Annotated in this window: 43 protein-coding genes and 1 pseudogene; 23 read left to right on the forward strand and 21 right to left on the reverse strand. The window is 71.4% G+C overall.

The annotated features are described in order from the left end of the window. Positions 1 to 260, forward strand: a pseudogene (locus DQW85_RS03595) (DNA polymerase III subunit gamma and tau); the annotation flags it as partial. Positions 261 to 529: 269 nt separating this feature from the next. On the opposite strand, the gene DQW85_RS03600 reads toward DQW85_RS03595, so the two are convergent. Then, positions 530 to 1,963 carry a helix-turn-helix domain-containing protein gene (locus tag DQW85_RS03600; RefSeq protein ID WP_113698992.1) on the reverse strand — a complete coding sequence of 478 codons (1,434 nt, stop codon included), beginning with the start codon at positions 1,961 to 1,963 and terminating at the stop codon, positions 530 to 532. Positions 1,964 to 2,322: 359 nt separating this feature from the next. Between DQW85_RS03600 and DQW85_RS03605 the strand changes: the two genes are divergently transcribed. The 5 genes from DQW85_RS03605 to DQW85_RS03625 all read left to right on the forward strand — a co-directional run bounded on the left by DQW85_RS03605 (position 2,323) and on the right by DQW85_RS03625 (position 6,226). Further along, on the forward strand, positions 2,323 to 2,673 hold the full coding sequence (locus DQW85_RS03605) for a YbaB/EbfC family nucleoid-associated protein (protein ID WP_198654660.1): 351 nt from the start codon (positions 2,323 to 2,325) through the stop codon (positions 2,671 to 2,673). A 3-nt stretch (positions 2,674 to 2,676) separates the two neighbouring features. After that, positions 2,677 to 3,276: a recombination mediator RecR gene (gene recR, locus DQW85_RS03610; protein ID WP_113698993.1), complete on the forward strand. Its 600-nt coding sequence runs from the start codon at positions 2,677 to 2,679 to the stop codon at positions 3,274 to 3,276. Beyond that, complete coding sequence (locus tag DQW85_RS03615) at positions 3,269 to 3,799, forward strand: DUF5063 domain-containing protein (RefSeq protein WP_113698994.1); 531 nt, start codon at positions 3,269 to 3,271, stop codon at positions 3,797 to 3,799. The genes recR and DQW85_RS03615 overlap by 8 nt, the downstream gene beginning before the upstream one ends. An 88-nt stretch (positions 3,800 to 3,887) precedes the next feature. Further along, entirely contained in the window at positions 3,888 to 5,162 is a 1,275-nt protein-coding gene (locus DQW85_RS03620) for an aspartate kinase (RefSeq protein ID WP_113698995.1), read from the forward strand. Then, positions 5,159 to 6,226 carry an aspartate-semialdehyde dehydrogenase gene (locus DQW85_RS03625; protein ID WP_113698996.1) on the forward strand — a complete coding sequence of 356 codons (1,068 nt, stop codon included), beginning with the start codon at positions 5,159 to 5,161 and terminating at the stop codon, positions 6,224 to 6,226. The genes DQW85_RS03620 and DQW85_RS03625 overlap by 4 nt, the downstream gene beginning before the upstream one ends. A 334-nt stretch (positions 6,227 to 6,560) precedes the next feature. On the opposite strand, the gene DQW85_RS45620 is transcribed toward DQW85_RS03625, so the two are convergent. Beyond that, positions 6,561 to 7,283 (reverse strand): hypothetical protein, encoded by a 723-nt coding sequence (locus tag DQW85_RS45620; RefSeq protein ID WP_205314857.1) that lies wholly within the window; start codon positions 7,281 to 7,283, stop codon positions 6,561 to 6,563. A gap of 157 nt (positions 7,284 to 7,440) precedes the next feature. On the opposite strand from DQW85_RS45620, the gene DQW85_RS03635 reads away from it, so the two are divergent. The 4 genes from DQW85_RS03635 (at position 7,441) to DQW85_RS03650 (ending at position 11,162) form a co-directional block, all read left to right on the forward strand. After that, positions 7,441 to 8,109 carry a TetR/AcrR family transcriptional regulator gene (locus DQW85_RS03635; protein ID WP_162794697.1) on the forward strand — a complete coding sequence of 223 codons (669 nt, stop codon included), beginning with the start codon at positions 7,441 to 7,443 and terminating at the stop codon, positions 8,107 to 8,109. Positions 8,110 to 8,194: 85 nt separating this feature from the next. After that, positions 8,195 to 9,154, forward strand: a complete 960-nt coding sequence (locus DQW85_RS03640; RefSeq protein ID WP_113698997.1) for an LLM class F420-dependent oxidoreductase — start codon at positions 8,195 to 8,197, stop codon at positions 9,152 to 9,154. 141 nt (positions 9,155 to 9,295) lie between these two features. After that, a complete protein-coding gene (locus DQW85_RS03645) occupies positions 9,296 to 10,714 on the forward strand; it encodes an amidase (protein WP_205314858.1) in 1,419 nt (472 codons plus the stop codon). Positions 10,715 to 10,778: 64 nt separating this feature from the next. After that, positions 10,779 to 11,162 carry a YkvA family protein gene (locus tag DQW85_RS03650; RefSeq protein WP_240196898.1) on the forward strand — a complete coding sequence of 128 codons (384 nt, stop codon included), beginning with the start codon at positions 10,779 to 10,781 and terminating at the stop codon, positions 11,160 to 11,162. Here DQW85_RS03650 and DQW85_RS03655 read toward each other — a convergent pair. Further along, entirely contained in the window at positions 11,159 to 12,355 is a 1,197-nt protein-coding gene (locus tag DQW85_RS03655) for an amidohydrolase family protein (RefSeq protein ID WP_113698998.1), read from the reverse strand. The genes DQW85_RS03650 and DQW85_RS03655 overlap by 4 nt on opposite strands. A 205-nt stretch (positions 12,356 to 12,560) precedes the next feature. Continuing rightward, the gene (locus DQW85_RS03660) at positions 12,561 to 13,349 is read right to left on the reverse strand and encodes an SURF1 family cytochrome oxidase biogenesis protein (protein WP_113698999.1); all 789 of its coding nucleotides are present in this window, start codon (positions 13,347 to 13,349) and stop codon (positions 12,561 to 12,563) included. 216 nt (positions 13,350 to 13,565) lie between these two features. Here DQW85_RS03660 and DQW85_RS03665 point away from each other — a divergent pair, with 216 nt between their 5' ends. Beyond that, positions 13,566 to 14,213, forward strand: a complete 648-nt coding sequence (locus tag DQW85_RS03665; protein ID WP_113699000.1) for a VC0807 family protein — start codon at positions 13,566 to 13,568, stop codon at positions 14,211 to 14,213. On the opposite strand, the gene DQW85_RS03670 is transcribed toward DQW85_RS03665, so the two are convergent. Then, positions 14,187 to 14,654, reverse strand: a complete 468-nt coding sequence (locus DQW85_RS03670; protein ID WP_113699001.1) for a winged helix-turn-helix transcriptional regulator — start codon at positions 14,652 to 14,654, stop codon at positions 14,187 to 14,189. The two genes, DQW85_RS03665 and DQW85_RS03670, sit on opposite strands and share 27 nt — an antisense overlap. Positions 14,655 to 14,714: 60 nt before the next feature. On the opposite strand from DQW85_RS03670, the gene DQW85_RS03675 reads away from it, so the two are divergent. Both DQW85_RS03675 and DQW85_RS03680 read left to right on the forward strand, forming a co-directional pair. Continuing rightward, complete coding sequence (locus DQW85_RS03675) at positions 14,715 to 15,227, forward strand: GNAT family N-acetyltransferase (protein WP_113699029.1); 513 nt, start codon at positions 14,715 to 14,717, stop codon at positions 15,225 to 15,227. Next, positions 15,224 to 15,820, forward strand: a complete 597-nt coding sequence (locus DQW85_RS03680) for a TetR/AcrR family transcriptional regulator (RefSeq protein WP_113699002.1) — start codon at positions 15,224 to 15,226, stop codon at positions 15,818 to 15,820. The genes DQW85_RS03675 and DQW85_RS03680 overlap by 4 nt, the downstream gene beginning before the upstream one ends. 51 nt (positions 15,821 to 15,871) lie before the next feature. Here DQW85_RS03680 and DQW85_RS03685 read toward each other — a convergent pair whose 3' ends face one another. Further along, entirely contained in the window at positions 15,872 to 16,174 is a 303-nt protein-coding gene (locus tag DQW85_RS03685) for a hypothetical protein (RefSeq protein WP_113699003.1), read from the reverse strand. A 145-nt stretch (positions 16,175 to 16,319) separates the two neighbouring features. Between DQW85_RS03685 and DQW85_RS03690 the strand changes: the two genes are divergently transcribed. Then, complete coding sequence (locus DQW85_RS03690) at positions 16,320 to 17,732, forward strand: DUF7059 domain-containing protein (RefSeq protein ID WP_113699004.1); 1,413 nt, start codon at positions 16,320 to 16,322, stop codon at positions 17,730 to 17,732. Between the two features lie 364 nt (positions 17,733 to 18,096). Here the strand turns inward: DQW85_RS03690 and DQW85_RS03695 are convergent, their stop codons facing one another. The 3 genes from DQW85_RS03695 to DQW85_RS03705 all read right to left on the reverse strand — a co-directional run bounded on the left by DQW85_RS03695 (position 18,097) and on the right by DQW85_RS03705 (position 23,407). Continuing rightward, entirely contained in the window at positions 18,097 to 21,063 is a 2,967-nt protein-coding gene (locus tag DQW85_RS03695; RefSeq protein WP_113699005.1) for an AfsR/SARP family transcriptional regulator, read from the reverse strand. Positions 21,064 to 21,322: 259 nt separating this feature from the next. Then, positions 21,323 to 21,979, reverse strand: a complete 657-nt coding sequence (locus tag DQW85_RS03700) for a GNAT family N-acetyltransferase (protein ID WP_113699006.1) — start codon at positions 21,977 to 21,979, stop codon at positions 21,323 to 21,325. Between the two features lie 141 nt (positions 21,980 to 22,120). Further along, complete coding sequence (locus DQW85_RS03705) at positions 22,121 to 23,407, reverse strand: pyridoxal phosphate-dependent aminotransferase (RefSeq protein WP_113699007.1); 1,287 nt, start codon at positions 23,405 to 23,407, stop codon at positions 22,121 to 22,123. Positions 23,408 to 23,486: 79 nt separating this feature from the next. On the opposite strand from DQW85_RS03705, the gene DQW85_RS03710 reads away from it, so the two are divergent. From DQW85_RS03710 to DQW85_RS03720, 3 genes are all read left to right on the forward strand, one after another. Further along, positions 23,487 to 24,422, forward strand: a complete 936-nt coding sequence (locus tag DQW85_RS03710; RefSeq protein ID WP_113699008.1) for a LysR family transcriptional regulator — start codon at positions 23,487 to 23,489, stop codon at positions 24,420 to 24,422. A 133-nt stretch (positions 24,423 to 24,555) separates the two neighbouring features. Further along, a complete protein-coding gene (locus DQW85_RS03715; RefSeq protein WP_113699009.1) occupies positions 24,556 to 25,299 on the forward strand; it encodes a ribonuclease HII in 744 nt (247 codons plus the stop codon). Positions 25,300 to 25,305: 6 nt separating this feature from the next. Next, entirely contained in the window at positions 25,306 to 26,328 is a 1,023-nt protein-coding gene (locus tag DQW85_RS03720; RefSeq protein ID WP_113699010.1) for an LLM class flavin-dependent oxidoreductase, read from the forward strand. Positions 26,329 to 26,367: 39 nt separating this feature from the next. Here DQW85_RS03720 and DQW85_RS03725 read toward each other — a convergent pair whose 3' ends face one another. The 3 genes from DQW85_RS03725 to DQW85_RS03735 form a co-directional block, all read right to left on the reverse strand. Continuing rightward, positions 26,368 to 26,754 carry an SCO5389 family protein gene (locus DQW85_RS03725; protein ID WP_113699011.1) on the reverse strand — a complete coding sequence of 129 codons (387 nt, stop codon included), beginning with the start codon at positions 26,752 to 26,754 and terminating at the stop codon, positions 26,368 to 26,370. Between the two features lie 85 nt (positions 26,755 to 26,839). Beyond that, a complete protein-coding gene (locus DQW85_RS03730; RefSeq protein WP_113699012.1) occupies positions 26,840 to 27,790 on the reverse strand; it encodes an ATP-binding protein in 951 nt (316 codons plus the stop codon). 99 nt (positions 27,791 to 27,889) lie between these two features. After that, positions 27,890 to 29,272 (reverse strand): LCP family glycopolymer transferase, encoded by a 1,383-nt coding sequence (locus DQW85_RS03735; protein WP_240196899.1) that lies wholly within the window; start codon positions 29,270 to 29,272, stop codon positions 27,890 to 27,892. 112 nt (positions 29,273 to 29,384) lie between these two features. Here DQW85_RS03735 and DQW85_RS03740 point away from each other — a divergent pair, with 112 nt between their 5' ends. After that, a complete protein-coding gene (locus tag DQW85_RS03740) occupies positions 29,385 to 30,110 on the forward strand; it encodes a class I SAM-dependent methyltransferase (protein ID WP_113699031.1) in 726 nt (241 codons plus the stop codon). 6 nt (positions 30,111 to 30,116) lie between these two features. On the opposite strand, the gene DQW85_RS03745 is transcribed toward DQW85_RS03740, so the two are convergent. The 3 genes from DQW85_RS03745 to DQW85_RS03755 form a co-directional block, all read right to left on the reverse strand. Further along, positions 30,117 to 30,734 (reverse strand): thymidylate synthase family protein, encoded by a 618-nt coding sequence (locus tag DQW85_RS03745; RefSeq protein ID WP_113699013.1) that lies wholly within the window; start codon positions 30,732 to 30,734, stop codon positions 30,117 to 30,119. Further along, on the reverse strand, positions 30,735 to 31,406 hold the full coding sequence (locus DQW85_RS03750; protein ID WP_162794698.1) for a hypothetical protein: 672 nt from the start codon (positions 31,404 to 31,406) through the stop codon (positions 30,735 to 30,737). Positions 31,407 to 31,478: 72 nt separating this feature from the next. Further along, positions 31,479 to 32,390: a LysR family transcriptional regulator gene (locus tag DQW85_RS03755; RefSeq protein WP_113699015.1), complete on the reverse strand. Its 912-nt coding sequence runs from the start codon at positions 32,388 to 32,390 to the stop codon at positions 31,479 to 31,481. Between the two features lie 71 nt (positions 32,391 to 32,461). Between DQW85_RS03755 and DQW85_RS03760 the strand changes: the two genes are divergently transcribed. Beyond that, positions 32,462 to 33,340 carry a 4-hydroxy-tetrahydrodipicolinate synthase family protein gene (locus DQW85_RS03760; protein WP_113699016.1) on the forward strand — a complete coding sequence of 293 codons (879 nt, stop codon included), beginning with the start codon at positions 32,462 to 32,464 and terminating at the stop codon, positions 33,338 to 33,340. 30 nt (positions 33,341 to 33,370) lie between these two features. Here DQW85_RS03760 and DQW85_RS03765 read toward each other — a convergent pair whose 3' ends face one another. Beyond that, positions 33,371 to 34,516: an FAD-dependent monooxygenase gene (locus DQW85_RS03765; protein ID WP_113699017.1), complete on the reverse strand. Its 1,146-nt coding sequence runs from the start codon at positions 34,514 to 34,516 to the stop codon at positions 33,371 to 33,373. Positions 34,517 to 34,565: 49 nt separating this feature from the next. Between DQW85_RS03765 and DQW85_RS03770 the strand changes: the two genes are divergently transcribed. After that, entirely contained in the window at positions 34,566 to 35,054 is a 489-nt protein-coding gene (locus DQW85_RS03770) for a MarR family winged helix-turn-helix transcriptional regulator (protein ID WP_240196900.1), read from the forward strand. Positions 35,055 to 35,136: 82 nt separating this feature from the next. On the opposite strand, the gene DQW85_RS03775 is transcribed toward DQW85_RS03770, so the two are convergent. Continuing rightward, positions 35,137 to 35,628, reverse strand: coding sequence for a CGNR zinc finger domain-containing protein (locus DQW85_RS03775; protein ID WP_205314860.1), 492 nt, complete (start codon positions 35,626 to 35,628; stop codon positions 35,137 to 35,139). Positions 35,629 to 35,742: 114 nt separating this feature from the next. On the opposite strand from DQW85_RS03775, the gene DQW85_RS03780 reads away from it, so the two are divergent. Beyond that, positions 35,743 to 36,603, forward strand: a complete 861-nt coding sequence (locus DQW85_RS03780) for an alpha/beta fold hydrolase (protein WP_113699020.1) — start codon at positions 35,743 to 35,745, stop codon at positions 36,601 to 36,603. A gap of 25 nt (positions 36,604 to 36,628) precedes the next feature. On the opposite strand, the gene DQW85_RS03785 is transcribed toward DQW85_RS03780, so the two are convergent. Continuing rightward, a complete protein-coding gene (locus DQW85_RS03785; protein WP_113699021.1) occupies positions 36,629 to 37,507 on the reverse strand; it encodes a 1,4-dihydroxy-2-naphthoyl-CoA synthase in 879 nt (292 codons plus the stop codon). Positions 37,508 to 37,542: 35 nt separating this feature from the next. Continuing rightward, a complete protein-coding gene (locus DQW85_RS03790) occupies positions 37,543 to 37,875 on the reverse strand; it encodes an ArsR/SmtB family transcription factor (RefSeq protein ID WP_109530861.1) in 333 nt (110 codons plus the stop codon). Between the two features lie 87 nt (positions 37,876 to 37,962). Between DQW85_RS03790 and DQW85_RS03795 the strand changes: the two genes are divergently transcribed. Beyond that, positions 37,963 to 38,133 carry a DUF3073 family protein gene (locus tag DQW85_RS03795; protein WP_113699022.1) on the forward strand — a complete coding sequence of 57 codons (171 nt, stop codon included), beginning with the start codon at positions 37,963 to 37,965 and terminating at the stop codon, positions 38,131 to 38,133. On the opposite strand, the gene DQW85_RS03800 is transcribed toward DQW85_RS03795, so the two are convergent. Continuing rightward, on the reverse strand, positions 38,096 to 39,343 hold the full coding sequence (locus DQW85_RS03800) for a cytochrome P450 (RefSeq protein WP_162794699.1): 1,248 nt from the start codon (positions 39,341 to 39,343) through the stop codon (positions 38,096 to 38,098). The two genes, DQW85_RS03795 and DQW85_RS03800, sit on opposite strands and share 38 nt — an antisense overlap. A gap of 98 nt (positions 39,344 to 39,441) precedes the next feature. Between DQW85_RS03800 and DQW85_RS03805 the strand changes: the two genes are divergently transcribed. Continuing rightward, positions 39,442 to 40,044 carry a TetR/AcrR family transcriptional regulator gene (locus DQW85_RS03805; protein ID WP_113699024.1) on the forward strand — a complete coding sequence of 201 codons (603 nt, stop codon included), beginning with the start codon at positions 39,442 to 39,444 and terminating at the stop codon, positions 40,042 to 40,044. Positions 40,045 to 40,072: 28 nt separating this feature from the next. Here DQW85_RS03805 and DQW85_RS03810 read toward each other — a convergent pair. Next, positions 40,073 to 41,485 (reverse strand): LCP family protein (locus tag DQW85_RS03810; RefSeq protein WP_162794700.1); only part of this gene is annotated, 1,413 nt, incomplete at its 5' end.

The following is a 41,485-nucleotide window of genomic DNA, read 5'->3' on the forward strand; positions in this document are numbered from 1 at the left end:
GTTCGGGGGCCGGGGTCGCCGCCGCGCGTTCGGCGGCGAAGGCGGCGGCCCAGGCGGGGCCCCGCGCTCCCGCGCCTCGCCAGGGCGGATCTTCCGCCTGGCCTGATGCCGTGCCCAGCCGCGGCAAGGTCAAGGTCGTGGAGTCCGAGGACGTCGACCCGCTGAACGACGCCGACGCCGACGTGGACGAGCTCTCCGGCATGGCGCTGCTGCAACGGGAGCTGGGTGCTCAGGTGATCGGGGAGATCGACCACACCTGACCACGGGCTGAGCATGGGGAGAGTGCGGCCGGGGAGCGGCGGAGCGGGGTTCTGTGAGGGGAGCCCGCTGAAGAGGCGAGGCCGATTTCCGGGTGGGAGCCCGCGACTTTCCGCAAGAGTGTGAGCTCGCGACGTGGGCGAGGTCGGCCGGCGTCCGGGCAGGGCTGCCTGTCAGGAAGGGAGACCGGGATCAGGCGGCGGCCGTCGAGAGGGCGAGGCCGGCGTTCGGGAGGGGGCCCGTCGAAGGTGGCCGGGGGGATCGGACGGGGTCAGCCGGCGAAGAGGCGGGCTTGGGCGGCGGCGGCGCGATGGTCCGTGGAGGGCAGCGAGGCCGCGATGCGTTCCAGGATCTGGAAGTCGCCGCGCCCGTTGGAGGTCTGGGCGTAGGCCCACAGGTCGTCCGGTGAGCCGCGCAGCAGGAGGCAGGCGCGCACCTGGACCTCCAGCTCGTCGCGTTCGCGGCGGATCTCCGGTGACTCGGAGCGGGGTAGCAGCGGGCCGGTGTAGATGCGGGCCAGCAGAGCCGGGTCGTTGACCGTGAGTAAGTGCCTGACCTGCAGGAAGTCGGACTCGACGGGTGACGTGAGCCGGTAGGGCTTGGCGCCGATGGTGCCGCGGAGCTGGGTGCGGAGCCGGTGGATCTCGGCCCTGATGGTGACCGGGTTGCCGTCGTCGCCGTACAGGTGGAAGGAGAGCTGCTCGGCGCTGAGGCCGCGCGGGTGGAGTGCCAGGAGGGCGAGGATCTCGGCGTGCCGGAGGGAAAGGGGCAGGCGGCGCTCCCCGACGGCGGCCGTCGGCGGGCCGTCGCCAAGGAGAGTGAGCCTGAGTATGGGCGGCGCCGCCGCCGAGGGCGTGGAGCGCAGCAGATAGCCCTCGGCGAACGGCTCCGCCACCGCCACCCGGCCGTCCCGCAGGAGCATGCGCTCGCCGGAGACCGGCAGGTGGACGCGCTCGCCCAGCAGGCCGCCCGGGTCGCCGGCGATGACGCGGCCGGTGGAGGAGAGCAGGATGCCCGGGCGCGAGCGCAGCGCCTCGTAGCGGCGGCGCAGGCGCTCGTCGTGTTCGTGCATGCGCAGGGCCAGATGCGCCTCGGCGAGCCGGGCCGTCGCGCTGACCACGGCGACGGTGGCGGGGTGCAGGCTGGGCGCGGTGCCGCTGATGTCGAGGCAGCCGAGGACGTCGCCGGAGTCGGGATCGACGATGGGCGCGGAACTGCACGACCAGACGTGCAGGCGGCGTACGAGGTGTTCCTCGGAGTAGACGTGCACGGGCCGGCGCGTCGCCAGGGCGGTGCCGATGCCGTTGGTCCCGATGCGGTCCTCGGTCCACGCGTGGCCGTCGGTGAGCCCGACCTGGTCGGCGCGGCGCATGACGCCGTGGTGGCCCTCGCGCCACAGGACGCGCCCTTCGCCGTCGGTCACCACCACGATGTGCGCCGACTCGTCGGCCATCCGCCCGAGCGCCTCGGTGAGCAGCGGGAGCAGGGGCCGCAGCGGGTGGCAGTCGCGCGCGTCGTTCAGGCGCGCGAGGTCTAACGCCAGTGGCGCCGCAACGGCTTCGGGGTCGATGCCCGCGTCCATGGAACGCCGCCACGAGGCGGCGATCAGCTGTCGCGGCCCCTCGGGCCACACCCCGTCTGCCATCACCGTCTCGTGGGCGCCGCGAAGGAGTCGGGAGTACGCGGGAAGATGGGCGTAACTCATCGGCCACTCCAAGTAGTCGAACCCGTATGGCGAGCATCCGCGTTGGAGAGGGTCAGCGCAAGCCGTTCCGGCGGTCGCGAAACGTGATTGAACGATAGCAACCTGTGTGCAACGTGGGCGTGATTATGGTTCCATCCAAGCGTCGGCATGGTGCGGCCGCTCCGGTCGGCGTGGTGGCCGGGTCTCGGACACTGGAGGGGGGCCGGGATCCGGCCAGACAATCTGGCCGGCCAGTCACCGGCGATCCGTCGCGACGACCCCCGAGGGCGAAACACCTGCATGCTGCCAGTACATGACGAGGCCCAAACGCCGTAGGCTCGTGGAAGTCAAGAACGCGGAGCCACGAGGAGCGCACGACGGTGAACCCAGGGGATGTCAACCTGCAGCAGCTGCTGGAGCAGGCCCAGCTCATGCAGCAGCAGCTTGTGAGCGCCCAGCAGGAGCTCAACGACGCGCAGATCGAGGGCTCGGCCGGCGGCGGCCTGGTCACGGCCGTCGTCAACGGCTCGGGCGAGCTGCTCGAGCTCAAGATCGATCCGAGCGTGGTCGACGCCGGCGATCCGCAGGACACGGCAGACACGATCGCCGACCTGGTGATCGCGGCCGTACGTGACGCCGTGCGGGCGGCGGCCGACCTGCAGCAGGAGAAGCTCGGCCCGCTGGCACAGGGGCTGGGTGGCGGCGGTCTCGGCCAGCTGCCAGGGTTCTAGGCCATGTACGAAGGGGTCGTCCAGAACCTGATCGACGAGCTGGGCCTGCTGCCCGGCGTCGGTCCCAAGAGCGCTCAGCGGATCGCGTTCCACCTGCTGGCGGCCGACCCGGCCGACGTCAAACGGCTGGCGCACGCGCTGCTCGAGGTCAAGGAGAAGGTGCGGTTCTGCCGGGTCTGCGGCAACGTGGCCTCCGAGGAGGAGTGCCGCATCTGCCGCGACGCGCGCCGCGACACCCACGTGATCTGCGTGGTGGAGGAGCCCAAGGACGTGGTCGCGATCGAGAAGACGCGCGAGTTCCGGGGCACCTACCACGTGCTCGGGGGCGCGATCAGCCCGATCGACGGCATCGGGCCCGACGACCTGCGCATCCGGGAGCTCATGACGCGACTGGCCGACGGCCGCGTCACCGAGCTCATCCTCGCCACCGACCCCAACCTCGAGGGCGAGGCGACGGCGACCTACCTCGCCCGTCTGGTCAAGCCGATGGGCGTGAAAGTGACACGATTGGCCAGCGGTCTGCCTGTGGGCGGTGACCTCGAATACGCCGACGAGGTGACCTTGGGCCGCGCGTTCGAAGGACGGAGGCTGCTGGATGTCTGACCAGTGGACCGCGCTGGCAGAAGAGATCGCCGGACACGCGCAGAACTATGTAGACGGTCTGACCAGGGTGGCGGGCGGCGAGGGCGGCGATGCCATCTGGTCGCTGCTGCTGGTCGAGGTCGCCCAGGTGAGTCTCGCGGGCGCCAAGCTGGGCGCCAACGAGGACGTGATCCTCTCGGGCAACTACGAGCCTCCGCTGAGCGAGGACCCCGACATCGACGGCGTGCGCACCGCGCTGGCCGAGCGGCTGGAGGCGGTCGACGACTACGCCGAGGTGTTCGACCCGTACAAGGACACGGGCGTCACGCCCTACCGGCTGTCCGATGACCTGACCGCGGTGGCCGCCGACCTCATCCACGGGCTGCGCCACTTCCAGGCGGGCCGGCCGCACGAGGCGCTGTGGTGGTGGCAATACTCCTACTTCAACACCTGGGGCAACCACGCGGGCGCCGCGATGCGCGCGCTGCAGGCCCTGGTCGCGCACTCGCGCCTCGACGTCGCGGAGGAGACCACCACGGTGTGATCGCGTCCATATAGTGGTATGAGCCAGCGGTGGCATGAGAGACCCCAAGTAGACTGAGGCAGCTCACAGTCCTAACCGGGAGACTCTCGTGGCGCTCGTTGTGCAAAAGTACGGTGGTTCGTCCGTCGCCGACGCGTCCTGCATCAAGCGGGTCGCGCAGCGCATCGTCACGACGAAAAAAGCCGGCAACGACGTCGTCGTGATCGTCTCCGCGATGGGCGACACGACGGACGAGCTGCTCGATCTGGCGGAGCAGGTCTCGCCGCTGCCCCCCGGCCGTGAGCTCGACATGCTGCTGACCTCCGGCGAGCGCATCTCGATGGCCCTGCTGGCGATGGCGATCGCCAACCTGGGGCACGAGGCGCGCTCCTTCACCGGGTCGCAGGCAGGTGTGATCACCGATTCCACGCACGGCAAGGCGCGCATCATCGACGTGACGCCGAGCCGCATCCGCGAGGCGCTCGACCTCGGGCACATCGCGATCGTGGCCGGGTTCCAGGGCGTCTCGCAGGACACCAAGGACATCACCACCCTGGGCCGGGGCGGCTCCGACACGACGGCCGTGGCCCTCGCGGCGGCTCTGCGGGCCGACGTCTGCGAGATCTACACCGACGTCGACGGTGTCTTCACCGCCGACCCGCGCATCGTGCCCACGGCCCGCAAGATCCCCAGGATCTCGTACGACGAGATGATGGAGATGGCGGCCTGCGGCGCGAAGATCCTCCACCTGCGTTGTGTCGAGTACGCTCGCCGCTTCGACCTGCCGATTCACGTACGCAGCTCGTTCAGCACCAAGGAAGGCACCTGGGTCGTCTCCGACCCTTACACCGAAGGAACCGAGATGGAGCAGCCCATCATCTCCGGCGTGGCGCACGACCGGAGCGAGGCCAAGATCACCGTTGTCGGGGTGCCCGACAAGGTCGGAGAGGCTGCCGCCATCTTCAAAACCCTGGCCGACGCTGAGATCAACATCGACATGATCGTGCAGAACGTCTCGGCCGCGGCCACCGGCCGCACCGACATCTCCTTCACGCTGCCCACGGCCGACAGCTCGACCGCGCTGGCCGCGTTGAAGAAGGTCCAGGGTGCGATCGGCTACGAGTCGCTGCTCTTCGACGACCAGATCGGCAAGGTGTCGCTGGTCGGCGCGGGCATGCGCTCGCACCCGGGCGTCACCGCGACGTTCTTCGCCGCCCTCGCCGACGCGGGGGTCAACATCGAGATGATCTCCACTTCGGAGATCCGCATCTCTGTGATCGTCGAGCAGGACGAGGTCGACGCGGCCGTGGCGGCCGCCCACCGGGCCTTCGACCTCGACGCCGACCAGGTCGAAGCCGTGGTGTACGGAGGTTCAGGAAGATGAGCAGGCCCAACCTTGCCCTGATCGGCGCCACCGGCGCGGTGGGCACCGTCATGCGCGACATCGTGTCCAGCCGTGACGACATCTGGGGCGAGATCCGCCTCGTCGCCTCCCCGCGCTCCGCGGGCAAGGTGCTGAAGGTGCGCGGCGCGGACGTCGTCGTCCAGGCCCTGGCTCCCGAGGTGTTCGACGGCATCGACATCGCCATCTTCGACGTGCCCGACGAGGTGTCGGCCGTCTGGGTGCCCATCGCGGCCGAGCGCGGCGCCGTGGCGATCGACAAGTCCGGCACGTTCCGCATGGAGCCCGACGTGCCGCTGGTCGTGCCGGAGGTCAACCCGCTCGACGCGCGGCGCCGCCCGCGCGGCATCGTATCCACCCCCAACTGCACCACGCTGTCGATGATGGCGGCCATGGGCGCGCTGCACGCCGAATACGTGCTCAAGGAGCTCGTCGTCGCCTCCTACCAGGCGGTGTCGGGCGCCGGAGTGGCGGGTTCGGCCCGGCTCTACGACGAGGTCGAGGCGCTCGCCGGTGACCGCTCGATCGGCCAGGTGGCCGGCGACGTGCGCAAGGCGCTGGCCAACAAGCTGCCCGACGACTCGCCGTTCCCGGCGCCGATCGCGTTCAACGTGGTGCCGTGGGCGGGCTCCTACAAGGAGGGCGGCTGGGCCTCCGAGGAGCTGAAGCTCCGCAACGAGTCGCGCAAGATCCTCGGCATCCCCGACCTCAAGGTCTCCGCGACCTGCGTACGCGTGCCGGTGGTCACCACCCACTCGCTGGCCGTCCACGCCCGCTTCGAGCGGGAGATCACGGTCGCCGACGCGCACCGCGTGCTCCAGGCGGCGCCGACGGTGGTGCTCATGGACGACCCCGCCAACGGTGTCTTCCCGACGCCGTCCGACGTGGTGGGCACCGATCCGACCTACGTGGGCAGGGTCCGGCAGGCGGTCGACTTCCCCAACACGCTCGACCTCTTCGTGTGCGGCGACAACCTGCGCAAGGGCGCGGCGCTCAACGCGGCGGAGATCGCCGAGCTGGTCGCAGCCGAGCTGTCCGAGCGCTGATGAGCGCTGAGCGCTGAGAGTGGCGCCAGGCGGTAACCGGCGGTATGGGCCCGCGTGCGCCCTGTGGGCTCACGTGCGCTCGTCGGCTCACGTGCGCCGGTGCGCCGCCCCTGGTGTGCCTCCAGGCTCCCTCGCGCACCGGCAGGCAGCGCGGCAGCCTCGCGGCAGCCACGCAGGCCCCCGCGTGGCTCCGCCCAGGAGCGGCCGTACAGGGGCGTGCCTGTACGGCGCCGCGAGCCGTGAGGCCGGTGGCCCGGCGGCGGTGGCTTGGCGTGGTGCGGCCGTGTGGCTTGGCCGTGTCCCGGGTTCTGGGCGGCCGTTACCAGCTGGGCCATTACTTGAAAAGGATGTCCCAGTGGTCCGACTCGTCGGCGAAGAGCGTGCCGGAGGGCGAGCGGTAGAGTGCGGCGCCGTCCCCGCGGACGCCGGTCCGCTCGCTGTTGTGGTGGATGTAGCGGTCGATGCAGGCGTTGTGCGAGATGTCGAGCTTGTAGCCCTTGCCGTGGCTGAAGCGGCCTGGAGAGTGGCCGACCTCGGTGCCGCCCGTGACCATGATCGGGCAGGTGCTCGCCTGCTTGAGCGCGATGATCCGGGCGATGGTGCCCGTTCTGACCAGGTCCAGTGAGGTGCACGTGTGGACGTGCCTGTTGGTGCAGTGGCCTGTCGACTTGTAGCGCAGGCCCGCTCCCAGGAGGTAGCCCGCGGCTGCGTCGTGTGACATGCGCACCATCGCGTGCCTGGGCTTCACGCGCCCCAGGTCGAGGTTCAGGAGCGGCTTGGCGGCGGCTGATGTCTCGGCGCGGGCCCGCTTGGCGTCCCGGCCGTGCCTGCCGGCGGCCTCCCGGTTCTTCCAGGTGGTGGTCTCGCGGTCCTTCCCCGTGGCGGCGCGGTGCTCGCCTGAGTTGTCGTGGCGGATGTGTGGCGTCAGCCGGAGCTCCCCGTCGGGTGTCATGGGAGCGGCCGAGGCGGCCGAGGCGGCCGACGCCAGCGCGATTATGGAGATCTCAATGCCGAGGAGCGCGGCCACGAGGGGCCGAGCGGTTCCACGTATCCACATGTCGATGCCTTTTCGCGGAAATTAGCCCTTCCGCCTGAAACATCAATCCCATGCTTCACACCCGTTGATCCGCGTCGCAGGAGCATTTTTGCCTTGTGGCGGCGATCACCGTGCGGCTCCATGACCTAACGAGGCTCGAAGCCGTAAAGTGACGAGCGTGTCCGAAGCCCGAAACCGAGGATCGGAGAGCACCAGAGAGGTCATCGTCGAGACGGCGTTGCGACTGTTCCGGGAGCGTGGCTTCGATGCGACGACCATGCGGGCCATCGCCGCCGAGGCCGGGGTGTCGGTGGGTAACGCCTACTACTACTTCGACGGCAAGGAGGCGTTGATCCAGGCGTACTACGATCGTGCCCAGGCCGAGCACGAGGCCGCCTGCCGCGAGCTGCTGGCCCAGGAGACGTCGTTCGCCGCCAGGTTGACCGGCGTGCTGCGCGAGTGGGTGCGTGTCTCCGAGCCGTACCACGAGTTCGCGGTGAAGTTCTTCAAGCACGCGGCCGAGCCGACGAACCCGCTGAGCCCGTTCAGCGCGCAGAGCTCGCCGGCGCGCGAGGCGTCGATCGCGATCTACCGGCAGGTGGTGGAGGGGTCGCGCGACCGGATGAACGCCGAGCTGCGCGAGGAGCTGCCCGAGCTGCTCTGGCTGCTCTCGATGGGGATCGTGCTGTTCTGGGTGCATGACACCTCGCCCGGGTGCGAGCGCACCCACCGGCTGATCGACGTGACGGTGCCGCTCGTGGACAGGCTGGTGGGGCTGTCGCATCTGCCGGGGCTGCGGGGGATCACCAAGGACTTCATCGCGGCGGTGCACGAGTTGCGCGCATAAGTGCCCTCAGAGTCGCGGTGCGGTTCGAGACTGCATACCGCCCGGTTGGTATGGTCGCCGTACCGACGCCGACCCGGAGGCCGCGATGACTCAGAACTGGGGCATGACGATCCCCTTCCAGGACCGCTCGCTCGCGGACTCGCGCGAGCTGATCGAGGAGCTGCCCGCACTCGGATACACCGATGCGTGGTCGGCCGAGGTCAGCGGGGTCGACGGGTTCGTGCCGCTGGCGCTGGCCGCGCAGTGGGCGCCGGGCGTCAGGCTGGGCAGCGCGATCGTGCCGGTCTCCACGCGCGGGCCGGGATTGCTGGCCATGTCGGCCGCGACGGTGGCCGACCTGGCGCCGGGGCGGTTCGTGCTGGGGATCGGCTCGTCGTCTCCGGCGATCGTCGAGCGGTGGAACGCGGGCACGTTCGCCAAACCGTACGCGCGGACGCGTGACACCCTGCGCTTCCTCAGGAAGGCGCTGGCGGGGGAGAAGGTGTCGGAGAGGTACGAGACGTTCGAGATCAGCGGGTTCAGGCTGGAGCGGCCGCCTCAGGTGGCGCCCAAGATCGTGCTCGCGGCGCTGCGCCCGCGCATGCTGCGCCTGGCGGCGGAGGAGGCCGACGGCGCGATCACGAACTGGCTCTCCCCGGACGACGTCCGCCAGGTGCGGGCCGAGGTGGGGGAGGGTACCGAGCTGATCGCCCGGCTGTTCGTGTGCGTGAGCGAGGACGCCGACCGGGTGCGGGCGCTGGCGCGCCGGATGCTGGCGACGTACCTGACGGTGCCGGTCTATGCCGCCTTCCACGAGTGGCTGGGACGGGGCGAGGTGCTGCGTCCGATGCACGAGGCGTGGGCGGCCGGTGATCGGCAGGCCGCGCTCAAGGCGATCCCGGACGAGGTGGTCGACGCGCTGGTGGTGCACGGTGACGCGGCCACCTGCCGGGCCAGGATCCGCCAGTACGTGGACAACGGCCTCGACACGCCCGTGCTCGCTCCCATTCCCGGTGACGAGGTGCCGATCACCCAGGCTGTTCGCGATCTCGCCCCCAGGGCCTAGCATGCTCGTGTCGCCCGGCCGCTGAAGGCGCGGGCCCGCACGGCGTGCCCCCGGCGGTGTGGCGAGCCGCAGCACCTGGGGTGACGCGCAGGGCGGCGTGGCGGGGCGGCATGGTGGATGACGTGGTGAGGGGGAGCGCCGGTGGATGACGTGCTCAGGCTGGACGCGGTCGGCCAGGCGCGGGCCGTGCGCGACGGGCAGGTGTCGCCGCGCGAGCTGGTCGAGGCAGCCATCGCCCGCGTCGAGGCACGCGACGGCGAGCTCAACGCGGTCGTCCATCCGAGGTTCGAGCGGGCACTGGCCGAGGCCGAGCACCTGCCGCCCGGGACGCCCTTCCGCGGGGTGCCGATCCTGCTCAAGGATCTCGGGTGGCGGCAGGCAGGTGAGCCGTACAGCGCGGGCTCCCGCGTCCTCGACGGGCTGGAGGTCAAGCGCGACGGGTACGGCACGGCCAGGCTGCGCGCCGCCGGGTTCGTCGTGCTGGGCCGTACGAACACGCCCGAGTTCGGCAGCACGATCACCACCGAGCCCGCGGCGTTCGGTCCCACGCGCAACCCCCACGCGCTCGGGCACTCCGCTGGAGGGTCGAGCGGCGGGTCGGCGGCGGCGGTCGCGGCCGGGATGGTGGCCATCGCCACGGCCAGCGACGGCGGCGGCTCGATCCGCATCCCGGCCTCACTCTGCGGCCTGGTGGGGCTCAAGCCGACCCGGGGACGCGTCAGCTTCGGGCCCGACGGGGGTGAGGGCTGGAGCGGCTTCTCCTGCCCGGGGTTCGTGACCAGGACGGTGCGCGACACCGCGGCGGGGCTCGACCTCGTCGCCGGCTTCATGCCCGGCGACCCGTACGACGCGCCCGCGCTGCCCCGGCCGCTGGCCGAGGAGGTCGGGGCCGATCCGGGACGGCTGCGCGTCGGGTTCGTCACCAGGCACCCGAGGGGCGACGTGCCGGAGGACCCCGAGCTCACCGAGGCCGTGACGAGGGCCGCAGGGCTGCTGGAGGTGCTCGGCCACGACGTGCGCCCCGGCTGGCCGGAGGCGCTCGGGCAGGCGGAGTTCCCTCGCCGCTTCGGCTCGATCGTGGCGAACAACATGGCCGCGGAGATCGACAGCATCGGCTTCTGGCGCGGCAGGCCGGTCGAGCTGGACGAGCTCGAACCGCGCAACGCCGAGCTGGTGCGGACCGGGCGCGGGCACGGCGCGGTCGAGCACATCCTCGCCGTCCAGTGGATCGACTCCTTCCGCAGGCGGATGGCCTCGTGGTGGGAGTCGGGCAATGACCTGCTGCTGGCGCCGTCGCTGGGCGTCGCCCCGTTCGAGCTGGGCTGGATCCCGCCGCACGATCTCAGCGTGGCGGGCGGCAGGACGGCGCACGCGGTGGCCTACACCTCGCCCTTCAACGCCACCGGCCAGCCCGCGATCTCGTTGCCGCTGCACGTGTCGCGGGCCGGGCTGCCGGTGGGCGTCCAGCTGATCGCCGCGGCGGGGCGGGAGGACCTGCTGGTGCGGGTCGCCGCGCAGATCGAGACCGCGCGGCCGTTCGCGCACGCGGCGCTGGGTTGACCGCCGGGAACCAATCCCTTGGCACAACGCGTTATGTCGTGACAGGCGAGGGTATGGGGGTGGCATGATGGCGAAGGCGACACGGGCGGCAGCGGCGTGGCGGACGTACCGGGACGTGACCAAGCCCGGCACGCCGGGCCTGATGGCACGGGTGCGCGCGATCCCGCGGATGATCGGCGCGGTCATGCGCGGTGACTACGCGGAGATGGGCAGGGGCAGGCTGGCCGTGATGGCGCTCGGCGTGGTCTACCTGGTCTCGCCGATCGACCTGCTGCCCGACTTCCTCGTGCTCATCGGCGTCGCCGACGACTTCGGCGTCTTCCTGTGGCTCATGGGGTCGCTGCTCGGCGAGAGCGGGCGCTACCTCTCCCACGAGCGCAAGATCGTGCAGGGGAGCGTGGAGGGCCGGACCGCCGGGCTGGATCCCTCCAGATCCCTGAACGGCTAGATCTCCTCCATCCGCAGCCAGGCCCGTGACGGCAGCGGGTGGCCGAACAGGCGGGCGGCGTTGCCGTACGCGACCCTCGCGATGTCGGCGGGGGGCAGCGCGCCGAGGTTGCGGGAGACCGCCTTCTGCGTGTCGGGCCACGTCGAGTCTGAGTGCGGGTAGCCGCTCTCCTGCAGCACGTGGTCGAGGCCGACCGCGAGCCGCACCCCCGACAGGGCGTGATCGTCGAGCGTGCCGAAGAAGAAGTTGCGGCGCAGCACCTCGCTGGGCTTGAGCCCGCCGTCCCACGACGCCTCACCGGCCACCGGGTGGTCGAGCGCGTAGTCGGCCCGCTCGGCCAGCATCGGCAGCCAGCCCACGCCGCCCTCGACGATGAGGACGCGCAGGTTGGGGAAGCGCAGCGGCAGGCCCGACCAGAGCCAGTCGGCGCAGGCGAACATGGCGCTCGTCGGCATCAGCGTGGTGATCGCCTCGATGGGCGTGTCGGGAGACGGCACCGGCGACCAGCTCGACGCGCCGGTGTGCAGGGCCACGACCGTGCCCGTCTCCTCGCAGGCGGCGAAGAACGGGTCCCAGTGACCGCTGTGGATCGACGGCAGCCGCAGCCGCGTCGGGAACTCCGGGAACACCACGGCCTTGAACCCGCGGGCGGCGTTGGCCCGGATCTCCTTGGCGGCGATGTCGGGGTCGGGCAGCCAGGGGAGCTGCAGGCCGATGATGCGCTCGGGGTAGGTGCCGGCCCAGACCTCGATGTGCCAGTCGTTCCACGCCTTGACCAGGGCCAGCCCGAGCTCCTGGTCGCGGGTCCTGGCGAACGGCATGCCGGCCTGGCCGGCGAGCATGCCGGGGAAGCAGAGCGCGGCCCAGATGCCGGCCACGTCCATGTCCTCGACGCGGGCCTCGATGTCATGGCAGCCGGGGCGCATGTGCTCGAAGCGGACGGGCTCCAGCGTGCGCTGCTCGCGCGGCAGCCCCGCGCCCACGTCCATGGCGGCGCACGGGTAGGTGGCCCCGCCGTAGCGCCAGACCTGGTGACCGGCCTCCGTCTCCACGACCTTGGGCGCGACCTCGGCATGTTTCTCCGCGAGGCGCCCCTCGAAGAGGTCTGGCGGCTCGATCAGGTGATCGTCAGCGGAGATGATCACGTAGTCGCGCCGCCTCGGATCAGGATCGGGGAGCAGCGGCGTAGTCACGCAGGTAACCGTACGACGGCGGGATAACGTCGAACAAGCTGCGACGTCTCCGTTGGATATCCGCTCCTGGACATCTGAGTGCGATTCGGACCCGGGACCGCCGGGAGGGGGGATCGCGGGCGACCCCGGGCCATCGGGGCCCGCCGGGTGAGGATGCTGCTCATGCGGACCCCGGCGCCCCTCTACCCGCGAGTGATCGATTCATTCACCCGGCGGGCGCGGCGGCCTCCGGGGCCTCTCGCTCGCGGGCCTCGGACCGGCGATCCGCCACCTCGCGCCGGATCAGCAGGATCCAGCCGCCGACGGCCACCCCGATGAACAGCCACCACTGCACGCCGTACGCCAGGTTGAGCCCGCCTCCCGAGCCGACCTCGGGCGGGGGCACTGGCTCGGGCGCCGGACCGGCCGGTGGCCGCTGCACGGTCAGGTCGACGTAGCCGCCCACCAGCTCGTACGGCAGCGCCCTGCCGATGCCGTCGGTGTTGATCAGCAGAACCTGCCCGGCGGGGAGCCCACGCAGGTCCCTGATGCCGCTCGACTCCTCGGTCTCGCTGAGCCGTAGCCGGCCGGTGACACTTACCTGCCCTGCCGGTGGTGGCGGAACCTCGGGCGGCGTGTCGGCGGTAGCTCCGGCCTTCACCCATCCGCGGTTGACGATCACGGCTCGCCCGTCGGCCAGCATGAGGGGCGTCAGCACGTAGTAGCCGGGCCGGCCCTGCTGCGGGCGCCTGCGCACCAGCAGCCCGTGGGCGGCGTCGTAGCTGCCGGAGACCGTCACCGCTCGGTAGCGGTCGGCCTCCTTGATCCGCTGCCCGGCGAGGCTCTCCAGCGGGACCGGCGGCGCGGCCAGGTTGGCGGTCACCCGGTCGCTGTTGGCCGACCTCTCCTCGAACCGCCCGAACTGCCAGCGTCCCAGGAGGACGAAGGCGGGGATCACGAGCAGGACCACGAGGTGGAGCGCGATCCAGCGGGGCGTGAGGAGGAACCGGTACACCCTTCCAGGGTAGGCACCGGCCCTCGTGCTCCCCCACACGACCTGGGGTCGAAGGCCGCCGCCGATCCGTGCCGAGGCGTGATCCAATCGCAATCTGGTCGAAACCCTTACCGAGCGCCGGTTCATCGCGTACGGTCGTGATTCGTGCCGTGAGCCCCGCCAAGGGCACGCGGAGAACCCCCGCACAAGCCCCTCGAGAGGCCCTCGAAGAGCTCCATGACCGCGCCTGCCGCACCCCCCGACGAGTCCCTGTTCGAGCTGCCCAGGCTCACCGCGCTGTTGCGCCACGCCGTGCCGCGGATCTTCGAGGGCATGATCCTTCCCGTCGCGGTCTTCTACGCGGGCATGCTCGCCGCGGGACCGACAGGGGGTGTCGTGGTGGCCGTGGCCTGGGTGTACGGGGGAGTGGTGCTCCGGTTGGCCAGGGGCAGGAGCGTCCCGGGAGGCGTGCTGCTGGCGGCCGGGATGGTGACCGTGCGGGCGGCGCTGGCGTTGCTGTCCGGGAGTCCGCTGCTGTTCTTCCTGCAGCCGACGCTCGGCGTGTTCTGCGCCAGCGCGGCGTTCCTGGCCACGGCCCGGGTGCGCAGGCCGCTCGCGCGGCGGGTGGCGGAGGATCTCGTGCCGCTGCCCGGCCACGTGCTGGAGGAGCCGGTGATGCGGCGGTTCTTCTCGCGGCAGTCGCTCGTCTGGGGGTGCGCCCAGCTCAGCAACGCCACGCTGAGCCTGTGGCTGCTGCTCAGCCAGACGATCCAGACGTACCTCGTCGTGCGCACGTCGGCGGTCGCCGTGCTGCTGTCGGGGGCCGCACTGCTGACGCTGGTGGACTTCAGGCGCTGCCTACGCGCTCTTCAGCGCCGAGCCTGAGCCGGGCAGCGGGGTGACCTCGCGGGGACCTGCCACCTCGTGGCCCTCGGCGCACCGGAAGTGCTGCTCGATGGGCGCTCCGCAGTCGCGGTGGGTCAGCAGCACGGGCGCGCCGCTGTCGCCGGAGAGGTAAGTGTCGCCCCAGTGCATGAGCGCCACCAGCAGGGGATAGAGATCGCGCCCCTTCTCGGTCAGCCGGTATTCGTCGCGCTGTCGCTGGCCCGGCTCGCGGTAGGGCTTCTTGCGGAGCAGGCCCTCGTCGACGAGGCGGGCCAGCCGGGCGCTGAGCACCTGGCGGGGGGCGCCCGTGTTCGCCTGCATGTCGGCGAACCTGCGCACGCCACTGAACGCCTCGCGCAGCACCAGGAAGGTCCATTTCTCCCCGACCACGTTGAGGGTGCGCTCGATCGAGCAGTTGGTGTCCCGGAAGGGCGCGGTCATAGGCGATATCATACCTGAGTTCATTTGACAGACTCAGATCTCGGAGTGCACGCTGGGTCTATGCATGGAACTCAGATCCGGCCGGCCCGCGCCGACGACGACGAGCGGATCAGGCGCTTCCTGGCCGGGCTCTCCCTGCACACGCAGACCATGCGCTTCTTCACGGGGATTCCCAGGCCCACCGCGAGCCTGGTGCGCGCGCTGCTCGCGGTGGACGAGCGCCGCGACGCGCTGGTCGCGACCCTGGACGGCGAGATCATCGGCCACGCCATGAGCTACCGCGGGAACACGGCGGACGTGGAGGTCGCCGTCGTGGTGACCGACCGGTGGCAGGGTCGGGGGCTCGGGCCGCGCCTGGTCGACACGGTACTCTTCAGGGCCGCCGTACGGGGCGCGACCACGGTCGGCATGGACGTGCTCGGCGAGAACCGGCGGGCGTTGAGGATGGTCCGCCGGCTCTGGCCGGACGCCACGATGAAGGTGACTTCCGGAACCGTCGAAGTGACCGCTATGATCCAGCAGGCGATGGTATTTGCGGAACAAGGTTCTGCTGCCTCACCATTGACCGTGTGAAGAGTGCCAAGAACGGACGTGACGGGCGGACCCGCATCATCGAGGGGGCCCTCCGCCGATTCAGCCAGGACGGGGTCTCGGCCACCACGCTGGCCAGCCTGCGCGAGGAGAGCGGCGTCAGCGTCGGCAGCTTCTACCACCACTTCACCAGCAAGGAGCACGTCTTCGGCGTGCTCTACGGCGAGATCCTCACCGCCTACCAGGCGGCGTTCCTCGCCGAGCTGGAGAGCCATGAGTCGGCCCGCGACGGCATCGAGGCCGTCGTCGCCCTCCACATGCGGTGGGCCGGAGAGCATCCCGAGCGGGCCAGGCTGCTGGTCAGCGAGCGCCCGCCGCGCAAGCACGAGCCCGGGGGCGCGGAGGTCGCGGAGGCGCGCCGGGCGTTCCTTCGTCGGGTGTCCGACTGGTGGCGGCCCCACATGAAGAACGGCCTGCTCCAGCCCGTGCACTCGACCATGTGCTACGTCCTGTGGCTCGGCCCGGCGCAGGAGATGTGCCGCCTGTGGTTCGCCGGCGCCCACACGCCGACCGAGGAGGAGATCAAGGGACTGGGCGAGGCGGCCTGGCAGAGCCTGCGCCAGCGCGCCGACTAGAGCCGATCAAGCCGGGGACCGGCTAGAGCCGATCGCGCCGGGGACGAGGCGTTACGCGAGCTGGCGGACGCGGGTGGGCACGCGCCAGCTCGCCTTGTCGAGGGAGATGTCGAGCCGCAGGTCGCCGCGCTGCCTGCGCAGGCCGGGCACGCGCACGCGGTCGTGTACGGCGAAGCGGCCCCGGCTCGTGTAGCCGAACCCCAGCTCGCCGGGCAGCACGCGCAGCTCGTCGTGGTTTCCGCAGCGCGGGCAGGTCCACCGCACGAGATCCAGGCCGCGGTTGTAGTCGGAACAGGCGCGGAAATACTCGTCCGGCATGAAGCGGGACTCGCAGGCCAGGCACGGGATGAGCATCGATCCGCTCCTCTTCGAACAGGGTCCCCTAGAGATATCGCGTACCGCTTGCGGGTGGCTTACAGAACGCCACGAATCTCGGTAACAGTACGATCACTGTAGGTATTGGATCATGCGCGGGAGTATGCGGTGAAAGGATGGCAGGGTGGAACCACTGCGCGATCACCTGCTCGGAACCCGCTACACGATTGACGGCGTCCGCGACCATCTCGGCGACGTGGCGGCCGCGGCCCTGGCCCGCGAGGAGCTGGTCCCGGCCCTGCGCGCCACCGCCGGCGGCCGCCCGCTCGACCAGCTGATCCGGCTGTGGTGGCTGGGCGTTCCCGTGCCCGCGGAGCGGGTGTCCCAGGTGGTGCTCGACTCGGGCCTGGTCACCGAGGAGGGTGGCCGGGTGACGGCGGACGTGCACCTCCAGCCGTGGGAGACCGGCGGTTACGTCGTCTCCGACCGCAAGGTCCGCCCGGGTGACCCGGCTCTGCGCCCCGACCACGTGGTGGGCGCCGGCGGCGCCTCGGCCAATCTGGCCCAGCTCGCCAGCCGCCGTCCGGTCCGGCGGGCGCTCGACCTGGGCACGGGCTGCGGGGTGCAGGCGCTCCACCTGGCGGGCCGGGCCGAGGAGATCGTGGCCACGGACGTCAACCCGCGTGCCGTCGAGCTCGCCCGGCTGAGCTGGGAGCTGTCCGGGGTGCGCGATGTGGACGCCCGCGTGGGCTCGCTCTTCGAGCCGGTCGAGGGCGAGCTGTTCGACCTGATCGTCTCGAACCCCCCGTTCGTCGTCTCCCCCGCCGGGGTCTCCCCGTCCGCGAACCTGACATATCGCGAAACGGGCGGGGAGGGTGACGCCTTCTGCCGCGATCTCGTACGCCAGGCGCCCCGCCACCTCAACCCCGGCGGCCAGGCCCACTTCCTGGCCAGCTGGCTGCACGTCGCGGGCGAGGACTGGCGCGAGCGCGTCGGCGGCTGGCTGGCGGACACCGGCTGCGACGCCTGGGTGGTCGAACGCGACGTGCAGGACCCAGCCGAGTACGTCGAGCTGTGGCTCAGGGACGCCGCCGAGCAGGGCACGCCCGGCTACACCGACCACTACGACCGCTGGCTGTCCTGGTTCGACGAGCGCGAGGTGGAGGCGGTCGGGTTCGGCTGGATCACCATGCGCAACTCCGGCACCCTCGACCCGGTGATCCGCGTGGAGCGGCTCACCCATCAGGTCACGCTCCCCGTCGGCGACTATGTCGACGAGGTCCTCGACTCCATCGCGACCGCCCACCGGGTCCAGGACCTCTCGTCGGCGCGCCTGCGCACGGCCGAGGGGCTGCTCGACGAGCGGATCGGCCTGCCGGGCGCGGAGGATCCCATGCGCATCGTGCTGCGCCAGACCACCGGTCTGCGCCGCAGCAAGGAGGTCGGCACGGTCGAGGCCGCGCTGGCCGGGGTCTGCGACGGCGATCTGGCGCTCGGCCCGCTGCTCAACGTGATCGCCGAACTGGTCGGCAACGGCGACATTCCTCGTGCCGAGGCCATCCGCCCGCTCATCGCGGAAGGCTACTTCCACGTCTGACCGGCCCGCCAAAGCCCCGTGCACGCTTTTGCGTGACTCCTCCCCACCTGCGGCTTTTGCTCCTCTGACCAGTGCCGCAATCGCGTGTTGATCCGATGTCAAGCCGCCCGGTGGAGGCTGTGGCACACGACACGGACCCGGGGGGTTCGGGGCCCCGTGTCGGAGTCCGGCCGGCCGTCGATGTGAGGCGGCTAGCCGTCACGTGGAGCATCCCGTTAACCGGGCCCCCTAGCGACACGTGGCGGTCACGATGGTCGGCCGGGCTGCTCATCACCGCAAGGACGGTCTCGGGGCTCGTGACTTACCGCAGAGGACAGTCTTGATCAACCATGTGTGGATGACACGTCTGGACGACGCGCTGTATTCAGGACTCGACGACCTGGGCGGCGTCGAGGAGGACCTTGAGGTCTCCGGCCTCGGGGGCGCCGAGCCGGTCGAAGATGGCGAAGGCCTGCCGTAGGCACTCGGTGCTGCGGGTGGTGCTGCCGAGACCTCTGAGCGCCTTGCCCAGCACCGTCAGCGACAGCGCCTCGCCGTACGGGTGGCCGATCTCCCGCGACACCAGCAGGGCCTCCTCGGCGTGCCGTACGGCGTCGGTGTAGCGCTCGGCGGTGATGAACGTCTCCGCCAGCCGGGAGCACACCCGCTGCTCCCACACCCGCTGCTTGCTGGCGCGGAAGAAGGCCAGGCACTCGGCGTGGTGGTGGACGGCCTCGGTGAGGCGGCCGACCCGGGACAGCACGATGCCGAGGTGGTAGCGCGCCCGGGCGGTGCCGGCGCCGCTGCCGATCTCGGTGAAGATGGCCAGGCCCTTCTCAGCGGCGGCGATGGCGTCCACCGCGTGGCCGAGGCCGAGGTGGTCGCGGGCGGAGTAGCTGAGCACGAGCGCCTCGCCGGCGGGCACGTCGTGCTCCCGGTAGAAGCGCGTGGCCGACTCGAACCACGACAGCGCCTCGGTGTGGCGGCGCTGCCGGCCGACGACGACGGCGAGCGCGTTCATCACCTCGCCGGTGACGACCTTCTCGCCACGGGCCACCGACAGCTCGTGCACGATCCTGAACTGCTCTTCGGCCTCCGTGAGCCGGTTGCCCGCGAAGAGCACCCTGCCCAGCACGTAGCGGGCGCGCAGCTCGCTGCCCGGGTCGCCGATGCGCCGGGCGGTGGCCAGCACGGCCCGCGTGGCCTGGTCGAACTCGCGCGTGTGGGTGCCCGACTCCAGCAGCGGCTCCATGGCCACCAGCAGGTCGGCGGCCGGCAGGAGCTGCTCGGCCGCCCGCGAGGCGGCGGCGGCCTGGCCGATCGCGGCGAACAGCGAGTCGCCCTCGGCGATCAGCCACGCCACGGCCTCGTCGGCGGTGCCGAAGGTGCGGCCACCGCCGACCACCAGGAGGTTGTCGGAGATGGAGCTGCCCTCGTAGGCCAGCCGGTGCGCCGACTGGGCGGAGGCCAGGTAGAAGCCGAGCAGCCGGCGCAGCGCCGTCGTGCGGGCCTGGGGCCGCTCGGTCTTGTCCATGATGCGCCGGGCGAACAGCTTGAGCAGCTCGTGGAAGCGGTAGCGGCCCGGCGCGGGCGCCTCCAGCAGGCTCGCGTCGACCAGCGACTCCAGCAGGTCCTCCGCCTCGAACGCGCTCATCGACAGCACCGCGGCGGCGGCCCCGGCGGAGATGTCGGGCCCGTTGGGCAGCGACAGCAGCCGGAACGCGCGCTGCTGCGCCGGGTCCAGCTGGCCGTAGCCCAGCGCGAACGTCGCCTCCACCGCCAGGTTGCCCACCCGCAGCTCGTCGAGGCGGCGCTGCTCGTCGGCCAGCCTGGGCACCAGCGACGCGACCGTCCACGACGGGCGCGCGGCCAGCCGGGCGGCCACGATCCGTACGGCCAGCGGCAGGAACCCGCACGCGGCGACCACGTCCATGGCGGCGGCGTGCTCGGCCGCCACCCGCTCCGGTCCGGCCACGGCGGCGAACAGCGACAGTGCCTCGTCCGGCTCCATCACGTCGAGGTCGATCAGCCGGGCCGAGGGCAGGTCGGCCAGCTTGACCCTGCTGGTGACGATCGCCGCGCAGCCCGGCGACCCGGGCAGGAGGGGGCTGACCTGCTCGGCGTCGCGGACGTTGTCCAGCAGCACCAGGATGCGGCGCTCGGCCAGCAGTGACCGGAACAGCGCCGAACGCTCGGCCGGGCCCTCGGGGATGACGTCGGGCGGGATGCCGAGCGCCCGCAGGAACGCGCCGAGCGCCGACTCCGGCGCGGTGGCCCCGTCGGTGTAGCCGCGCAGGTCGGCGTAGAGCTGCCCGTCGGGGAACAGGTCGTCGGCCGCGTGGGCCACGTGCACGGCCAGCGCGGTCTTGCCCACGCCGCCGATGCCGCAGATCGCGACCACGGGCACGCCCTCGGCGGACGCCTGCGCGGACAGCAGCGTGCGGATCCGGCCCGCGATCTCCTTGCGCCCGGTGAAGTCGCTCACCGCGGCCGGGAGCTGCGCGGGCCGGGGCAGCTCGTGGACCGGCTCCTCCTCGACCGCGGGCTCCTCCGCGATCTCCACGGCGGCCAGTGACGGGTCGGCGGCCAGGATGCGCTGGTGCAGCGCGGTCAGCTCGGGGCCGGGCTCGATGCCCAGCTCCTCGATCAGCGCCTCGCGGGTCTCGGTGAACACGGCCAGCGCGTCGCCCTGCCGCCCGCACCGGTAGTAGGCGAGCATCAGCTGGGCGCGCAGCCGTTCGCGCAGCGGATGATCGGCGGTGAGCGCGATCAGCTCGGAGACGACCGCCGCGTGGTTGCCCAGCTCCAGGTCCACGTCCATGAGCGTCTCGACCACGCCGATCCGGCGCTCGACCAGCCTGTCACGCTGGTGCTCGGCGTACGGGCCCACGGTGCCGGCCAGCGGCTCGCCGTCGAACAGGGCGAGCGCGGTCCGCAGGGCCCGGGCGGCCTCCGTCAGCCTGCCCGTCTTCCGCGCCGACTCCGCGTCCTGGACGCCGCGCTCGAATCGGGCCAGGTCGAGCGAGCCCTCGGGCATGCGCAGCGCGTAGCCGCGGCCGACCGAGGTCAGGATCTCGGGCCGGGAGCGGGCGGGCCGCTCGGGTTCGAGCACGGTGCGCAGCCTGGAGACGTAGGTGCGCAGCGCGCCCAGGGCCCTCGGCGGCGCCTCCTCGCCCCACACCGCGTCGATCAGCTCCGTCGGGGTGACCGGCCGTCCCTCCCGTACGAGCAGCATGCCGAGGATCGAACGCTGCAGCGGGGTGCCTAGGTCGAGCTCCTCGGCATCACGCCATGCGCGCACGGGACCGAGCACGGCGAAGCGCAGCCCGCTGTCGACGCTCTGACCAGCCATGCCGTATTTCTCCAAGGCAATGGAACGATTTGTTACCAAATCATAGATCCAACGCTAGCTAACACATAGGCATGGGGGATCGCGTTAACCCGAACGTTGATCAGGCTTTGATCGGGCGTTGAACAACGGACCCGATCCTGATGGTGGCAGCGTGGCATGGTCCCAGATCGCGGGGGCGGCCGTGCCCGACGCGCATGGGGATCTCCGCAAAAACAGGAGGCCCCGCCCTTTTGGCGGGCGGGGCCTTCGACGGACGTTTCTATGCTGCCTCGACTGCCGCTTCCAGCGGGGAGAGTCTCAGCATCAGCCGTTCGCGGACGGCGGGCCATTCGGAATGCAGGATCGAGTAGAACGCCGTATCTCGGACCGTGTCGTCGGCGCCTCGGCTCTCCGCTCGCCGCACCCCGTCGAAGTGTGCGCCGAGGGCCTCGATGGCGGCCCGGGATCGAACGTTTCGTACATCTGCCTTGAGCGTGATGCGATGGACGTTCCAGGTCTCGAAGGCGTGTGAGAGAAGCAGGAACTTGCTCTCCCGGTTGGCACCCGTGCCCTGGGCGGAGGCGCCCAGCCAGGTGTAACCGATGTCCGCCACGGACGGGACCTCGCCCACCGCGCTCAGCGCGCCCGGAGGCCAGGGCATGGGGCCCTGCCAGTACTCCAGGTGCATGAGACGGGTGGCACCGACCACACGGTCGGTGTTCAGCCACCGGATGGCGAAGGGCAAGGTGCGGCCCTCCGCCTGCTCAGCCAGCGCGGCCTCCACGTAGGAGACCATCTCGTCCCGGCCGGCCGGGACACGAGTGAAGGCATACGTGGAGCGGTCTTCACTCGCCGCGGCGACGAGGTCGTCGACCGCCGCGTGGCTGAGAGGTTCCAGGCGCACGAGGCGCCCGGACAAGGTGACAAGAGCGGGCATGAGCACATGATGAGGGGTGGCCGGGCCTGCTGTAACCAGGCAACGACAGGCAACTTTCGCGGGTTTCGGGCGGCATGGTGTTTTCGCAGGTCAGCACGGTGATTCGGGGAGTGAGACCGACGCGTTCGGCGAAGATTTCGCCTAACCGTGACACGGGGTCGGCACGAGCGCCTGACGCCGTTCACGCGCGGTGTCCCGGCGCGCCAGCGAGAGCTCCTTCAGGCCCATGGACAGGTGGTCGAGGCCGGCCGCGATCCACGGCAGGTGGAGCGGATCGGAGCTGTTCAGCGCGGCCAGGCGCTCTTCGGCCGTCTCCCCGTAAAGGAGGCTGACCGCGACCCGCACCCGGGCGGCGCCGGGGGCGTCACCGAACGCGTGTCCGGGCAGCACGCCGATGCCGTGCTCGTCGAGCAGGATGCGGGTGATCTCGGCGGAGCCGCCGAGGCGCAGGTGGCCGAGATCGGGGTAGAGGTAGAAGCCGCCCTGCGGCACCGGCGCCGAGGCGCCGATCCCGGCGAACGCCGCGTGCGCCGCCCGCACCACAGCGCAGTGCAGCCTGCGGCTCAGCGCGATGCGCTCGACCAGCTCGGGCGGTTCGTCGAAGGCGTACGCGGCAGCCTCCTGCACCGGGGCGGCGGGCGCCGACCAGATCTCGCTGGCCACGGCGAGCAGCCTGGCGCGCAGGTCGTGCGCGCCGTCGGGCAGCCGGGCCACGCCGATGCGCCAGCCGCCCAGCGCGAGGCTCTTGCTCAGCCCCGTGGTGACGACGGTGCGCTCGGGGGCCAGATCGGCCGGTGAGATGTACGGCAGGCCGGGATCGTGCGTCAGATCCCGGTAGATCTCGTCGGAGATGATGGTCAGGTCGAGCTCGCGGGCCACGGCCACCAGGCGCGCGACCGTGCCCGGCGTGGCCAGCCGGCCCGTGGGGTTGTCGGGGAGCGTGACGATCACGGAGCTGACGGTCCGGCCGTGGGCGCGGGCGTGGAGCACGGCTGAGGACAGCCGTTCGGGATCGGGGACGCCGCCCTCCTGTGCCGGAGCGGGCACCAGGATGGGTCGCGAACCCACCAGGTCGGCCTGGGCGGCGTAGCTGACCCAGCTCGGCATGGTCACCACGACGTCGCCGCCGATGGCCAGGAGCACGCCGTACAGCAGCGACTTGCTGCCGGGCCCGCACACGACCGACTCGGGGTCGGTGGGGAGTCCGCGCCTGGTCCAGTAGCCCGCCGCCGCGTCACGCAGCCCGGCCGCCCCGGCGACCGGGCCGTAGCCGTTGCGGTCGGAGGCGGTGGCCAGCCTCTCGCGTAGCGCCGGGTGGACGGGCAGCCCCGCCTCGCCGAAGGCCAGGTGCAGCACCCGCTGCCCGGCGCGCCGTCTTCGTTCGATGTCCTCGTTCGCCGCCAGCGTGGCGGACAACGTCACCGTCATGCTTGTCACGTTCCCAGGGTGGTTGGATGAAGGCATCACTACAAGCGAGGCTTTTTGTGGGTAGGCGTAAGGAAATACGATGCTTGATTTGCGGCGTTTGGTGTTGATCTGCGAGTTCGCCAGGCGCGGCAGCATCGCCGCGACCGCCGAGTCGCTCGGCTACAGCCCCTCCGCGATCTCCCAGCAACTGGCCGCGCTGGAACGCGAGACCGGCACGGCCCTCATCGACCGGACCGCGCGCAGCGCTGAACTCACCGACGCGGGCCGCCGCCTGGTCGCGCACGCGGAGCGCATCCTGTCCATGGTCGAGGAGGCCGAGTCGGATCTCTCGGCCCACGCGGGCACCCCCTCCGGACGCGTCGTGGTAACAGCCTTCCCCACGGCGGCCGTCGCATTCGCGCCGGCGCTCGCCCGCTCGCTGCGCCGCCACACGCAGCTGACGCTCCGCCTGCGGCAGAGCCGGTCGGGGCGGGGCATGCGCGAGGTCCAGGCGGGCGAGGTGGACATCGCGCTCGTGGACGACTGGTACGGCCGCGCCCGGGAGAGCGAGAACGTGCGGGTGTTCCCGCTGCTGTACGACCCGCTCGTGCTGGTCGTGCCGCGCAAGCACCGGCTGGCCGACCCGGACGTGCCGCTCGACCTGCGGGAGCTGCGCGACGAGCCGTGGATGGCCACCCCGGACGGCGAGCCGTCGCGGCTCGCGGTCGACCGGCTCCTCGTGGACGTGGGCGGCACCAAGCCGACGCCCTGGGAGTTCGAGGGGCTCGGCACGATCCTGTCGCTGGTGGCCAAGGGCCTCGGCATCGCCGCCGTGCCCGCGCTCGCCCTGGCGGCCGGGGTACGCGGCCTGGCCGTACGCCACTTCCCCGGCAACCCGGTGGGGCGGGAGGTGCACGCCGTCGCCCGCGGCTCCAGCGTCCACCGCCCCTCGGTCTCGGTGACGCTGCGGGCCATCCACGTGGCGGCGCGCTACATCGCCGCCGACCTGGAGCCGCTGCGGCTCGCCGACCGGTAGCGCCCGCGCGGTCCGGAGCGACGGGTCGTGCGGAGCCGTGGTTGGGCAGCCGGTCGGCGAGGCGGCTCGCGGCCCGGTGGCGTCCGGGCGTTCCGCAGCCGCGGCGGGACGGCGCGCGGTAGCGTCTGCGGCTATGGCGCCGACCTACGAGATCGAGCAGCTCCTGCTCTCGCAGCCCAGCACCCGCACCGTGGCGGGCGTCGACGAGGTGGGGCGCGGCGCCTGGGCCGGCCCGGTGACCGTCTGCGCGGTCGTCACCGATCTGTCGGACCCACCCGCCGGCCTGACCGACTCCAAGCAGGTGCTGCCCGGCAGGCGCGAGACGCTCGCCGCCGAGCTGCGGTCGTGGGCCGCGGGCATCGGCTTCGGCGAGACGGGCCCCGAGGAGATCGACGAGCTGGGGATGACGGAGGCCCTGCGCCGCGCCGCCCGCCGGGCGCTCGACGCCCTCCCCGTCAGGCCCGGCGCGGTGATCCTCGACGGCGCGCACGACTACATCGGCCCGCCCTGGCCGGTGGCCCTCCCCGTCAGGCCCGGCGCGGTGATCCTCGACGGCGCGCACGACTACATCGGCCCGCCCTGGCCGGTGCGGCTGGAGGTCAGGGGCGACGCGGCCAGCGTCTCGGTGGCGGCGGCGTCGGTGCTGGCCAAGGTCCGGCGCGACGCCCAGATGGCGGCGATCGGCTGCGAGGAGTACGGCTTCGCCGACAACGCCGGCTACCCGTCGCCGGTGCACCAGGAGGCCCTCGCCCGGCTGGGCCCCACCGAGCACCACCGGCTGTCGTGGTCGTACCTCGACGACCTGCCGCGGTGGCGCCACCTGAAGAGGCACCGCGACCCGGCGGCGACCGAGGGCCAGGTGAGCCTGTTCGGGTAGGCGGCCATGCGCATCGGGCTCTTCCTCGTCGCCGCGGGCTTCCCCGGACGGGAGCCGGGACGCGTGCTGGCCGAGGCGGTGGAGCTGGTCGTGGCGGCGGAGGAGGCGGGGTTCGACGACGCCTGGATCGCCGAGCACCACTTCATGACGTACGGCGTCTGCCCGTCGGCGATCACGCTCGCCGCGGTCGCGGCCGGGCGGACGGCGCGGATCGGGCTCGGGACCGCGGTGAGCGTGCTGTCCACCTGGCACCCGGTGGCGCTGGCCGAGCAGGCGGCCATGCTGCACCACCTGTCGGGCGGGCGGTTCACGCTGGGAGTCGGCAGGGGCGGGCCGTGGGTGGACCTGGAGGTGTTCGGGATCGGGCTGGAGCGGTTCGAGCGTGGATTCGGGGAGTCGCTCGACGTGCTGGTGAAGGCCCTTTCGGGGGATCGGGTGTCGGCCGACGGGGAGTTCTTCAGGTTCAGGGAGGTCGCGATGGTGCCCGCCGCCACGATGCGGCCGGTGGTGGCGTGCACCTCCGAGGCGACGCTGGCGCTGGCCGCGGCGCGCGGGCTGCCGATGCTGCTCGGCATGCACGTGGACGACCGGGAGAGGGCGGCGGCGGTGGCCGCGTACGAGGAACTGCGGGGCGAGCCGGAGACCGGCCACGTCGCGGCGGCGGTCGGTCACGTGGCCGACTCCACGCGGCGGGCCGTACGGGAGTTGACGGAGGCGATGCCGCGCTGGCTGGAGCCCGGACTCGCGGGCTACGTGCCGGTGGACGGGCGGGGCCGCGCCCGGCGCGACGTCGGCGCGTACGTGGACTTCCTGACCCGGGTCCACCCTGTCGGCTCCGCTGACCACTGCGCGGAGGCGATCCTGCGCACGGCCGAGGCCACCGGCGTGCGGCACCTGATCCTCATGGTCGAGGGGCTGGGCGAGCACCGGCGCGTGCTGGAGACCGTCCGCCGCCTCGGCGCCGAGGTGCTGCCCCGCGTGCGGAAGGCCGAGGCGCCGCCCCGTGAGCGGGAGCACGAGCGGTGGTGAACCGGGGCCTTCCCGATCCACCACCGCCGCCGCCCAGGATCAGCAGTCGACCAGCTCGGGCTTCTGGTTGAGGATCTGGGCTCTCGGCGTCACGAAGTCGCGCAGCGCCTCGGTGGCCGTGGGGTCGAAGACGGCGACCCGGTGGCAGTTCTGGAAGGCGAGCCGCACGCCGAAGTGGCGCTCCAGCGCCCCGCGCATCGCGTCGCTCGCCAGGCAGCGCAGGAGCTGGCCGCGCGCCTCCTCCGACGGCGGCGGGACCTCGTTGTCGGCGAACTCGGCTCCGCTCGTGTCACGCTGCTGGACCAGCTCGCTGATCACCGACCACGCGTACGGCAGGGAGTCGCGGACGCAGGCGACGAACGCCACGTCGTCCACCTCGCCTGCTCTGGCCTGGTCGAGAAGATCGTTCGGAACGGTCAGCGACATGCTGTCTCCTCTCGGAAGGGATCTATCCGACGCTATGTGGCGCCGCTCTGGGGCTCCAGATGGCTGGAGGGGAACAGTCGTGTGGTCAGGGGCCGTAGACGAACTCGGGGTCGATCTGGTCGCCCAGGTCGAGGCCGGTCCGGGCGTCGCCCCAGGCGCGGGCGTTGCGCAGGTGGAACTCCTCGGTCTGGCGGCCGAACCTGACCCAGTCCTTCTCCTGCGCGTCGAGCTCCTTGAGCAGCACGGCGAGGGCGTCGGTGTTGGCCGGCTCCAGGTCGTCGAGGGCGAACGGGCGGCCCTGCTCCATGGCGCGGACGGCGGCCGAGTGCTCCATCCAGGTGAGCAGGTCGTCGCCGACCTGGGCCCGCAGGAAGTCGACGTCGGAGGGTCCGTGCACCTTGTTGCCGACGACCGCGATGCGCACGCCGAAGTCGGCGGCGTAGTCGAGATACTGCCGGTAGACGCCCACGCCCTGCCTGGTGGGCTCCGCGACGAGGAACGTCAGGTCGAAGCGGGTGAACAGCCCGGAGGCGAAGGAGTCGGCCCCGGCGGTCATGTCGACCACGACGTACTCGGACGGGCCGTCGACGAGGTGGTTGAGCAGCAGCTCCACCGCGCCGACCTTGGAGTGGTAGCAGGCCACGCCCAGGTCGTCCTCGCTGAACGGGCCGGTGGCCATGAGCCGGACACCCTCCGGTGTGGTGACGGCCAACTCGCGTGCGGGCCCGGTGAAGGTGCCGGAGGCCAGGTCCTCGAAGGTGAGCAGGCTGGAGCCGCGGCCTGGCGGGGTGGTCTTGACCATGGCCTCGGCCGAGGGGATGCGCGGGTTGTCGCCGCGCAGCCGGTCTTTGATGGCGGTGAGGTGGGAGCCGAGTGGCTCCGGCGGATCATCCGCGCCCAGCACGAGGGCCAGGTGCTGGTTGATGTCGGCGTCCACGGCGACCACCGGGCCGCCCTGGTGCGCGACGTATCTCGCGAACAGCGCCGACATCGTGGTCTTGCCGCTGCCGCCCTTGCCGACGAACGCCACCCTCACGCGCACGCTCCAATGATTATGAAAACCGTTGTCGTTCGAGGTCGGCGACAATCATGCCACACCCGCGACGGGCGTGAGGACGGGATTTCGAATCGGGGACTAGCCGCAGGCCGCGTCGAGCGGGACCGCCTGGTCCGGGCTCTGCGTCGGCGAGGTGGTGGGGCTACCGCTCGTGGGGGTCCGGGGGGTGCGCTGCGCGGGCCGGTCGGCCAGGGCCTCGGCGACCTTGTCCCGGATCAGGTTCCAGTCGGGGTAGGCGGTGTTGACGAGCGGCGGCACGAAGTTGAGGCTCCTGATCCTGGCGTCCTTGACCTTGTGCGCCAGGTCCACCAGCGGTGGCAGGAGGTTCTGGGGGATGTCGGTGGAGATGGCCCGCTTCGTGGCCGTGGCGAGCTGCTCGAAGCTGTTGATGACGGTGATCGGGTCGGCCTGCTTGGCGACGGCGTTGAGCAGGCACTTCTGGCGGCCCATGCGGACGTAGTCGTCGCTGTCGGTGCGGGAGCGGCCGAACCAGAGAGCCTCGGAGCCCGTCAGCTTGCGCGTGCCGGGGGAGATCAGCCCTTCGCGGTACTTGCCGTAGACGATCGGCTCCTTGATGGTGACCTTGACGCCGCCCATCGCGTCGATGATCTGCGCGAACCCTCTCATGTCCACCAGCGCGTAGTAGCTCACCGGCAGCCCGAGGATGTCGCCGACGGTCTGCTTGAGCAGCGCCGGGCCGCGCTGGCCGCGCCGCACGCCCGGCACCATCTCGGGGTGGTCCTCGGCGTACTGGAACACCTCGTTGAGCAGGCCCGGAGTGTCCGGCCCGCTACCGGAGAAGCCGCTCGGGAAGTGGTCTCTCGCCGGGCCCGCGGGGAGCTGCACCCGCTGCAGGTTGCGCGGCAGGCCGAACAGGACGGTGGCCCCGGTCGCGGTGTCGACGCTGGCCACCGTCATGCTGTCGGTGCGCACTCCCGGCCGGCCCGGGGCGGAGTCGCCGCCGAGGAGCAGGAAGTTGACCCGGTCCGCGCCGTTCCACGGGTCCTGGGCCATGACCGGCGAGGTGTTGGTGAACAGGGTCTGCACCAGGTCGCGAGACAGGTAGGCCATCCTGGCCGCGTACGAGGTGGGGGCCAGGATGAGCGCGCAGAGCCCGGCGGCGACCACGGCGGTGAGGGCCCGGCCCACGGTGTGGGAGGGCTCGGGCCGTACGAGGACGAAAGACCGGATGATCACTATGGACCAGGCGAGCGCGATGACGGCCAGCGCGACGGACATCCCGGTGAGCCAGGCGGGCTGGACGGCCAGCGACAGCAACTGCGGGCCGAAACCCGTGAGCGCGGTGATGACGACGGCGAGCACAAGCACGTGGGCCGCCATGAGGGCGAGGCCGGTCCTGCGGCGGTCGGTGGCCAGATGGGCGACGCCCCACAGGAGGGCGGACCCCACGATCAGGGCGACGCTGGAGACGGGCCCGAACCCGCGTTCCGTGCCTGTCATCCCTGGTCAACCCCCTGTTTTCGAGCAGGACGCTTCCAGGTTAGTAACGGTTTGTGCTTGATTGGGGCTGCGTAACGGAAGTGTCGTGTCAATTCGAGGGCAAGGGATGGCCGTGAGTGTGCGACGCGGGAACTACGGGTTCGACGCGCCCTGGGCTCTGGCCGGACTGGTCCTCGGCGGGCTGGCGCTGCTGTGCCTGGCGGCGGTCTCGTTCGTCTCCGGCGTGCCGACCGCCGGGGTGGTCTTCCTGCTCGGTGGCCTCTACACGCTGGCCAGCGCCGCCAGCCACCTCTACACGGCCCGCCGCGGGAAGTTCGCCGTGTGGGGGAGGGAGCTGGACCGGCTGAAGGGCGACGAGTGGCTGCTCGACCTCGGCTGCGGGCGGGGCGCGGTGCTGCTGCCGGCCGCCGAGCGGCTGCCCGAGGGGCGGGCCGTCGGGATCGACCTCTGGCGCGTCGGCGGCCGGCCGCGGAACCACGGTGAGCGCCTCACTCGGGCCAACGCCGAGGCCGAGGGCGTCACGGTCGGGCTGGTCGCCGGCGACATGCGCGACCTGCCGTTCGGCGACGCGACGTTCGACGTGGTGGTCTCCGGCCTGGCCCCGCGCGGCCTCCTCGACGGTGAGGGGCGTGCCCTGCGCGAGGCGTACCGGGTGCTGCGCCCCGGCGGGCTGCTGCTGATCGCCGACCAGCAGCGGCACGGGCCCGCCCACGAGGCGGCACTGCGCGGCCTGGGCGTGGTGGACGTGCGCAGGCGCGACCTCGGCTGGCGCTACTGGTACGGCGGGCCGTGGGCCGCCACCTGGATGGTGGAGGCGAGGAAGCCGGTCACGGAGTAGGGACCCTCACAGCAGCCGAGGCAGAGCCGGCCGCATGACCCGCAGCACCTGCGTACTGTCCGACAGGTAGAGGTGCGGCACGTCCACGAACACCCGCATCGGCCCGCTCTCCACGCCGAGCCCCCGCGCCATCCCCGCCTGGACGTCCGCCAGCGGCACGTAGTTCATGTAGCTGGTGAACACGTTCTGCGACCGGAACACCGCTGTCATGACCAGCACGCCGTCACGCAGCCTGAAGGCCAGCCCGCTCAGGCACGGCACCGAGTCGTACGGCTCGCCCGGCGTGGTGAGCGAGATCCAGGCGCTCTTGCTGTACGGCTTGGCCCGCAGCAGGTCGGTCGCCCAGCTCAGCTGCCCCTTGATCCGGGCCCCGTAGCTGTACTTGAACGGCGGCACCACCGTGTCCTGCGTGAACTTCCTGCAGTAGAGCGCGAGCCGGTCGTGGTCACCGTGCTTGTCGATGATCGGGTCGTCCCGGCTCACCTCGGCCATCTCGAACAGCACGGGCGGCCCCTCCATGACCGGGCCGCGGTCGTCGTCGCCGAGCGCGCCGGCCGTCCACACATGGCGCATCAGCCAGATCCACGCCTCCCCACATGACGCCCACACTTCCGGGTCGGGCATTCAGGTCTCCACGTTCGGGAACTGGTAGGGGTTGTGCGGCAGCCGGCGCCGCCTGGTCACGTTGCAGCGCACGTAGTAGACGGAGTAGTGCACGAGCGCCACCAGCACGAGGCTGCTCAGCAGCAGCAGCGCGTTGGGCTCCTGCCCGCTGAGGCCGGTGACGCCGACGGTCAGGTACGCGGAGTTGGCGATGGCCAGCATCATGACGTTGATGCCCGGCCAGGCCAGCGGAGCGTAGGTCTCGGGAAAGCGGGGATCGACCGGCAGGTTCGGCGACCAGGCGAGCTCGTCCTTCAGCTGCGTCGCGTACAGCAGCCGGAAGTTGTTGATCGCCCGCGCCGTCCGGGCGCAGGCGTTGCCCGCCTCGATCATGCGCAGGAAGGGCAGCACGCTGAGCAGCCCGAACGCGGCCACCAGCGCGAACAGGTACCAGGGCACGGTGTGCCAGGCCGCGAGATCCCGAGGGTCCACCACCTTGGCGGTGGTGAGCGCGATGGTCGCCAGGAACGGTCCAGACAACAGGCTCATCGCCAGCCTGGTCATCTTCAGGCGCTCTTCCTTGGCGGCGAGGTGGACGGCGTAGACGCCGGTGAAGTCCACTGCGGCGAGCTGGAGGAACTGGCTCGACGGCAGCCCGTCCTCCGTCGTCATGCGTGGGGGTGTCTTCCGCATGCGGTGCTCCTGTAGGGCCAGCTGACTCCAGTATGAGCACTCTTCGCGGGATGTGTCGGGCATTTCTGCCAATCATTCCAACAAATCCAGACTGGCTCCCGTCAACCGGGTTCGGGAGAGAGGGAGGTGGGTGATGGCGGTGTGGAAGGCGGCGACGGCCGCCCTGATCGCCGGATGCCCGCCGTACCCTCTGCGGAAGGCCGCCAGCGTGCGGCGGCTCAGAGGCAGCTCGGTCAGTGGCACGCCGGACGGCGGTGAGAGCGCGGCGAGGCGCGGCACCAGCGCGACCCCCTGACCGGCGGCGGCGAACGCGAGCACCGTGTCGAAGTCGTCGACGTGGTGGCGGACCCGAGGCTCGAACCCGGCCGCCTGGCAGGCGCGCACGGCCATGGCGTGGCAGAGCGTGCCCGGCTTGTTCATGATCCAGGGGTCGTCGCGGGCGTCGGCGACGGTCGCGCGGCCGGTCAGGTACATGGGCTCGCCGAACAGCGGCTCGGTGGCCAGCGAGGCGTCGGTGACCGGTGGCACGAAGTCGTACTCGTGGACCAGGGCGACGTCCAGCTCGCCCGCCCGCAGCGCGCCGGAGACGTCGGCCGGGTCGATCTCGGCCACCATCGGCTCCAGCGCGGGGTGGGCACGCGCCAGCTCGGCCAGCGCGGGCGGCATCAGCACGCGGGCCGCCGTCGGGAACGCGCCGATCCGCAGCGGCCCGGACGGCTCCCCGCGCACCGCGGCGAGCGCCGCCGACGCGCGTTCCAGTTGTTCGAGTACGGCCTGCGCGTGCTCCACCAGCAGGTGGCCGGCCGGCGTCAGGGTGACCGTCCGGCCGGTGCGTTCGAGGAGCGGCACGCCCGCCTCCCTCTCCAGCGCGCTGAGCTGCTGGGAGACCGCCGACGGGGTGAAGGTCACGGCCTCGGCCACGGCCGCGATGGTGCCGCGTCTGGCCAGTTCGCGGAGGAGGCGGAGCTTGCGTGGATCGAGCATCAGTAAAGCTTAAGCTCGACCGCAGGAATCCGAACTGGACCTAACGGGTCTTCGGACTACAGGCTCGAAGCATGCTGAAGGGAATCCACGTACCTCTGGTCACGCCGTTCACCGCCACCGGAGAGGTGGCGCTCGACGCCGTGGAGAAGCTCGCCGGGCACGTGCTCGACGAGGGCGCCTCGGGGCTGGTGGCGCTGGGCACCACCGGGGAGGTCGCGGCGCTGTCCCCCGAGGAGCGGGCTCGGGTGATCGAGGTGTGCGCGCGGGTCTGCCGGGACCGGGAGGCGCCGCTGACGGCCGGCGTCACCGGCAACGAGCCGCGGTCGGTCCTCGCGGCGCTGAGCGAGCTGCCGCCGGACGTCACGGCGGCGCTGGTGACCGTGCCCTACTTCCTGCGGCCCTCGGAGGCGGGTGTCGTCGCGTACTTCGAGGCGCTGGCCGAGGAGACGCCGGTGCCGCTGGTGATCTACCACATCCCCTACCGCACGGGGCAGCCGGTGAGCGCCGCCACGCTGCGTCACCTGGGCGGGCACCCGATGGTCGCCGGGGTGAAGTACGCCGCGGGCGGCGTCGACCAGGACGCCGTCGACCTGCTGGGCGACCTGCCGGAGGGCTTCGCCGTGCTGGGCGGCGACGACGTGTTCGTGTCTCCGCTGCTCGCGCTGGGCGCCTCCGGCGGCATCCTGGCCTCCGCGCACCTGGCCACCGGCCGGTTCGCCGAGCTGGCCGGGGCGTGGCGGGCCGGCGACGTCCGCCGGGCCAGGGAGCTCGGACACCGGCTGGCCAGGCTGTCGGTGGCGCTCTTCGCCGAGCCGAACCCCACCGTCATCAAGGGGGTGCTGCACGCCAGGGGCCTGATCCCGACGCCCGACGTGCGGCTGCCCCTGGTGCCGGCGAGCGCGCCGGCGGTGTCGCGGGCGTCACAGGAGCTGTCACGCGTCATCGAGTAGGTGCTCTCGCAGGTGCTCTCGCAGGTGCTCTCAGAGTGCGACATGGTGGCGGTACATCCAGGCCAGTGACTCCTGGCTGGCGGTCTTCTTCAGGAAGAACGGCAACGCCAGGTCGCGGAACACCCGGGCCACCGGCCCCGCGGCCTTGCCGTTGCTGATCGTCCGGGAGTAGGCCACGACGCGCTCCACCCTGCCGCGCCGCTCGGCCTCGAACCGCTCGAACGCCTCCCGGTGGCCGGCGGAGTCGCGCAGGCACCTGGCCAGCACGATCCCGTCCTCGATCGCCAGCGACGCGCCCTGCCCGGCGCTGGGCGAGGTGGCGTGGGCGGCGTCGCCCGTCAGCACGACCCTGCCGCGATGCCAGGTCGGCACCGGCGGCAGGTCATGGACCGGCAGCCCGCCGTCCGCCCGGCCGCGCTCGATCAGCTCCGCCGCGCTCCCCGCGTCGTCGGCGAACGCCTCCAGCAGCACCGGCTTCCAGTCCGCGGGCACGTCCCCGAGGGCGCGCGGGAGGTTGGCGAACCACCAGGCGTCGCCGGTCCGCGTCACGGTGTAGCCGAAGAAGGCCCGCTTACCGAAGATCATGTTGTACACGCCGGGCTCACCGGCGAAGCCCGCGTCGTGGACGATGCCGCCCAGGCTGTAGAGGCCGCTGTAGCGCGGTTCCGGCGCCTGCGGGTCGAGGAGGTGCCGGATGCGCGAGCGGACTCCGTCGGCGGCGATCAGGATGTCGCCCACCGCCTCGCCGCCGTCCTCGAACCGGGCCACCACCTTGTCCCCGGTGTCCTCGAAGTCCACCAGGCGCTTGCCGTACGTGATGGGGACCCCGCGGGAGACGGCCTCGTCGCGGACGACGCGGTAGAGGTCGGAGCGCAGGATCGTGTGGCTGACCGTGCCGTCCTCCAGCGCGAGCCCGTTCGCCACCTCGCCGAGGCGCTTGCCGGTGCCGCTCCACATCACCATGTGCGGGGTGGGGATGCCGGCGGCCATCACCTTCCGGTGCGCGCCGAGCACGCGCAGCGCGTCAAGGCCGTTCGAGGCGACGTTGAGGAACGCGCCCACGCCCTCGGCGGACGCCGGGTAAACCTCGAAGACCTCGGCCTCGATGCCCGCCCGCTGCAGGGCCATCGCCGTCGCCGGGCCGCCGATGCCGCAACCTATGATGAGAGCCTTCATCGTGATACCTTTCGTTCGGTCGAAAGAAATATATGGCGCGAGGAGGGTCGTGTCCAGAGGTATTTCGGAGCACCGAAAGAATTTGCTGGAGGCGCTGGGCGAGGCCGGCCGGGACAACAGCAACGCCGCCGTCATGTACCACACGGCCATGGGCGAGCGGATCGGCCTCGGCATGACCGAGGAGAAGGCGCTCGACCTGCTCCAGCGGCTCGGCCCGCTGACGGCGGGGGAGATCTCGCAGCACACGGGGCTGGCGCCGGCCTCGGTGAGCGGGCTGATCGACCGGCTGGAGCGCAAGTGGCTGGTGCGCCGCGTGCGCGATCCGAAGGACCGGCGACGGGTCATCGTGGAGATCAACTTCGAGCGGCTGGCGGGCTTCGCCGAGCTGTTCGAGCCGCTGGTGCAGGGGCTGGCCGAGCTGTACGAGGGCTACACCGACGAGCAGCTGGAGCTGGTCCTCGACTTCCTCACCCGGGCCACCGCCATCCAGCGCGCCGCCACCGCCATGCTCACGGCCGACGGATCGGACGATGTTTAACGTGCGGCGCTCGACGGGGCGGGCGGCGGTGGACGTCTCGCTGGAGCTGGTCGCCCACGGCCTGCGCGGGTTTCGCGTGCGATCAGCCGGCGGGCTTCTGGCGTCGGTTGAACCGGCCCACCTTGGCCCGGTTGCCGCACCCCTCCATGGAGCACCAGCGGCGGGTGCCGTTCTTGCTGGCGTCGAGGAACCAGAGCACGCAGTCGGGGTGCGCGCACTTGCGCACCCGGTCGGGCCGCTCGCCTATCAGGCGTGCGAACGCGGCCGTCGCCGCCCAGGCCGCGTGCCACGCCGGGTCCTCCACGACCACCACGTCGTACGGCTCGGCGCCGCGCATCATCGGCCGGGTGGCGCCACGGCCGAGCACGACGTTGAGCCGGCGGAAATCCCCCTCTTCGAGTGCGGCGCGCAGAGCGTCGCGGGCCTGCCGGAGCCGGTCGCGCACCCCTTCGAGGTCGTCATCGCCGGGCAGGCCGTGCTCGGCGAGCCAGGCGCGCACGGCTTCGAGGTCGTCCAACTGGTCGACCGGCTCACCGTGCTCCCTCCACACGGTGTTGACCAGGTCCAACGCCACGGGCTCACCACGGAGCGGTCGGACTCGCACGCTTAACCCCTAAAAGCAGTTTGACTGGTTAGTGTTCGCCATGTTACCACTTAACCATCAAACCTGATTTAGGGGGTTAAGGTCATGACCATTCACTACCGGACCGCGGTGATCGACGGGCTGGACATCTTCTACCGCGAGGCGGGCGACACGTCGGCGCCTGCGCTCGTCCTCCTCCACGGGTTCCCGACCTCGTCGATCGCGTACCAGGAGCTGATCGCCGACCTGGCCGACGAGTTCCACCTGATCGCACCCGACTACCCGGGGTTCGGGCACAGCTCAGCGCCGGGCGCCGACGAGTGGGACTACACGTTCGACCGTCTGGCCGACGTGGTCGACCGGCTGCTCGACTCGCTCGGGGTCCGCCGGTACGCCGTCTACGTGCACGACTACGGTTCGCCGGTCGGACTCCGGCTCGCCGTCCGCCATCCGGATCGGATCACCGGCATCATCACGCAGAACGGCAACGCCTACGAGGACGGGCTGACCCCGTTCTGGGAGGTGCTCCGCAAGGCGTGGGCCGACCCTTCGGCCCAGAACGTCGAGCCGCTGCGCACCCTCTACACCCGGGAGGCCACCCACTGGCAGTACACCCACGGCGTGGGCGACGTCTCCCTGGTCAACCCCGACAAGGAGGCGCTCGACCAGGCCCTGCTCGACCGGCCGGGCAACCACGACATCCAGCTCGCGCTGTTCCTCGACTACCGCACGAACGTCGAGAGATACCCGCTGTGGCAGGACTATCTGCGTACCCACCAGCCTCCCGTGCTCGCCGTCTGGGGGCGGCACGACGAGATCTTCGGGCCGGAAGGGGCGTCGGCGTTCGCCCGTGACGTGAAGAACGCCGAGGTCCACCTGCTGGACACCGGCCACTTCGCCCTGGAGACGCACCTCCCGGAGATCGCCTCGCTCGTCCGGCGCTTCCTGCGCGGCCTCGCCGTCTGAGCCCCGCGCTCCCGGAGTTCGCGGGTCAGTAGTGCCAGGGGAACGGCGACCAGTCGGGAGCCCGCTTCTCCAGGAACGAGTCGCGGCCCTCGGCGGCCTCGTCCGTCATGTACGCCAGCCGCGTGGCCTCCCCGGCGAAGACCTGCTGGCCCACGAGCCCGTCGTCGATCATGTTGAAGGCGAACTTCAGCATCCGCTGAGCCGTGGGCGACTTGCCGTTGATCTTGCGTGCCCACTCCAGGGCCGTGGACTCCAGCTCGGCGTGCGGCACCACCGCGTTGACCATGCCCATGCGGTGGGCGTCGGCGGCCGAGTAGGTGTCGCCGAGGAAGAAGATCTCACGGGCGAACTTCTGCCCTACCTGGCGCGCCAGGTAGGCGGAGCCGAAGCCGCCGTCGAAGCTCGCCACGTCGGCGTCCGTCTGCTTGAAGCGGGCGTGCTCCTCGCTGGCCAGCGTGAGGTCGGCCACCACGTGCAGGCTGTGCCCGCCCCCGGCCGCCCAGCCGGGCACCACGCAGATGACGACCTTGGGCATGAACCGGATCAGCCGCTGCACCTCCAGGATGTGGAGGCGGCCGGTCGAGGGGGAGCCGTCGGCGTACTGGTAGCCGTCCTTGCCCCTGATCCGCTGGTCGCCACCGGAGCAGAACGCCCAGCCGCCGTCCTTGGGCGAAGGGCCGTTGCCGGTCAGCAGCACGCAGCCGACGTCGGTGGTCTGGCGAGCATGGTCGAGCGCCCGGTAGAGCTCGTCGACCGTCTGCGGCCGGAAGGCGTTGCGCACGTCCGGGCGGTCGAAGGCGATGCGGACCGTGCCCTGGTCGACCGCCCGGTGGTAGGTGATGTCGGTGAAGTCGAATCCCTCGACCGCCTGCCATGCCTTGGGATCGAACAGCTCGGAGACCATGTGCCAGAGCCTAACGGACCTCCGGGCCCGTGCCGCTAGGTGACTTCGGCTCGTAGCTCTGCCAGGAGCTCGCCCTGGTCGACCAGCATGTCGGTGAGGATGCGCCGGGCGGTGCCGAGCAGTTGGGCGAGCTCTGGAGTGGCCAGCGTGTAGACGACGGTGCTCCCCTCGCGGATGGCGCTCACGATCCCTGCCCTGCGCAGCACCGCCAGCTGCTGGGAGAGGCTCGACGCCTCGATGTCGATCTGGGCGAGCAGATCCCGGACGGGAAGTGGTCCTTCCTGGAGAAGCTCCAGCACCCTGATGCGAGCGGGGTGGCCGAGAGTTCGGAAGAAGTCGGCCTTGGCCTGGTGGACCTCCACGTGCATAGTGACCAGACTAATCGAGTGCAGTTGCATAATTCTTCAAGTCGTAACGTTGTTGGCTAGGATGACAGCGGGGACTAGGGAGTAGCCATGGGTCGAGGAAGAGCCAAGGCGAAGCAGACCAGGGCTGCTCGCCAGATGAAGTACGCCAGCCACACCATTGACTATGACCGGCTGCGCGAGGAGCTCGGGGTCGACTCGGAGCCCGACGACATGCACCCGACTACGGGCTCCGAACAGGAGTCCGAGCCCGCGCGGTGACGCGTGCCCCCTTCGCGGGTGCGAGCGTCACGCCAGTGAGCCGCCTGGCCTCCGGGGCCTGATCCGCCACGGAGAGTTCGAGGCGGTGCAGCACCTCGCGGATGATCACGCGCATCTCCAGCAGGGCCAGCTGCGCTCCGACGCAGAAGCGCCTGCCGCCGCCGAACGGCATCCATGACCTGTTGTGCCCGCCTTCGAGGAACCGTTCCGGCCTGAACTCCTCCGGTGAGGGGAACACCTCGGGGTCGTGGTGCACCAGCGGGATGCTCGGTCCGGCGTACCATCCGGCGGGCACCTCGTACGCGCCCAGCCGCAGCGGGGCGTCGAGCAGCCTCGGCGCCTCGTACACCACCGGCCGGACGCGCAGGACCTCTTTGATCACCGCGTCGAGGTAGGCGTCGTCGTCCGGCAGGCGTTCGAGCACGTCCGGCATCCGGAGCAGCCGCTCGAACGCCCAGGCGAGACCGGTGGCCGTCGTCTCGTGGCCGGCCAGGAGCAGCGTGATGAGCTCGTCGCGGATCTCCTGGTCGTCGAGCTCGGTCTCCAGCAGCCTCGCGAGCACGTCGGTGCCGCCGGGAGCGGCGCGGCGGCGGGTGATCTCGCCGTAAAGGATCCCGTCCACGGCCGCGCGCACCCCCAGGAACCTCCCGTACGGCAGGAAGGGCACGCGCCCCATGACCCGGCGCACCCCGGGCGGCGTCATCGCGACCGTCACGGAGCTCCCGAGCTCCATCAGGCGGGGGAGCAGTACGCGCAGGCGGCCGAGGCGTTCCGCGTCGCGGATGCCGAAGACCAGCCGGAGGATCACCTCCAGCGTGATCTCCTGCATGCGGGGGCGCAGCGTGAAGGGCCGGTCGAGCGGCCAGGTGGAGATCCGCTCGACGGCGATCTCCGTGATCTCGTCGTGGTAGCCGGCCACCTGCCGGGCGCGCAGCGGCGGGTTGAGCAGTTTGCGGTGCTGCCACCACGGGTCGCCGTCCAGCATGAGCACCGAGTGCACGCCGACCACGGGTTCGAGGAAGTCGCCCCGGGCCTGGCCGGCCCGGCCGCCGCCCTGGTCGGTCTTGTAGACCTGCTCGGCCAGCTCGCCGGTGGCCACGTACACCTCGGGCGGGAAGCCGAAGAAGCGCACGGTGAAGATCGGGCCGTACCTGCGGTGGCACTTCTCGAGAAGGCGCACGGGGTCGGCCAGGAACGATGCCGTCTGCACAGGTGACGGCGCCCGAGGTCCGGGAGGGAGCATGTTCGTGCCTCCAAGTGATGTATACGTACGTCATACACGCTCGTATATATCTGTAGCATGGTCATGTGCCACGGACAACAGAAGCCGGCGGATACCGGGAGCGGCTCCTCGCCGGAGCGGTGAGCTGCCTGCAGGAGAAGGGCTACGCCCGCACGACCGCGCGTGACCTGGTCGCGGCCTCGGGCACCAACCTGGCCTCCATCGGCTACCACTTCGGCGGCAAGGACGCCCTGCTGAACGAGGCCATCGCCGGGTGCTTCGACGCGTGGACCCGGCGGGTCGAGGAGGCGATCTTCGGCACGGCCGGGCCGGGCACGCCGAGGGAGATGCTGGAGCGGGCCATGGTGGCGCTGGTCGACGTGTTCGAGGAACTGCGCCCCCAGCTCGTCGTCTGCGTCGAGGGCTATCCGGCGGCGCTGCGCGAGAACGTGCTGCGAGAGAAGCTGGCCGGCGCCTACGCCAGGGCGCGCCAGGCCGGCGTCGACATGATCGGCCGGGCCGGTGCCGAACTGGGGTTCGAGCTGCCGGTCCAGCCGGAGGTGCTGGTCTCCGTGCTGATCGCCGTCTCCGACGGCCTCATGATCCAATGGCTGCTCGATCCGGCGAGCACACCCGACGCCCGGCAGGTCGTGGACGCGCTCGCCGCGCTGTCACTGTTCACGGCCTAGCTCCGGCCGGACCCCGCACGCGGCGGGGTCAGGTGGCGGCGCAGGTGTCGTGGGTGGCGGCGAAGCCGTCGATCGCCTCGGTGATCGCCTCAGGGTCGTCGGCGCGTGTCGCCTTCAGCCCGCTCCAGTCGTCACCGATGACCAGCACCAGCCGGCTGGTACGGGCCTGCGGGACCGACCTGGGCGTCGCGGTGATCACGTCCTTGGCGAGGGTGGGCACGCGGGTCTCGCCGTTGGGGGAGTAGAGGATCGCGGTCTTCCCGTACGGCTTGACAGTCGTGTCGCCGACCTTGGTGACGTGGTAGCCGCGCTGTTCGAGCAGGGCCGCGACCTGAGTACCGAGGCCCACGCGGTAGGTGCCGTTGCGGACCTCGACGTGCACCTCCGAGCGGGACACCTTGGCCTGGCCGCCCTCGACGCCGCCGGGATCGCGGTCCTCGGCGACGAGCCGGAAGAGCCTGCCGGCCTGCGGCTCGACCCACTCGACCCGGCCGGGGTGGGTGACGGAGTAGTGCCACGGCGTGGTGATGAAGCGGATCCGCCCGGCGTTGAGGCCCTGCAGGCCGGCGGCCAGGTCCTTCATGACGCCGGGCGTGAGGCCGGGGTCGGTGGTGACGGCCCTGGTGCCCGCGTCGAGGAACCCGAGCAGCCTGGCCGGGTCGGTGAGGGTCTCGCCGCTCATCACCTTCTTGACCATCGAGGCGATGAACATCTGCTGCCGCTGGATGCGGCCGATGTCGGAGCCGTCGCCGAGGCTGTAGCGGGCGCGGACGTAGCCGAGGGCCCGCTCGCCGTCCAGCGTCTGCCGCCCGGCGGGCAGGTGGAGCAGCGCCTTCGTGTCGTTCACCGGCTCGGGCAGGCACACCTCGACGCCGCCGATGGCGTCGACCATGCTCTTGAAGCCGGTGAAGTCCACCTTGACGAAGTGGTCGATGTGGATGCCCGTGAGTGCCTCGATGGTCTTCCAGGTGCAGGCGATGCCGCCGGAGTTGAACGACTCGTTGATCATGCCGAGGTGCTGGCGCTGGCCGGGCAGGCCGTCCCTGGCGTGGCAGGCGGGCAGCTCCACCAGGGAGTCGCGGGGGAAGCTGACCACCATCGCGTGCTCGCGGTTGGACGAGAGGTGCGCGAGCATGATCGTGTCGGTGCGCTCGCCGTCCGCGCGGCCGTACCTGGCGTTCCTGCCGTCGCGCTGGTCGGAGCCGATGACGAGCACGTTGAGCGCGGTGCCGGCCACCTTGGGCGGGCGGGCCGCGCCGAGGTCGTCCCCGGAGACGTCGATGTGCCTGACGTTGCCGGTGAGCCGGAGGTAGACGGCCACCGCCGCGCCCGTGACCAGGACGGTGATCGCCGTGCCGGCGGCGACCAGCCACCGCAGCCACCGGCCGCCCGTCCGGGAGCGCGCGTGCCTGGCCCGCGCGTGCCGGGGGCGCGCGTGCCT

The sequence above is a fragment of the Nonomuraea lactucae genome, assembly GCF_003313395.1.
GTDB classification, from domain to species: domain Bacteria; phylum Actinomycetota; class Actinomycetes; order Streptosporangiales; family Streptosporangiaceae; genus Nonomuraea; species Nonomuraea lactucae.

Bases quoted from the DNA above. Each gene is read 5' to 3' on its own strand.
- DQW85_RS03685 (WP_113699003.1), bottom strand. From the start codon at position 16,174: ATGCTCATCCCGTGCCTGGCCTGCGAGTCCCGCTTCATGCCGGACGAG.
- DQW85_RS03720 (WP_113699010.1), top strand. From the start codon at position 25,306: ATGCGCATCGGGCTCTTCCTCGTCGCCGCGGGCTTCCCCGGACGGGAG.
- DQW85_RS03700 (WP_113699006.1), bottom strand. From the start codon at position 21,979: ATGCCCGCTCTTGTCACCTTGTCCGGGCGCCTCGTGCGCCTGGAACCT.
- DQW85_RS03710 (WP_113699008.1), top strand. From the start codon at position 23,487: ATGCTTGATTTGCGGCGTTTGGTGTTGATCTGCGAGTTCGCCAGGCGC.
- DQW85_RS03760 (WP_113699016.1), top strand. From the start codon at position 32,462: ATGCTGAAGGGAATCCACGTACCTCTGGTCACGCCGTTCACCGCCACC.
- DQW85_RS03725 (WP_113699011.1), bottom strand. From the start codon at position 26,754: ATGTCGCTGACCGTTCCGAACGATCTTCTCGACCAGGCCAGAGCAGGC.
- DQW85_RS03665 (WP_113699000.1), top strand. From the start codon at position 13,566: ATGACCGCGCCTGCCGCACCCCCCGACGAGTCCCTGTTCGAGCTGCCC.
- DQW85_RS03785 (WP_113699021.1), bottom strand. From the start codon at position 37,507: ATGGTCTCCGAGCTGTTCGATCCCAAGGCATGGCAGGCGGTCGAGGGA.
- DQW85_RS03780 (WP_113699020.1), top strand. From the start codon at position 35,743: ATGACCATTCACTACCGGACCGCGGTGATCGACGGGCTGGACATCTTC.
- DQW85_RS03765 (WP_113699017.1), bottom strand. From the start codon at position 34,516: ATGAAGGCTCTCATCATAGGTTGCGGCATCGGCGGCCCGGCGACGGCG.
- DQW85_RS03755 (WP_113699015.1), bottom strand. From the start codon at position 32,390: ATGCTCGATCCACGCAAGCTCCGCCTCCTCCGCGAACTGGCCAGACGC.
- DQW85_RS03745 (WP_113699013.1), bottom strand. From the start codon at position 30,734: ATGCCCGACCCGGAAGTGTGGGCGTCATGTGGGGAGGCGTGGATCTGG.
- DQW85_RS03705 (WP_113699007.1), bottom strand. From the start codon at position 23,407: ATGACGGTGACGTTGTCCGCCACGCTGGCGGCGAACGAGGACATCGAA.
- DQW85_RS03675 (WP_113699029.1), top strand. From the start codon at position 14,715: ATGCATGGAACTCAGATCCGGCCGGCCCGCGCCGACGACGACGAGCGG.
- DQW85_RS03600 (WP_113698992.1), bottom strand. From the start codon at position 1,963: ATGAGTTACGCCCATCTTCCCGCGTACTCCCGACTCCTTCGCGGCGCC.
- DQW85_RS03640 (WP_113698997.1), top strand. From the start codon at position 8,195: ATGACTCAGAACTGGGGCATGACGATCCCCTTCCAGGACCGCTCGCTC.
- DQW85_RS03790 (WP_109530861.1), bottom strand. From the start codon at position 37,875: ATGCACGTGGAGGTCCACCAGGCCAAGGCCGACTTCTTCCGAACTCTC.
- DQW85_RS03615 (WP_113698994.1), top strand. From the start codon at position 3,269: ATGTCTGACCAGTGGACCGCGCTGGCAGAAGAGATCGCCGGACACGCG.
- DQW85_RS03795 (WP_113699022.1), top strand. From the start codon at position 37,963: ATGGGTCGAGGAAGAGCCAAGGCGAAGCAGACCAGGGCTGCTCGCCAG.
- DQW85_RS03750 (WP_162794698.1), bottom strand. From the start codon at position 31,406: ATGCGGAAGACACCCCCACGCATGACGACGGAGGACGGGCTGCCGTCG.
- recR (WP_113698993.1), top strand. From the start codon at position 2,677: ATGTACGAAGGGGTCGTCCAGAACCTGATCGACGAGCTGGGCCTGCTG.
- DQW85_RS03625 (WP_113698996.1), top strand. From the start codon at position 5,159: ATGAGCAGGCCCAACCTTGCCCTGATCGGCGCCACCGGCGCGGTGGGC.
- DQW85_RS03715 (WP_113699009.1), top strand. From the start codon at position 24,556: ATGGCGCCGACCTACGAGATCGAGCAGCTCCTGCTCTCGCAGCCCAGC.
- DQW85_RS03735 (WP_240196899.1), bottom strand. From the start codon at position 29,272: ATGACAGGCACGGAACGCGGGTTCGGGCCCGTCTCCAGCGTCGCCCTG.
- DQW85_RS03695 (WP_113699005.1), bottom strand. From the start codon at position 21,063: ATGGCTGGTCAGAGCGTCGACAGCGGGCTGCGCTTCGCCGTGCTCGGT.
- DQW85_RS03650 (WP_240196898.1), top strand. From the start codon at position 10,779: ATGATGGCGAAGGCGACACGGGCGGCAGCGGCGTGGCGGACGTACCGG.
- DQW85_RS03670 (WP_113699001.1), bottom strand. From the start codon at position 14,654: ATGACCGCGCCCTTCCGGGACACCAACTGCTCGATCGAGCGCACCCTC.
- DQW85_RS45620 (WP_205314857.1), bottom strand. From the start codon at position 7,283: ATGTGGATACGTGGAACCGCTCGGCCCCTCGTGGCCGCGCTCCTCGGC.